General features: G+C 64.7%; 59 protein-coding genes (2 of these 59 cut by a window edge). 19 read left to right on the top strand and 40 right to left on the bottom strand.

What is annotated here, in order from left to right; translation table 11 throughout:
- Window positions 1-365: the 5' portion of an OsmC family protein gene (locus A9513_RS23500; protein ID WP_015475289.1), read on the bottom strand. It extends 58 nt beyond the left edge of the window; 365 of the gene's 423 nt are visible here — the first part of the coding sequence; its start codon is at window positions 363-365; its stop codon lies beyond the left edge, outside the window.
- Window positions 366-739: 374 nt separating this feature from the next.
- Between A9513_RS23500 and crp the strand changes: the two genes are divergently transcribed.
- Entirely contained in the window at window positions 740-1387 is a 648-nt protein-coding gene (gene crp / locus A9513_RS23495; RefSeq protein ID WP_024763566.1) for a cAMP-activated global transcriptional regulator CRP, read from the top strand.
- 68 nt (window positions 1388-1455) lie between these two features.
- Here the strand turns inward: crp and trpC are convergent, their stop codons facing one another.
- The 23 genes from trpC to A9513_RS23380 all read right to left on the bottom strand — a co-directional run bounded on the left by trpC (window position 1456) and on the right by A9513_RS23380 (window position 18331).
- Window positions 1456-2292, bottom strand: coding sequence for an indole-3-glycerol phosphate synthase TrpC (gene trpC, locus A9513_RS23490; RefSeq protein ID WP_024763567.1), 837 nt, complete (start codon window positions 2290-2292; stop codon window positions 1456-1458).
- Complete coding sequence (gene trpD, locus A9513_RS23485; RefSeq protein WP_024763568.1) at window positions 2289-3338, bottom strand: anthranilate phosphoribosyltransferase; 1050 nt, start codon at window positions 3336-3338, stop codon at window positions 2289-2291. The genes trpC and trpD overlap by 4 nt, the downstream gene beginning before the upstream one ends.
- Window positions 3335-3931: an aminodeoxychorismate/anthranilate synthase component II gene (locus A9513_RS23480; protein WP_065085713.1), complete on the bottom strand. Its 597-nt coding sequence runs from the start codon at window positions 3929-3931 to the stop codon at window positions 3335-3337. The genes trpD and A9513_RS23480 overlap by 4 nt, the downstream gene beginning before the upstream one ends.
- Window positions 3932-4248: 317 nt before the next feature.
- Entirely contained in the window at window positions 4249-4500 is a 252-nt protein-coding gene (locus A9513_RS23475) for a hypothetical protein (protein ID WP_024763570.1), read from the bottom strand.
- Window positions 4497-4853, bottom strand: coding sequence for a hypothetical protein (locus A9513_RS23470; protein WP_024763571.1), 357 nt, complete (start codon window positions 4851-4853; stop codon window positions 4497-4499). The genes A9513_RS23475 and A9513_RS23470 overlap by 4 nt, the downstream gene beginning before the upstream one ends.
- Window positions 4850-5479, bottom strand: a complete 630-nt coding sequence (locus A9513_RS23465) for a glycoside hydrolase family 19 protein (RefSeq protein WP_024763572.1) — start codon at window positions 5477-5479, stop codon at window positions 4850-4852. The genes A9513_RS23470 and A9513_RS23465 overlap by 4 nt, the downstream gene beginning before the upstream one ends.
- A gap of 1 nt (window position 5480) precedes the next feature.
- Window positions 5481-6485, bottom strand: a complete 1005-nt coding sequence (locus A9513_RS23460) for a phage late control D family protein (RefSeq protein WP_024763573.1) — start codon at window positions 6483-6485, stop codon at window positions 5481-5483.
- A gap of 64 nt (window positions 6486-6549) precedes the next feature.
- Entirely contained in the window at window positions 6550-6759 is a 210-nt protein-coding gene (locus tag A9513_RS23455) for a tail protein X (protein WP_024763574.1), read from the bottom strand.
- A complete protein-coding gene (locus tag A9513_RS23450; protein WP_024763575.1) occupies window positions 6731-7636 on the bottom strand; it encodes a phage tail protein in 906 nt (301 codons plus the stop codon). The genes A9513_RS23455 and A9513_RS23450 overlap by 29 nt, the downstream gene beginning before the upstream one ends.
- Before the next feature lie 9 nt (window positions 7637-7645).
- A complete protein-coding gene (locus tag A9513_RS23445) occupies window positions 7646-9601 on the bottom strand; it encodes a glycine zipper domain-containing protein (RefSeq protein ID WP_065085712.1) in 1956 nt (651 codons plus the stop codon).
- Window positions 9602-9756: 155 nt separating this feature from the next.
- On the bottom strand, window positions 9757-10098 hold the full coding sequence (locus A9513_RS23440) for a phage tail assembly protein (protein ID WP_024763577.1): 342 nt from the start codon (window positions 10096-10098) through the stop codon (window positions 9757-9759).
- Window positions 10099-10109: 11 nt separating this feature from the next.
- On the bottom strand, window positions 10110-10613 hold the full coding sequence (locus A9513_RS23435) for a phage major tail tube protein (RefSeq protein WP_024763578.1): 504 nt from the start codon (window positions 10611-10613) through the stop codon (window positions 10110-10112).
- Window positions 10614-10625: 12 nt separating this feature from the next.
- Entirely contained in the window at window positions 10626-11786 is a 1161-nt protein-coding gene (locus A9513_RS23430) for a phage tail sheath family protein (protein WP_065085711.1), read from the bottom strand.
- A gap of 162 nt (window positions 11787-11948) precedes the next feature.
- Window positions 11949-13499, bottom strand: a complete 1551-nt coding sequence (locus A9513_RS23425; RefSeq protein WP_065085710.1) for a phage tail protein — start codon at window positions 13497-13499, stop codon at window positions 11949-11951.
- Window positions 13490-14104 (bottom strand): phage tail protein I, encoded by a 615-nt coding sequence (locus A9513_RS23420; protein ID WP_024763581.1) that lies wholly within the window; start codon window positions 14102-14104, stop codon window positions 13490-13492. The genes A9513_RS23425 and A9513_RS23420 overlap by 10 nt, the downstream gene beginning before the upstream one ends.
- Window positions 14097-14987, bottom strand: coding sequence for a baseplate J/gp47 family protein (locus tag A9513_RS23415; RefSeq protein WP_065085709.1), 891 nt, complete (start codon window positions 14985-14987; stop codon window positions 14097-14099). Before A9513_RS23415 ends, A9513_RS23420 begins: the two co-directional genes overlap by 8 nt.
- Window positions 14984-15310 (bottom strand): GPW/gp25 family protein, encoded by a 327-nt coding sequence (locus A9513_RS23410; protein WP_024763583.1) that lies wholly within the window; start codon window positions 15308-15310, stop codon window positions 14984-14986. The genes A9513_RS23415 and A9513_RS23410 overlap by 4 nt, the downstream gene beginning before the upstream one ends.
- 109 nt (window positions 15311-15419) lie before the next feature.
- Entirely contained in the window at window positions 15420-15983 is a 564-nt protein-coding gene (locus tag A9513_RS23405; protein ID WP_024763584.1) for a phage baseplate assembly protein V, read from the bottom strand.
- Complete coding sequence (locus A9513_RS23400) at window positions 15980-16510, bottom strand: hypothetical protein (RefSeq protein WP_024763585.1); 531 nt, start codon at window positions 16508-16510, stop codon at window positions 15980-15982. The genes A9513_RS23405 and A9513_RS23400 overlap by 4 nt, the downstream gene beginning before the upstream one ends.
- 17 nt (window positions 16511-16527) lie before the next feature.
- On the bottom strand, window positions 16528-16872 hold the full coding sequence (locus tag A9513_RS23395) for a phage holin family protein (RefSeq protein ID WP_024763586.1): 345 nt from the start codon (window positions 16870-16872) through the stop codon (window positions 16528-16530).
- A gap of 315 nt (window positions 16873-17187) precedes the next feature.
- Complete coding sequence (locus A9513_RS23390; RefSeq protein WP_024763587.1) at window positions 17188-17661, bottom strand: GNAT family N-acetyltransferase; 474 nt, start codon at window positions 17659-17661, stop codon at window positions 17188-17190.
- A gap of 81 nt (window positions 17662-17742) precedes the next feature.
- The gene (locus tag A9513_RS23385; protein ID WP_024763588.1) at window positions 17743-18102 is read right to left on the bottom strand and encodes a hypothetical protein; all 360 of its coding nucleotides are present in this window, start codon (window positions 18100-18102) and stop codon (window positions 17743-17745) included.
- 19 nt (window positions 18103-18121) lie between these two features.
- The gene (locus A9513_RS23380; protein WP_024763589.1) at window positions 18122-18331 is read right to left on the bottom strand and encodes a TraR/DksA C4-type zinc finger protein; all 210 of its coding nucleotides are present in this window, start codon (window positions 18329-18331) and stop codon (window positions 18122-18124) included.
- 413 nt (window positions 18332-18744) lie between these two features.
- Here A9513_RS23380 and A9513_RS23375 point away from each other — a divergent pair, with 413 nt between their 5' ends.
- Together A9513_RS23375 and A9513_RS23370 are read left to right on the top strand one after the other, a co-directional pair.
- The gene (locus A9513_RS23375) at window positions 18745-19515 is read left to right on the top strand and encodes a helix-turn-helix transcriptional regulator (protein ID WP_054908045.1); all 771 of its coding nucleotides are present in this window, start codon (window positions 18745-18747) and stop codon (window positions 19513-19515) included.
- A 121-nt stretch (window positions 19516-19636) separates the two neighbouring features.
- Window positions 19637-19963: a pyocin activator PrtN family protein gene (locus A9513_RS23370; RefSeq protein WP_024763591.1), complete on the top strand. Its 327-nt coding sequence runs from the start codon at window positions 19637-19639 to the stop codon at window positions 19961-19963.
- A gap of 173 nt (window positions 19964-20136) precedes the next feature.
- On the opposite strand, the gene trpE is transcribed toward A9513_RS23370, so the two are convergent.
- From trpE to A9513_RS23320, 10 genes are all read right to left on the bottom strand, one after another.
- On the bottom strand, window positions 20137-21630 hold the full coding sequence (gene trpE / locus A9513_RS23365; RefSeq protein WP_038803514.1) for an anthranilate synthase component I: 1494 nt from the start codon (window positions 21628-21630) through the stop codon (window positions 20137-20139).
- Between the two features lie 213 nt (window positions 21631-21843).
- Window positions 21844-22662, bottom strand: coding sequence for a phosphoglycolate phosphatase (locus A9513_RS23360; protein ID WP_038803513.1), 819 nt, complete (start codon window positions 22660-22662; stop codon window positions 21844-21846).
- Window positions 22662-23336: a ribulose-phosphate 3-epimerase gene (gene rpe / locus A9513_RS23355; protein ID WP_065085708.1), complete on the bottom strand. Its 675-nt coding sequence runs from the start codon at window positions 23334-23336 to the stop codon at window positions 22662-22664. The genes A9513_RS23360 and rpe overlap by 1 nt, the downstream gene beginning before the upstream one ends.
- Before the next feature lie 191 nt (window positions 23337-23527).
- Window positions 23528-24355 (bottom strand): ABC transporter permease, encoded by an 828-nt coding sequence (locus A9513_RS23350; protein ID WP_024763592.1) that lies wholly within the window; start codon window positions 24353-24355, stop codon window positions 23528-23530.
- 13 nt (window positions 24356-24368) lie between these two features.
- Complete coding sequence (locus tag A9513_RS23345; protein WP_024763593.1) at window positions 24369-25616, bottom strand: ABC transporter permease; 1248 nt, start codon at window positions 25614-25616, stop codon at window positions 24369-24371.
- A 229-nt stretch (window positions 25617-25845) separates the two neighbouring features.
- The gene (locus tag A9513_RS23340; RefSeq protein ID WP_024763594.1) at window positions 25846-26895 is read right to left on the bottom strand and encodes an ABC transporter substrate-binding protein; all 1050 of its coding nucleotides are present in this window, start codon (window positions 26893-26895) and stop codon (window positions 25846-25848) included.
- A gap of 68 nt (window positions 26896-26963) precedes the next feature.
- Window positions 26964-28073, bottom strand: coding sequence for an ABC transporter ATP-binding protein (locus tag A9513_RS23335; RefSeq protein WP_024763595.1), 1110 nt, complete (start codon window positions 28071-28073; stop codon window positions 26964-26966).
- A 180-nt stretch (window positions 28074-28253) separates the two neighbouring features.
- Window positions 28254-29291, bottom strand: a complete 1038-nt coding sequence (locus A9513_RS23330) for an ABC transporter substrate-binding protein (protein ID WP_024763596.1) — start codon at window positions 29289-29291, stop codon at window positions 28254-28256.
- Between the two features lie 164 nt (window positions 29292-29455).
- The gene (locus A9513_RS23325) at window positions 29456-30085 is read right to left on the bottom strand and encodes a response regulator transcription factor (protein ID WP_024763597.1); all 630 of its coding nucleotides are present in this window, start codon (window positions 30083-30085) and stop codon (window positions 29456-29458) included.
- Window positions 30086-30154: 69 nt separating this feature from the next.
- The gene (locus A9513_RS23320; protein WP_065085707.1) at window positions 30155-32566 is read right to left on the bottom strand and encodes a transporter substrate-binding domain-containing protein; all 2412 of its coding nucleotides are present in this window, start codon (window positions 32564-32566) and stop codon (window positions 30155-30157) included.
- Between the two features lie 167 nt (window positions 32567-32733).
- Here A9513_RS23320 and A9513_RS23315 point away from each other — a divergent pair, with 167 nt between their 5' ends.
- Window positions 32734-33786: an alpha/beta hydrolase family protein gene (locus A9513_RS23315; RefSeq protein WP_065085706.1), complete on the top strand. Its 1053-nt coding sequence runs from the start codon at window positions 32734-32736 to the stop codon at window positions 33784-33786.
- A 1-nt stretch (window position 33787) separates the two neighbouring features.
- Here A9513_RS23315 and A9513_RS23310 read toward each other — a convergent pair whose 3' ends face one another.
- The 3 genes from A9513_RS23310 to A9513_RS23300 are packed head-to-tail and all read right to left on the bottom strand — an operon-like array spanning window position 33788 to window position 36247.
- On the bottom strand, window positions 33788-34552 hold the full coding sequence (locus tag A9513_RS23310; protein ID WP_065085705.1) for a DnaJ domain-containing protein: 765 nt from the start codon (window positions 34550-34552) through the stop codon (window positions 33788-33790).
- Between the two features lies 1 nt (window position 34553).
- Complete coding sequence (murU, locus tag A9513_RS23305) at window positions 34554-35228, bottom strand: N-acetylmuramate alpha-1-phosphate uridylyltransferase MurU (protein ID WP_024763601.1); 675 nt, start codon at window positions 35226-35228, stop codon at window positions 34554-34556.
- Window positions 35225-36247, bottom strand: coding sequence for an aminoglycoside phosphotransferase family protein (locus A9513_RS23300; RefSeq protein ID WP_024763602.1), 1023 nt, complete (start codon window positions 36245-36247; stop codon window positions 35225-35227). Before A9513_RS23300 ends, murU begins: the two co-directional genes overlap by 4 nt.
- 129 nt (window positions 36248-36376) lie before the next feature.
- On the opposite strand from A9513_RS23300, the gene A9513_RS23295 reads away from it, so the two are divergent.
- The 12 genes from A9513_RS23295 (at window position 36377) to A9513_RS23240 (ending at window position 51150) form a co-directional block, all read left to right on the top strand.
- Window positions 36377-39145 (top strand): LPS-assembly protein LptD, encoded by a 2769-nt coding sequence (locus A9513_RS23295; protein WP_024763603.1) that lies wholly within the window; start codon window positions 36377-36379, stop codon window positions 39143-39145.
- Complete coding sequence (locus A9513_RS23290; RefSeq protein WP_139092940.1) at window positions 39126-40418, top strand: peptidylprolyl isomerase; 1293 nt, start codon at window positions 39126-39128, stop codon at window positions 40416-40418. Before A9513_RS23295 ends, A9513_RS23290 begins: the two co-directional genes overlap by 20 nt.
- Window positions 40419-40531: 113 nt before the next feature.
- Window positions 40532-41533, top strand: a complete 1002-nt coding sequence (gene pdxA / locus A9513_RS23285) for a 4-hydroxythreonine-4-phosphate dehydrogenase PdxA (RefSeq protein ID WP_065085704.1) — start codon at window positions 40532-40534, stop codon at window positions 41531-41533.
- A 116-nt stretch (window positions 41534-41649) separates the two neighbouring features.
- Entirely contained in the window at window positions 41650-42477 is an 828-nt protein-coding gene (rsmA, locus tag A9513_RS23280; protein ID WP_065085703.1) for a 16S rRNA (adenine(1518)-N(6)/adenine(1519)-N(6))-dimethyltransferase RsmA, read from the top strand.
- On the top strand, window positions 42474-42854 hold the full coding sequence (gene apaG / locus A9513_RS23275) for a Co2+/Mg2+ efflux protein ApaG (RefSeq protein ID WP_065085702.1): 381 nt from the start codon (window positions 42474-42476) through the stop codon (window positions 42852-42854). Before rsmA ends, apaG begins: the two co-directional genes overlap by 4 nt.
- Window positions 42854-43678: a symmetrical bis(5'-nucleosyl)-tetraphosphatase gene (locus tag A9513_RS23270; RefSeq protein ID WP_065085701.1), complete on the top strand. Its 825-nt coding sequence runs from the start codon at window positions 42854-42856 to the stop codon at window positions 43676-43678. Before apaG ends, A9513_RS23270 begins: the two co-directional genes overlap by 1 nt.
- Before the next feature lie 43 nt (window positions 43679-43721).
- On the top strand, window positions 43722-44051 hold the full coding sequence (gene glpE / locus A9513_RS23265) for a thiosulfate sulfurtransferase GlpE (protein WP_024763607.1): 330 nt from the start codon (window positions 43722-43724) through the stop codon (window positions 44049-44051).
- A gap of 287 nt (window positions 44052-44338) precedes the next feature.
- Window positions 44339-46261 carry a PrkA family serine protein kinase gene (locus tag A9513_RS23260; protein WP_038803509.1) on the top strand — a complete coding sequence of 641 codons (1923 nt, stop codon included), beginning with the start codon at window positions 44339-44341 and terminating at the stop codon, window positions 46259-46261.
- A 102-nt stretch (window positions 46262-46363) separates the two neighbouring features.
- Complete coding sequence (locus A9513_RS23255) at window positions 46364-47635, top strand: YeaH/YhbH family protein (protein ID WP_024763608.1); 1272 nt, start codon at window positions 46364-46366, stop codon at window positions 47633-47635.
- Entirely contained in the window at window positions 47632-49185 is a 1554-nt protein-coding gene (locus A9513_RS23250; protein ID WP_024763609.1) for a SpoVR family protein, read from the top strand. Before A9513_RS23255 ends, A9513_RS23250 begins: the two co-directional genes overlap by 4 nt.
- Window positions 49186-49243: 58 nt before the next feature.
- On the top strand, window positions 49244-49753 hold the full coding sequence (locus A9513_RS23245) for a DUF4136 domain-containing protein (RefSeq protein ID WP_065085721.1): 510 nt from the start codon (window positions 49244-49246) through the stop codon (window positions 49751-49753).
- Window positions 49754-49920: 167 nt separating this feature from the next.
- Window positions 49921-51150, top strand: a complete 1230-nt coding sequence (locus tag A9513_RS23240) for a multifunctional CCA addition/repair protein (RefSeq protein WP_065085700.1) — start codon at window positions 49921-49923, stop codon at window positions 51148-51150.
- Between the two features lie 116 nt (window positions 51151-51266).
- Here A9513_RS23240 and folK read toward each other — a convergent pair whose 3' ends face one another.
- Window positions 51267-51803: a 2-amino-4-hydroxy-6-hydroxymethyldihydropteridine diphosphokinase gene (gene folK / locus A9513_RS23235; protein ID WP_065085699.1), complete on the bottom strand. Its 537-nt coding sequence runs from the start codon at window positions 51801-51803 to the stop codon at window positions 51267-51269.
- Window positions 51794-52147 carry a dihydroneopterin aldolase gene (gene folB / locus A9513_RS23230; protein WP_015475255.1) on the bottom strand — a complete coding sequence of 118 codons (354 nt, stop codon included), beginning with the start codon at window positions 52145-52147 and terminating at the stop codon, window positions 51794-51796. The genes folK and folB overlap by 10 nt, the downstream gene beginning before the upstream one ends.
- Before the next feature lie 80 nt (window positions 52148-52227).
- On the opposite strand from folB, the gene plsY reads away from it, so the two are divergent.
- Window positions 52228-52797 (top strand): glycerol-3-phosphate 1-O-acyltransferase PlsY, encoded by a 570-nt coding sequence (gene plsY, locus A9513_RS23225; protein WP_024763613.1) that lies wholly within the window; start codon window positions 52228-52230, stop codon window positions 52795-52797.
- A 94-nt stretch (window positions 52798-52891) separates the two neighbouring features.
- On the opposite strand, the gene tsaD is transcribed toward plsY, so the two are convergent.
- Window positions 52892-53917, bottom strand: a complete 1026-nt coding sequence (tsaD, locus tag A9513_RS23220) for a tRNA (adenosine(37)-N6)-threonylcarbamoyltransferase complex transferase subunit TsaD (protein ID WP_024763614.1) — start codon at window positions 53915-53917, stop codon at window positions 52892-52894.
- A 200-nt stretch (window positions 53918-54117) separates the two neighbouring features.
- Between tsaD and rpsU the strand changes: the two genes are divergently transcribed.
- Complete coding sequence (rpsU, locus tag A9513_RS23215) at window positions 54118-54333, top strand: 30S ribosomal protein S21 (RefSeq protein WP_003085057.1); 216 nt, start codon at window positions 54118-54120, stop codon at window positions 54331-54333.
- Between the two features lie 200 nt (window positions 54334-54533).
- Window positions 54534-55805, top strand: the 5' portion of a protein-coding gene (gene dnaG, locus A9513_RS23210; RefSeq protein WP_024763615.1) for a DNA primase. Its footprint extends 750 nt past the window's final position; the window shows 1272 of its 2022 coding nt (coding positions 1-1272); its start codon is at window positions 54534-54536; its stop codon lies off the right edge, out of view.

Raw genomic sequence — 55805 nt, 5'->3', positions numbered from 1 at the left:
ATGATCGAGGCGGAGCAGTATTTCTCGGCCGACAGTTCGACCGCACGCTTGACCTGCGCTTCCTTCAGACCACGGCCCTTGACCACGAAATGCACGTGGATCTTGGTGAACACCTTCGGGTCTTCGTCGGCGCGCTCGGCTTCGAGGAAGGCCTCACAGCTCTCCACCGGCTGACGGCCTTTCTTCAGGATGCTGACCACATCGAAGTTGGTGCAGCCACCGAGGCCAAGCAGCAGCATTTCCATCGGACGCACACCCAGGTTGCGGCCGCCGGCGTCCGGCGGGCCGTCCATTACCACCACGTGGCCGCTGCCGGATTCACCGAGGAACATGGCCTCGCCCGCCCACTGGATTCGCGCTTTCATTGCAAAGGACTCCGCCGGAAAAAAGGGGCGTTAGCTTAACACAGCCCTCTAGCACGCCCACCGGGGCCTGCGGCTGTTACCCAGGTCTCATTTCCACACGGCGAGTATGCATTTATCACTTAAGCTGGCGCCGGTTTACTGGCACACTCTAGGAAATTGCCCGCACGAATGTTCCAGCTTTCCGATTGTTGGTAACACGTCGTCTGTTAAGCTCTTGCGGATTTACGTACGCGCAAGAATGCTCAGCAAGGCAATCTGCCGCCCTGCGGATCGAGGGGGATCGAGCCAGGGACGCACGGCACTACAGCTGGTCATAAAAAATCATTAGCGCCTGTTGTGCAAAGGCCACTCTTTATTCTTTCCGGGACTCGGGCATGGTAGCTATTACCCTCACACCCAAAATCAAGAACCTCGACAAGTTGCTCGCGCATTGTCATCGCCGCCGCTTCACCGCCAAGAGCACCATCATCTACGCCGGGGACCGCTGCGAGAGCCTGTTCTTCATCATCAAAGGGTCGGTCACTGTCCTGATCGAGGACGACGATGGCCGCGAGATGATCATCGGGTACCTCAACACCGGCGATTTCTTCGGGGAGATGGGGCTCTTCGAGAAGGAAGGCAGCACCGGCCAGGAGCGCAGCGCCTGGATCCGCGCCAAGACCGAATGCGAAGTCGCCGAGATCAGCTACGCGAAATTCCGCGAACTGAGCCAGCAGGATCCGGAGATTCTCTTCACCCTGGGCAGCCAGATGGCCGATCGCCTGCGCAAGACCACGCGCAAGGTCGGCGACCTGGCCTTCCTCGATGTCACCGGCCGCGTCGCCCGCACCCTGCTGGACCTGTGCCAGCAGCCCGACGCCATGACCCACCCGGACGGCATGCAGATCAAGATCACCCGCCAGGAGATCGGCCGCATCGTCGGCTGCTCCCGCGAGATGGTCGGCCGCGTGCTCAAGAGCCTGGAGGAACAGGGCCTGGTGCATGTGAAAGGCAAGACCATGGTGGTCTTCGGCACCCGCTGAAGCATCCCCAGAACGCAAAAAAGCCGGCAATCGCCGGCTTTTTTGTTGTCCTGACTCTGTAGGAGCTGTCAGTCCGGATCGGCGCCCAGCTTGACCTTGCTGCGCTCGGGGAAGAACAGGCGCTTGAGCTCGGTGCCCGGCTCGTCGGCACGCATGAAGGCTTCGCCGACCAGGAAGCCGAACACGTCGCTGACTTCCATCAGCTCCACATCGGCGCGGTTGAGGATGCCGCTTTCGGTGATCACCATGCGCTCGCGCGGGATTTCCGGCAGCAGGTCCAGAGTGGTCTCCAGGCTGACTTCGAATGTGTGCAGGTTGCGGTTGTTGATGCCGACCAACGGAGTGTCCAGGGTCTTCAGCGCGCGCTCCAGTTCCGGGGCGTCGTGCACTTCCACCAGCACGTCGAGGCCGACGTCCTTGGCCACCGAAGCCAGCTCGGCCATGCGCACGTCATCCAGCGCCGAGACGATCAGCAGGATGCAGTCGGCGCCGATGGCGCGGGCTTCCACCACCTGATACGGGTCGATCAGGAAGTCCTTGCGGATCACCGGCAGCGTGCAGGCCGCGCGGGCTTCCTTGAGGTAGGCGTCGCTGCCGAGGAAGAAATCGATGTCGGTCAGCACGGAGAGGCAGGCGGCGCCGCCCTCCTCGTAACTGCGGGCAATGTCGGCGGGGTCGAAGTTCTCGCGCAGGATACCCTTGCTCGGGGAAGCCTTCTTCACCTCGGCGATCACCGCCGGCTCACGGCGCTTGGCACGCTCCAGCAGGGCATTGGCGAAACCACGCGGGGCATCCGCGGCACGCGCCAGTTGCTCCAGCTCGGCGATGCTCACACGACTGCGGCGGTCGGCGACTTCTTCGGCCTTGCGGGCCAGGATCTTCTGCAGAACCGTCGGCACACTCACTGTGCGTTCTCCTCTCGGTAAACGGCGGTGAAGGCCGCCAGCTCTTCCATCTTCTCCCGCGCCAGCCCCGTGTGCAGGGCGTCGTGGGCCAATTGCATGCCTTCGTGCAGGCTGGTGGCCAGGTCCGCCGCATAGAGCGCGGCGCCGGCGTTGAGCACAATCAGCTCGGCGGCCTTCTGCCCGGCCTCGGTCTTGCGCCGGCCAAGGGCATCACGGATCAGCTCCAGCGACTGCTGCGGGCTGTCCACGGTCAGGCCGATCAGGCTCTGGCTCTTGATGTCGAAGTCTTCCGGCTGCACTTCGTACTCGGTGACCACGCCGTCCTTCAGTTCGGCCACATGGGTCGGTGCGGCGAGGCTGAACTCGTCCAGGCCATCGCGCGAATGCACCACCAGGATGTGCTCGCTACCCAGGCGCTTGAGCACCTCGGCCAACGGACGGCACAGCGCCTGGCTGAACACGCCGACCACCTGGTGTTTCACACCGGCCGGGTTGGTCAGCGGGCCGAGCATGTTGAACAGGGTACGCAGGCCCAGCTCGCGGCGCGGGCCGGCGGCGTGCTTCATGGCCTTGTGGTGGACCTGGGCGAACATGAAGCCAACGCCGACGGTCTCGATGCAGCGCTTCACCTGGACGGGCTTGAGGTCCAGGTAGATGCCGGCCGCTTCCAGCAGGTCGGCGCTGCCGCTCTTGCCGGAGACCGCACGGTTACCGTGCTTGGCGACTTTGCCGCCCGCCGCGGCGACGACGAAGGCCGCCGCCGAGGACACGTTGAAGATGTTCGCGCCGTCACCGCCGGTGCCGACCACGTCGACCACGTGCTTGAGGCTGTCCAGTTCGACCTGGTCAGCCAGCTCGCGCATCACCGCGACGGCGCCGACGATCTCGTCGATGGTCTCGCTCTTCATGCGCATGCCCATGAGGAACGCGCCGATCTGCGCGTCGGTGCACTGCCCGGTCATGATCTCGCGCATGACGTCCTGCATTTCCTCGGTGGACAGGTCCAACTGGTTGACCACGCGGTTGAGGGCTTCCTTGATATTCATGCGCGCACCCCGCCGGTCTGCTTGAGGAAGTTGGCCAGCATCTCGTGGCCCTGTTCGGAGAGGATCGACTCGGGGTGGAACTGCACGCCCTCGACGTTCAGCGTCTTGTGGCGCAGGCCCATGATCTCGTCGACCGAGCCGTCATCCAGCGCCGTCCAGGCGGTGATCTCCAGGCAATCGGGCAGCGTCTCGCGCTTGACCACCAGGGAGTGATAGCGGGTCTGCGTCAGCGGGTTGTTCAGGCCGGCGAATACACCCTGGTCCTTGTGGAACACCGGGCTGACCTTGCCGTGCATGACCTGGCGCGCCCGCACCACGTCACCACCGAAGGCCTGGCCGATGGACTGGTGGCCCAGGCACACGCCCAGCAGTGGCAGCTTGCCGGCGAAGCGTTCGATCACTTCCAGGGAAACACCCGCTTCGTTCGGGGTGCACGGACCGGGGGACAGGACGATGCGCTCGGGATTGAGCGCGGCGATCTGGTCGACGCTCAACTCATCGTTGCGAATGACGTGGATGTCGGCCTTCAACTCGGCGAAGTACTGCACCAGGTTGTAGGTGAAGGAATCGTAGTTATCGATCATCAGCAGCATGTCTGCTCGAACCTCATGATTGCACTGCTTTCGGATCGCGCCATCGTCGACACCCGTTGCGGCCTCGTAGGCTGCGCGAATCTGGCAATTATGCCAGCGGATGGGAGAAATGGACGCGTAAGAAGAGACCGGCGCTATGCCGGGAAAGAAGGAATCAGGCGCGCCAGCGCCAACGGGCGAATGCCTTGAGGAGGGAGGTGATGATGCGGGTGCGGTGGATCACGGTTGCGGTCTCGCCTAGCGATGGCCGAACAGTAGCCCAAGGCCGGGCGCCAGCGCAATACGCGCGGCGCCCCTGCCGACGAAGGTAGGACGTTTCACTGGCACGCCTGGAGGGCAGCACGCAGGCGGGTTTCGTAGGCCAGGTGTTGCTGACGTTCGGCCAGCAGCGCACGAACCTTGGTTTGCAGGTCGTCCGCCGGGCGCAGGGCGGTGGTGGCGAATCGGGGAGCTGCAATGGCCGGTGCCTGGCACGACACCGGTATGGGAATACGGATTTCCACGGGCTTGGGTGAAGTTGCGGTGCAACCGGCGATCAACAGCGGGAAGATCTGCATGAGCACTTTCATGGCAGCAGTTCCCGGTCGATCAGTTGACGAACCACCGCGCACTCTTCACCCTCGCTGCGCTCCAGAAGCAATCGGTTGGCGGCATCTTCATGGCTTTGCGCCAGGTCACGGGCCTGGGCCAGGGCTCGCTCGGCGGCCTCCGCACGCTGGCGGGAGGTTTCTGCCAACGCGTCGAGTTGCTCGTTCTGCAGCACCAGCCGGGATTCCAGCGCCTTGCCGGCTTCGCTGCAGCGCGCCTGCTCGAGCTGCAGGCCCTGCAACTGCCCGCCATAGAAGCGCGACGCCAGCCAACCGCCGAACAGGCCACCCAGCAGGAAGCCGGCCATCCCCAGCGCCAGCCAGAAACGGCTCATCCCAGCACCTCCTGCGCACGCCGCCAGAGCAGCAAGCGCTCCTCCAGGCCATTGAGCCCGCCATTGATACGCCGGGTAATGTCCTCGAAGCGCCCGGCGTCCGCCAGCTCGCCAAGTCCGTTGCGCTGCCACCACCAGGCGGCGGATCGACACGCCCAGCGTGGCTCCGCCAGCAGTTGCGGGCGGGCGACAAAGGGCTGTGCGAACCCTTCGCCAACCGAGCGGTAGTTGCTCCGTCCCGTCACCTGCAGCAGGCCGCGTCCACGAAAACGCCAGCCGTCGCCAGAGGCTTCGTCACCGTTTCCGTTGCGCCCGGCGTAGACGAGGTTGGCAATGCGCTCCGGCTGGTACGCCACCTCTCGCGCCAGCGCCGTGGGCGAGCCGTCGGCGCTGCGGAAGCGCCGGGGCCAGACGGCGGCCAGACGCTGGGCGCTGTAAGTCAGGCTTTCCACGCAGCGGGTCAGATGGGCACTTTCATGGCCGACCTGGGCGATGAAGGCAGCAACACGCGGCGGCGTGTCGATTCCGAAATCCCCCATGGCGGCGTCGAGTGCCGGAAGAAAAACGCCCGCGACAGGGCGGGCGTTGGGCAGGATCAGCAGCAGCTGGCGTTCGTCGATTTGCATTTCAGCCGCCCTCCCCAGCCTTGCCCTTCCCCTGCGCCCCGCCGTTGCACTGCACCGTGGTGGTCCAGCCACCCGTGGAATAATGCTGGGTGACCGAGTCGATCAGGTAGCGGCCGTCGAGCCCAGCCTTGAAGCCCTGCAGATCAATGGTCAGTTCGGCGAACAGATCGGCGCGGCCGGGCAAGTCCAGCTGCACTTCAGCGCTGTTGCGATTGAACTCGGCCAACCGTGCCGCAGCGACGCGCCGGGCGGCTGCCTCGTCCGGCTGCGGGTGGCGGTCGCAATGCTCCGCGGCGATTTGTGAGGGTGCGTCCGGGTTGGTCACACGAACCTGCTTCTGCACGCCGTCGGCGCCGCGATAGGGCACCTTCACCGCTGCCACGACCTTGCGGTCATCCAGGGTAAAGCGGAACGAACCCACGTCCCCGCGTCCCAGCACCGGTATCTCCAGCGCCTGCCCACTGGCGCTGCGGCCAGACTGGCGCGGCTGCACCAGCAGGCAGTTGTTGGCCAGCTTAGCGGTGCAGTCGTACTGCCGGGCCAGCCGGGTGATGAAGTTGAAGTCCGACTCTCGAATCTGGTCGATGCGCGCGATCACTGTCTCGACATTGCACGCCGCGCGCCAGCCATTGCGCGCCGCGATATCCGCCACCACGTTCGCCAGGCTCATGCCTTCCCAACTGCCACTGCGGGCGGCCTTGCCCTGGCCGCGCATATCCCCGCTCTTGCCCTTGATCACCAGGTTGTCCGGCATGCCGCTGTAGGTCAGCGTATCCACCACATAGCGGCCCATGCGCGTAAGCGGGGCGCCGCCGTAGCCGAGGAAGACCTCCAGCGCCGCGCCGCGCCGGGGCAGCGTGACGGCGCCATCGCGGTCATCGATGGTGATCTGGAAGGTGTCGGACTCCAGGCCAGGCTTGTCGGTCAGTTGCAGTTCGATCAACCGGTCGCTGATCAGCGCAGTAATGTCCGCGCCGTCGGCGCTGATGCGGAAGGCAGGTTTCATAAGCCACCCTGAATGAAATGGCCCCGCCTGAGCGGGGCCTGGTTACTGAAGCGAATGCCGGTGGTCACTCCCACAAGCGCACGCTCTGGTCTGCCGGCACGAGCAGTTCCGGCAGGCGGATGATCACGCCGCCCCGTAACGGTTGAGCCTCATCGGCCAGTCCGGGATTGGCATCCAGCACGGCTTCCACGCAGCCATTGAGATGCCCGTAGCGCTGGTAGCAGAGGCGGTCCAGCAGATCGCCGTCAGCGCTTCTGACTATCGTCGTCGCCATAGCGGGTGAACTCCAGGTCGAGGGTTTGCTGACGCGGCACGCCATTGGCGAACAACGCCTCCTGCGTCTCGGTGATCTTGGTCAGGCACCAGTTGCCCAGGTCATCGCCGCGGCCGGTACCGAGATGGACCGGCTCGCTCAGCGCGGCGATGTCGCGCAGCATCCGCGGCTGGTTCCAGCCGACGCGCTGCGAGGCGTCGCCGGCACGGATGAACAGCGGCATGACCACGCCATTGAGCGTGAGCGTTTCCGGGCCCAGGCCGACGCTCTGCTGCGCGCTGCGCCGACCAAGCCGTGCCTGGTCCTTCCAGGCATAGCTGCTGGTGCGGGTCAGCCGCTGGAAGCCGGTGGTGTCGACGTTGAAGTAGTAAGTCTGCTCGGTCGACTTCAACGGGGTCATGATCAACAGGTGCTGCGGCACCTTGCACATCTGCTCGGAAGGGTCGAGCCTGGGTGCCAGCACCGAGCTTGGCAGGATGTCCTTCAGGCGCGGATCGATCTTGCCCAGCACCTTGTTCACCGCCTGGCCGGCATTGCTGATCTCTTCTCCCAGCTTCTCCACGTGCTCGTTGACCTCGGCCGCCACTTGCCTGGCCTTGTCGAGGTTCTTCTGCAGCTTTTCCTGCTCGGCCTGGGCTTTCTTCACCCCGTCCTGCAACTTGCCCTGGGCACGAACGATGCCATCGGTGACGCGCTTGAGCTTGGCGGCCGCCTCGGGCGTGACGCCGGGCAGGCCTTCGAGCGCTGCGACGCCGCTGCGAATGTGCAGCATTGCCTTGTCCACCGGTGCGGCGACCTGCTCCAGGTCGCGCCGGGCGGTCGTGGCAGCGCCCGCAATCATCCCGAGGCCGGTATTGAACTGTTCCAGATAGGTCATGGGGCCTCCCTACATGACGACGGTGTCGAACAGCGCATTGCGCTGCCTTTCCTGCTGGGCCTCAGCGATCAGCCGGCGCATTGCCGGGACCAGCTCATCCAGCAGTTGCTGCGGATTGACGATATTGCCCGCCACGTTGATGCTCACCTGCGGCGAAAAGGTCCAGCTGGCTGGAGCGTTGGCGGCCATAGCTGCGGCGACCGGAGCTGCCGGGGCCGGCGCGGCAGACTGCGATTTCGCTGCTTCGTCCGACGGACCGAACAGCGCGCCGACCCTGCCACCTATCCATTCGCCGACGGTCGCGCCGATGGCGCCGCCCACCAGCGTCCCCACGACGGGAATCGGAATCAGCGTGCCTAGCGCAGCACCTGCTGCCGCACCAATGGCCGAGCCTCCGGCCTTGCCGTAGCCGACGGCCTTCTGCGCAGGCGACTGGTCACTGGCATAGACCGAGGCAACATCGGCGATCGCCAACGCGGCATTGACCGGCCCGAAACGTCGCAAGCCCGCTCCAGCTTTCCGTACCAATCCGCCCGCCGCCCTTCCGATGCCGGAAGCACCCACGCGGCGTGCCAGGCCTGCGCCACGACGCAGGATGCCACCAGCGGCGCGGCCGACACGCGAAGAGCGCACGGTTTGTGCCGCCCGGCCGAGCCATCCGGAGGCGGCTCCCGCGGCGCGTCCCAGGGTGGACCGGGCGCGCTGGAAGATACCGCCACGCGCCGCACTGCCCGAGCCGCCGGTTTTCGATTTTCCGCCGCCCTTGCCTTTGCCCTTGCCTTTCGGCCTGCCCTCGAGGAGACCGTCGCACACGCAGGCCGGCCAGTTGGTGACGAAGACATCCTGGACCTCGCGCTTGCCCCAGTTCCAGGGCATTGCATCATTGGCGTCCTCGACGAATTTCTTTGCATCGATCAGGGACTTCAGCGCCAGCAGACCACCGCCGACAAACTCCAGGGCGCCCTGATGGCTGAGCATGGCATCACCCATTCCCAGCATGGCGCCGGAAATCTTCTGCTCGCTGGCCTCCAACTGCCCCAGCGGAGATTCCTGATGTTGCTTGACGCCCTGCTGCAACAGGTCGGCCGGGGCAGCAGCCAGGGACTGCCTGGTCTGCAACAAGGCCTCAGTCTTCTGCGAGTCTCCTGGCCGCAACGAGGCCAGTCTGCCAAGCAGATCGCGGCTGAACAGCTCGACCGACGGCGCGTCCTTCTGACCACGCCACGCCACTGCACTCAACGCCCGCTCCAGATCGGCGGCATTGTTGATGCCCCCCTTCTGCTGCAGGGCGCTGATCAGCTGTGCCGTCGTTTGCATCGACACGCCCTGCCCCTGGGCGAACCTGGCCGCCACCGGCAACATCGTGTCCATATCGCGGAGCGGCACCTTGCTCTCGGCCATCGCCTGCGCCAGGTCCAGCACCTTTTCGCGGGGCATCGCAGCAGCATCCGCCGCCATCACAACGCGCTTGCCCAATGCCGCCTCGGCGACCGGGTCGTAGGGTTGCCCTGCCGCTTCGCGAACCTGCATCAGACGCCCACGAAACGCGAGGCTCGCGCTCAAGGAAGATCGCGCGACATCACCGACAGAGTTCAGCTCGGACAACGACTTTGTCGCCGTTTCCATTCGCTGCCAATCGTTCGCCGGTGCGCTCGCCGCTGGCGCTACACCGACGGTGATTTTCGGCAAGCGAACCTCTGCCGACCGCAGCCCCAGCAGATCGATGATCCGTCGCAGCGCCAGCCTGGTTTCCCCCGCGTTGCGCTCACTGGCGCGATGGCGGATATCCTGATTGTCCAGAACGGCATCGATGCCATCCACCAGCGTGCGCATGGGCAGACTTGCATCCAGTTTTCCAACGAGGGTTCCCAGGCGCACGGCGGAGTCCGTTATCACCCGGCCGAGCGTGCTGCCCAGACCGACGACAGCCGCCACCAGCACGTCCGGCTTTTCACTCATTTCCATTTCACTCGCCCTCTGACGACATTCGCCACTTCAACGACAAGGGAGCGCCGGTCACCCGACGCTCCGCGAGGGCGAACTAGCCCGCCTCGTCCTCCAGCCACCAACGCAGGTCGCTGAGGGTCATGCACTCCAGTTCGCCGGCCGTGAAGCCCGACTCAGTCGCCAGTCGCCGCGCCAGCTGGCGCATCAGCGCGAAGCTCATCGTCGTCCTCTCGCACCAGGCGAAAGTAGGCGTGTTGCAGGCGCTGGTAATCGCTGAGCTTGAGCCCCTCCAGGTCCTGACGGCTGACCTGCACCAGCGAGGCGAACAGTTGCAGCTCGCGCTCCTCGTCATCACTGGCCACCTTGCTGGCCAGGCGGATGTCACGCACGGTCGGCGCACGCAGGGTGAGGACGTCCACATCGACGCCGTTGCAGGAGGTCGGACGGGACAGCTTCACCACCGCCGCGTCCTCGGAAAGGCTCAGCCACGCGGGCTGTTTGACAGAGTCTTGCATCACGGCTCTCCTCAGACGCCCAGGTCGTTACGCATGGCGGCGAGCTGGTCGACGCCGTCGATCTTGCGCACCGAGTTGGCCGGGTCGATCTCGAACATCTCGCGGCCCTCGACTTCCAGCTTGTAGTAGGTGACCGCCACGCTGTAGGTACAGGCGGCCAGGTCGCCGGCTTTCCAGTCGCCCGGGTTGATCTCCTTGAGCAGGCCTCGGACGGTGGCGACCACCGGAACGGTGCCGCCCTTCTGGGTCTTGAAGGAGCCGCGGAAGGTGCCGTTGAATGCTCCCTGGTCGCTCAGGCCGAAAAACTTCATGGCCTCGCGGCGCGCGCCGTTGGTGGTGAACTTCGCCTCCATGGCCTCCAGGCCGACGTCGAGCAGAACCGGAGCGTCCATGCCACCGGCACGGTACTCCTGGGTCTTCACCTTGAGGGTCGGCAGGGTCAGGGAGGGCACGTCACCGGCAAAGCTGACGCCGTCGACGAAGAGGTTGGTGTTGGTGAGGATCTGCGGAATCATCTGGGGTTCTCCTTAAGCTGCGTCCAGGACTTCGGTGAGCCACTGATCGGTCACCTCGACGCGGAAGTTGGGGTTCTCGGCAGGCGGTACATCGGTGAAGCGGATGTTCCAGTACACCTTGCCCTGGGCCAGTTGGCTGGCGGTGTTGAGTTCCGGGTCGGCATAGACCTCGAAGTCGATCACCGCGCCCTGGTTCTTCAGGTCGCGCATGAAGGCCTGCAGGCCCTCGGTGACGTCCTCCACGTAGGTCTTGGTGATGCCGCGGTCGACCGCCCACTTGTGCCCGGCGAGGATCGCGTCCATCACCATGTCCATGGTCCGCACGCGGGTCACGAAGGCCCACTTGGCGTCGCTGGAGAGGGTGCGGTTGCCCCACAGGCGGTAGCCGTCGTCGCGGATGATGGTGGTGATGTTGGCGTTGTTGAGCAGGTTGGCACGGCAGGTCTCGTCGCCGTCGAGGAACTCGATGGGGCGGCCGGTGCCGGTGATGCCGAGCAGTTCCTTGTTCGACGGCGAGGACCAGAAGCCGTACTGGCTGTCGGTCCAGGCGAACAGCGCGGCGGCGTTGGCGGATGCCGGTGCGTCAACAGTGGCGCTGCTGACGGTGTCCCAGTACTGCACGCCCGGATCGACCAGGTAGATGCGCTTGCTGCCGAACTCTTCGGCGTAGGCGATCGCCGCCTCGTCGGTGGTGTTGGGGCCATCGACGATGGCGATGGCGCGCAGCTTCTCGGCCAGCGCGCCCATGGCGGTGCCGACCGCCTGGGTGGCGGAATGCTTCGGCGCGATCAGCAGGCGCGGCTGAGCGTTGAAGCGCGACTTGCCATCGAGCAGCGCCTGCAGGCCGGTACGCTGGCCGGCTTCGGTGACGCTGCCGATGATCGAGGAAGTCTGCTGCGCAGCATCCTCGACCTTCGCCACGCCCACCGCCACGACCACCGCGGCGGACTGGGTGAAGATCGCGGTGCAGGACTTGTAGATCGCCGACGCGGTGCCGAACGCGGCGGCCGCTTCACGCAGGTTGGTGAGCAGCACGGGCATGTCCGCCTGGGCAGTCAGCTTGGCATCGGGGGTGAAGGTATCCACCAGGCCGATGATCGAGGACGACGGCAGCGCAATGGTGCGCGCACCGACGTCGACATTGGTCACGGTGACGCCGTGAAAGAAGCTCATAGGGTTTTCTCCAGACATAAAAAAACCGCCGGGAGGCGGTTGGGTGGTTTGCCCATTCAACGAAGGTGAGGGCGGTTTTTCGAACAAGTAATGGATGATTTTGTGAGTCCTCATCGCGCCAAGATTGGATCAATGAAGACAACGCTCCGGTGAGACCTGTAACTAGATGCCCACTGCGAACCAACGGAAAGTCACAATTCCTGGCACAACCAAGTCTCCCGAGTTCATATACACCTTGCCTGCTCTGTAGACGACGAACTGGGAGTTGGTTATGGGGGACGCTCCTACCGGAATACAGCTGTTTCCTGCATCACACGCGATAACCTGGAAACAGGTGGAGGGAAACGGGAGTGTGAATGGGAAGTTGCCAGACGATGCCCCTTGGGCAATTGCAGCATTGCCCCACTGAACGATCAGGCCGCTGGGGAGCTTCTGATAGCCGTTGGCTTGAAGAAGCGATCCGAAGGCTGCAGAGCTACCAAGCTGTATACCGCCCCACGCATACCAGGAGGTCCCGCCGACATAAGCAACTGTAATAGTGTCACCGCCGCCCAGGACGAACGTGCGGGCCGTACCGTTACCTACGCCGTACAAACTCTGTCCGGCAGATGCCTGCACAGTCACGACCCCATTACCCGCATTATTGATCTGGAACGTAGCCCCTACCGCCTCGGAGGTGCCAATTGGCAGAGTTACACTGATAGTGTTTCCGCAGTTGATAATTTGGCCAGCCAAATCAAGCGTCAGGACGCGGGTCGTGTTGACACTAACCTGATTGGAATAGTTGCCAATCGCACGCTGCACGAACTCAGTTGTCGAGAGGCTGGTGTCTTTATCGAACTGGGGTGGTGTCGGTGCCGATGGATTGCCCGTAAATACAGGTGAAGCCAGCCGAGCCAACCCGTTGGTAATGTTCTGAAACGTCAGCGCAGTAGTGCCAAGTACAATGACGCCATCGCTCACCAACTGCCAAACGCTGTCAGCCTGTGCGACACCGCTCTCCACCGTCACTGTAAGGCCGGGCGTCACTTCACTGATGTCGTCAGCATCCGTCGCTCGTTTCCAGGTTCCGACGACAACGACATAGATACCATTGTCGGCTGCATTGCTCTGGTTCTTCACCAACACTCGGTCACCGACTGCCAGCGCGATGCCATCCACCGTCTGCAATCCGCTCAGCGTAATACTCGCGGTAGTGGCCGCCCGCACGGACTGCTTGTAGTCCAACCGATTCAGCGCCGTGACAATGGAATTATCCACATACTCCCGCGTCGCCAACACCACACTCGGATCGATCTTCAGCTCCACCGACGCGGCGTTGCTGACGATCAGTACGATGCGCACGGTCTGGGTGCGGCCGCTGCCTTCGGCCAGTTGCGGTTTATAGGAGGGCGCGCAGTTGGCGTAGGCGATCAGCGCGCCGGCTTCGTCGTACAGGCCCATCTCGCGGATCCACCAGCCACCCACGTCCTCGGGAATGACCTGTTCGGCGATGATCTGCGAGCTGTTCGCCGGGTCGACACTCAGCCGGTTCAGCGGCGCACGACGGACTTCGTTGACCAGATTCGTGCGGCTGGCATCGGGCGTCGGTACGTTGCCGCCGCCGTCGCCGACGGCGAGCTGGGTGATTTTCAGGGAGGTGCCCAGCGCAGTGGCATTCGCCAGCTTGCCGGCACCGATCGTGGTGAGTAGTGCGTAGTAGGTTACTGCCATGGGTAGACACTCAAGCTATCGATGGTGTGCTCCCGGCCCGGCAAGCCGTGGCTGCCGATCGCTTCGATCACATCCGGGAGGTAGGGGTAGACGGTGACGATGTCGCCGTCGTATTGCCCGGAGCCGACGGTGATCCGCCCCTGGGATTCCAGGCTGATATCCAGCCCGATGAGGTGCCGCGTGAGCGGCTTGGCGTCCTCGATCAGACGCTCCACCTCCTGGTACATCTCTTCGCTGATACCGCTGTCGAGTACGCCGATGCGCAGGCGGAAGGTGCCCGGCTCGCCCATGGGCGAGCCCTGCCACCACTCGATGATCTCGATCAGGTAACCCAGCGGCTCGATCACCCGCCGGAGCGCGGCGATGGTTCCCTTGTGCTGATGGATGCGAAACGCAGCGGCCACCGCCTTGCGCTTCACCGCCTCGTTCCAGGCCGGATCCCAGCGATCCACCGACCAGGCCCAGGCGAGATACGGCAGCAGCGCGACCGGGCAGCGTTGCGGGTCCATCAGCTCGCGCAGGGGCACCGGCAGGTCACCGACCTGCACATCGGCCAGCGCACGCTCCAGCGGCGTCGAGTTGATCGGCAGCAGGCGGCTACTCATCGGAGCCACCGACGCGGATCTGGTAGCCGCTGCAATAGGCCGCCTGGGTGGAGTCGAGCACCACGTCGGCTACCGGCTTCGCCAGCTCGACACGCTGCACGCCTTCCACATGCAGGGCGGCAAACAGCGCGCTACGACGGATATCCCGGCCGATGCGGCGCTGGGTAGCGATGTAGCTCTGCAACGAAGCCTCGGCAGCCTGCTGGATCAACTCGGCCTCCGGCCCCGGGTAGATGTAGAGCACGGCATCGACCTGGTAAGGCACGATGGCGGCGGACTGCACCGTGAGGCGGTCGCCTACCGGGCGCACATCCTCATCGTTCAGAGCCGTGCGCACCGCCTGGAGCAGCTCTTCCGAGGCAGCGCCGTTGCCCTCGGAGGACAGCACGCTGACCAGTGCTTCGCACGGCTGCGGGCTGACCGCCGAGACGTCGGCGATGCGCCCGTCGGCGCCGAGCGCGAAGGCCACATAGGCGTTGCGCGGGCCGGCCACCGAAAGCTGATCGAAGGCCAACTGGGTGCGGTTGCGCAGCGAGTCGTCGCCCTCCAGCACGGCCGGTGTCGGCGGCGAGGTGGTGGCGTCCGCCTGCTGGATCACCAGGCGCTTGACGTTGTAACCGGCGGCCAGTTGATCGAGGTCGCCCTGGGTCGCGTAGCCGAGCATCACGGCACGGGCAGCGTCGTTGATCCGGGCGCGCAGCAGCAGCTCCCGGTAGGCCGCCAACTCCAGCAGCTTGACCACCGGATCGGACTCCAGCGCGGCGCTCCAGGCCTCACCCATGGCACTGCGGAAATCTGCCAGCAGCTCGTCGTAGAGGCTCTCGTAGTCGAGGTTTTCCACCACTTCCGGGGCGGGCAACTGGGACAGGTCGATGAGGCTCATGCCGCCACCTCCAGACCGACTTCGTCACCCAGATAGATGCCGCGCAAGCGCAGCGAAACGCGTCCGCCCATCACCGCCGTCACCTGCACGGAACTCAGGCGCAGGCGCGGCTCCCAGCGGCCGATGGCGCGGGCCACTTCCGCCTGCACCGCGCCCTTCCAGCCCTCGGTCACCGGCAGGTCGACCATGCGCCGCAGGCGACTGCCGTACTCGGGGCGCATGCGTCGACTGCCCAGCGGCGTACCGAGGATGTCCTCGATGGATTGTTTCAGGTGTGCCAGCCCACTGAGCGGCTGACCGTTGCGCCGATCCATGCCGATCATGGCCGCGCCCTCCGCCACTCAGGGTGCGCACAGGAATCTTTGCCCATGGCAGGTCTCCAGAAATGCAAAGGCCCGCACATGGCGGGCCCGGGTTGATAATCGACTATCGTCAGTGGGTGTGGTGATTGCTGTTGCCGGCGGTGTCCATGATCGAGCCGGTGCTGCTGATATTGCCGTTCACCGTCAGCGCGCCCTTGATGTTCACCGGCCCGGTCAGCTGGATGCTCGCGGCAGAGACGGTCACCGCACCCGGATCGATCACCACCTGGGTGCCACCGACCTTCACCGTTGCACTGCCGGCAGGCAGTTGCAGGTCGTAGCGATGCGCCTGCCAGTCGTAGCTCAGCACCGCGCCATCGGGGAAATGCCAGCTCTCCACCTCACCGCGATTGTTCGGTGCAGCCGCTGCCGCCCCGAACAAACCGGGCACGAAGGTGCCCATCGCGGCCATGCCTGACGGGCTCAGCAATACGCCCTGCTCGCCCAGGCTCGGTGCGCGCCAGTGCCGAGCGGCACCAGCGGCCTGTGCGTGCCAGCGCACCCAGGCGCTGGTCCACTCGCCGGACCGCACGCGTACCCGCGCCGCCGCCAGGTCCACCGCTACCACCTCGCATGGCATGACCAGCGCAGCCAGCATGCGGTCGTGCTCGGCACTCACGTAGTCCTGGTTCATTGCAGCGCTCCAGGGTCGAAGTAGTCGTCCTCATGGCCGGGCCCGGTCTCGGGATCGAACCCCAGCACCAGGCTGCCCGGCGGCTGGTCTTCCCACGGCCATTCCGTTTCACCGAGCAATACCGGTTGCTGCCACTCGACCAGCCACGCCCGGCACGTCGCCAGCGCAGGACTTTCGCTGTCCGGCTGGGCCTGGATGAAGCTGACCGGCTCGAGTTCCAGCCCCCAGTTCTGGGCGCGCAATAGCATGGCCAGCGCGGCGACGTTGCGCAGTGCAAAGGCCTCGGCTTGTGCGTCATCCCTTGCTACCAGAATGCGCGCCTGGAGTCGGCAGACCAGTGCGGTCTGCCCATTGCCGGGATCACGGCCGGGTAGCAGGCCGGCGTACTCCAGCGCCAGCGCAGGAAGTGTCGCCGGCGCTTGCTTGAGTGGGCCACGCAGAAAGGCGCCGATCTCGGTCAGTCGCGTGGATAGCGCCTGCTCCACCGTGTCGAGCAGCAGGGCGAGGGTCAAAGGTTGTTCGGACATGTCGTCTCCTTGAAGCATCACTCTTGTCCGCGCTCGCTCGGCGGCAGTTCGCAGACGCCCAGGCGCTTCGCCGCCCAGCGTTCATAAAGGCCGACGGCGATCTCCGCACCGGCCGCCGCGGTCAGGCTGCCGATGGCCGCAGCGAGGGTCAGCGAGGCGCCGCAGGCCATGGCCAGGAACATCACCGCCATGCCGCAGACGATGGAAGCGCCGGAACGCAGCGCCAGGCGTCGCAGCAATCGCCAGCCGCCCAGGCCCGCCTTGTCGGCGCGCCACATTTCACCGCTGATGCCGCCCGCAACCGCAAGCAGGATCAGCCCCCACAAAGGCACGTCGGCCAGGGTCTGAGGTTCGTTGCCCATTGGCTCACCTTGGATAAAGACGCCCGCGAACGGGCGAAACCGGCGGCTATCAGCCGGCCGGGGATCACTGCCGACAAGCTCGCCGGCCGCCCGCCGAATCGGCGGTTCAAAAAACGCGGGCATGAAAAAGCCCGGCGCTGAGACCGGGCTTTTCGGGGTTTCGCGTTGTGCTCCCTGGGGACGCACCTTTACAAGAATGACTACTTTTTACCCCCCGATTCCCGCCGGAACAAGGCTTCTTAGGGAATGCGCTGCAATACGCAGATGACACACCTTAATGTGCTGTCGAAACGCCGAAATCCAGCGTCTGAAATTTCAGAGCACCTTGCTCATCAGCACGGTGGTAAAGCCGCTGTGCCACTCCTCATCCGGGTAGAAATCGACCTCCGCATAGCCCTGCTTGCCATAGAAAGCGCGCGCCTGCTGGTTGAAGGTGTCGGTCTCCAGCCGGGCCCGGGCGAAACCTGCTGCGCGGATATTCCGCTCCGCGTGATCCAGCAACACAGCGCCAATGCCGCGGCGCTGCTGGCCGGGTGAGACGTGCAGGGCATCGATGAAGTCGTCGCGCCAATCGAGCAGGCCGACGATCTCGCCATCGATGCAGGCGACCTGGAAATGCGGCAGGCGCTCGCGCACATAGGCGACGGTATGTGCGGAAGACTCGAAGCGCGCGATGGCTTGGGCACTGAGCGCGGGCTTCCAGGTGGCTTCATAGGTTTCGCCGAGGATGCGCAGGATGGCATCGGTGTCGGACGGTTCAGCGCGGCGGAGAAGAATAGGCGTTTTCATGGGGCGCGAGCATAGCTCAAGGCACCCCAGGAAAAGCACGAAGCCCGGCGCAGGGCCGGGCTTCGGAAGGGCAGGAAGGATTCAGGCAGCGCGGCGCATCAGCCGCGACTGGATGCTCTGGTGCGCCACATGCAGGCGCAGGTAGAAGGTGTTGCGGCTGCAGCGGCAGTGCCGGTACTTCTGTGCGGCTTCGCTGTCGCGGTTGAGGTAGTGCTCGGTGACGACGTCCTTCTGCTCGTCCGGCAACTGGTTGATGATCAGGTCCAGTTCGGCGACGCGGTCGAGGATCACCTTGCTGCCCCGGGTACCGCGGATCATTTCGCCCCTGTTGGCAATCATCATCGCCAGCAGGTTGCCCCCCGCGTAACCACCGCCGGCGCTACCCGGATTGTGCATTTCCTCGGCCCAGAGCTTGAGCATTTCATCGATTGGCTTGATCACGGCATTGCTCCCTGGCGGCTCAGTGCCGCCGCTCCAGTTCGTCCATTGCCTGGCAGTCGATGCAGCGCGTACAGCCCGGCGCGGCCAGTCGACGTGCGGGTGGAATATCGTCGCCGCAGTCTTCGCAATACTCGGCGGAGCTGACCGCCAGGCGGGAACGGCGGCTGTGCAGCAGGTCTTCGATCCGGTCGAGCACCAGATCGTTGGCGTAGTCAGCGATATCAGCCACGACGCACCTCCGTATCGACGGCGGGTACGCAATGCCTGGCGTGTTGCAGGTGTTGATTCATGAAGGTCCTCCTGGCGACCTGCCCTCCGTGGTCGCCGAGCCTTCGGTCGGCCTGTGGTGGTCAGTCGCGATCTGTTCGTCGCGGACGCCTGACCATCGTGGCGGCGTCCCTTGCCGGTGCGCGGGCAGCACCTCCCTGGCCTGCCCGCGCCCTCCAGCCTGCCCGGCGCATCGCGCTTCGCAGGCAACCCGCGGCGTCCTTGCCGCGGAGAGGGGGAAGCCGTTCGCCTCCCTTCAGCCGAACCGGTATTCATCGCTTCGGTCGGCTGCTGGCTTTATGATTACAACTATGGCTATATTTAGTCAACACCAAAGCTATTTACAGCCTACAACCCAGGAGGTAGAGTGCCCCCATGGAAAACTCACCCTCATCGACGCTGGCAGACCGCCTCAAACAGGCGATGGCCTCGCGTAACCTGAAACAGGAAACCCTGGCCGAAGCCGCCGGGGTTTCGCAGAACACCATCCACAAGCTGACCTCGGGCAAGGCGCAGAGCACGCGCAAGCTGATCGAGATCGCCAGCGCCCTGGGCGTCTCGCCGACCTGGCTGGCGACCGGAGAAGGCTCGCCGGCGGCCACCACCAGCGCGCCGGTAGTGCGTCCGGCCGATGGCAGCCCGCTGCGGCTGGAACCGCTGCACCCATGGGATAGCGACACACCGCTGGACGAGGACGAAGTGGAACTACGCCTGTACAAGGAAGTGGAACTGGCGGCTGGCGCCGGCCGCACCGCGGTGCGCGAGATAGAGGGGCGCAAGCTGCGTTTCTCGTACGCCACCTTGCGCGCTGCGGGGGTCGACCCGGCGGCGGCGATCTGCGCCCAGCTCACCGGCAACAGCATGGAGCCGCTGATCATGGATGGCTCCACCATCGGCATCGACACGGCCACCACGCATATCACCGACGGTGAGATCTACGCCCTGGAACACGAGGGTATGCTGCGGGTGAAGTTCGTCTATCGCCTGCCTGGCGGCGGCATCCGCCTGCGCAGCTTCAACCGCGATGAATACCCTGACGAGGAGTACCCGGCGGAGCAGTTCGACAGCGGGCAGATCCGCATGATCGGCTGGGTGTTCTGGTGGTCGACGGTACGCCATCGCCGCGCACCGACCCTGGTTCGCTGAGCGTCGCCTGCTGGTAATGAACCCCGCTTCGGCGGGGTTTTCTCTGCGCGGCGATTGAAAAGAAATACAACCTTTGCTATATTTTCTCCTGTCGCCACCACCATCGGAACAGGAGAGTCCCATGCAGTCGACCACCGATATTCGCCCCGCCCCGCGCCCGGAGACGGTGAGCCTGGTCTATCAGATCTTCGGGGACGTCCTGGTGCCGCTGGAGCAGGTGCGCGAGCGCTGGTTCCGCAACCTGAACCGGGAGAATTTCAGCAAGGCGTTGTCCTGCGGGCGCATCGCCCTGCCGGTGACCACGCTGGATGACAGCCACAAGGCGATGCAGTACGTCGCGGTGGATCATCTGGCGGCTTATGTGGAAGAGCGCTCGCAGAAGGCCGATGCCGCGTTGGCCCAGCGCAAGGCGGGCTTGCAGGTGGTGGAGGCGCGGCAGGCAGGTTAAGTCCCAGCGTGCGATACATCATGTGCTGTGCCATTAGGGCGCTTCGGCGCGGGGATCAGCCCTCTCCTCAAGGAAGAGTGGCAATCTGGAGTCGACAGTAAGTCACTTAGGCAAGCGGCAATCACAAAAGTAAAAGCCCCGCCGAAGCGGGGCTTTTTCAGTCAATCAGCAACTCAATCGCGACCATGCGCCTTGGCAGTGTGCTCGGCCAGCGCGACGGCGCGGAACATGGCGCGGCGCTTGTTGATGGTTTCTTCCCACTCTGCCGCCGGCACCGAGTCGGCGACGATACCGCCGCCGGCCTGCACGTGGAGTTCGCCGTTCTTGATCACCGCGGTGCGAATGGCGATGGCGGTATCCATGTTGCCGTTCCACGCGAGATAGCCCACGGCGCCGCCGTAGACGCCACGCTTGACCGGCTCCAGCTCGTCGATGATTTCCATGGCGCGGATCTTCGGTGCGCCGGACAGGGTGCCGGCCGGCAGGATGGCGCGCAGCGCGTCCATTGCCGAGAGCTCCGGCTTGAGCTGGCCGTTGACGTTGGACACGATGTGCATGACGTTGGAGTAGCGCTCGATCACCATCTGCTCGGTGACCTTCACGCTGCCGGTCTGCGACACGCGACCGACGTCGTTGCGGCCCAGGTCGATGAGCATCAGGTGCTCGGCGATTTCCTTGGCGTCGGACAGCAGGTCTTCTTCCAGCGCGCGGTCGGCCTCTTCGGTCGCGCCACGCGGGCGGGTGCCGGCGATCGGGCGAACGGTGACTTCGCCATCTTCGACGCGCACCAAGACTTCCGGCGAGCTGCCGACGACATGGAAGTCGCCGAAGTTGAAGAAGTACATGTACGGCGTCGGGTTGAAGCAGCGCAGCGCGCGGTAAAGGTCGATGGGCGCAGCGCTGAAGTCGATGGACATGCGCTGCGACGGTACGACCTGCATGCAGTCACCGGCGAGGATGTATTCCTTCACGGTATCCACCGCCCGCTCGTAGTCCTCGCGGGTGAAGCTGGCGCGGAATTGCGGCTCCGGGGCGTTGACGGCGCTGAAGTCCAGGCCGCGGCGCGGAGTGATCGGCTGGCGCAGGCGCTCCAGCAGCTCGTCCAGTTGCGCCAGGCCCTTGTCGTAGGCATCGGCCTGGGCCGGGTCGGCAAGGACGATCGCGTGCATCTTGCCGGCGAGGTTGTCGAACACCACCACGGCATCAGAAACCATCAGCAGGATGTCGGGGTTGTTCAGCGGATCGGGGTTCGGGCACTGCGCCAGGCGCTGCTCGACATAGCGCACGCAGTCATAGCCGAAGTAGCCAACCAGGCCGCCGTTGAAGCGCGGCAGGCCGGCGATGGTCGGCACGCGGTAGCGATCCTTGAACGCTTCGACGAAGGCCAGCGGGTCGGCACATTCGAAGCTCTCGGTCTCGACGCCGTCGACCTTGATGCTCGCCTGGTGGCCGTAGACGCGCAGCACGGTGCGGCTGGGCAGGCCGATGATCGAGTAGCGACCCCACTTCTCGCCGCCCTGCACGGATTCGAGCAGGTAGGTGTTCGGACCGTCGGCAAGCTTGAGGTAGATCGACAGCGGTGTGTCGAAGTCGGCAAGGGTTTCGCAGGTCAGAGGAATGCGGTTGTAGCCTTCGGCGGCCAGGCGCTGGAATTCTTCGCGGGTCATGATCAGCCTCGTGGAATAAGAGCCTGTTTAGGATCTCGCGAGCTAGAGCGGAACAAGGCGAAATCGCTTGAGAGAGCGGAGTTTACACGCAGTAAATGAGCATCTCGAAAGCGATTTCAACGCAGTGCCGCCGACGCGCAGCAGATAGTAAACGGGCTCTGAGGGGGAAACGGACTTGGGTGCACACACGCCGGTCGTACCGGCCAAAGGATGTCAGGCGCGCCAGCGCCAGCGGGCCAGGGCCTTGATGACTTTCATCCAGAGTGTGTGGGGAGCCGTTTCCACGGTGCTGTCTCGCTGAGCGGGTTTTGAAGCGGAGTCGGGCAACACTATCGCTTTGCCCGAGTCGAAGCAAGGCAGCAGATGGCGCAGGTCGTCGAGCACCAGCGTCGGGGTTTCTTCGGCAATGGGGCGGCCGTGGTTGTAGCCGTAGCTCAGGCCAACGCTGCGCACGCCGGCGGCCTTGGCCGCAAGGATGTCGTTGCGCGAGTCGCCGACGAACAGCGCCTGCTCTGCCGATACACCGGCCATCTTCATTACGAACAGCAGCGCGGCCGGGTCGGGCTTCTGCTGCGGCAGGGTGTCGCCGCCGATGATCCAGCGGAAGAACTTGCCCAGCTTCATCTCGTCCAGCAGCGGACCGACGAAGCGCTCGGGCTTGTTGGTGATCAGCGCCAGCTCGACGCCGCGCTTCTTCAGCCACTTCAGCGTCTCGATGACGCCGGGGTAGACCACGGTCAACGCGTGGCTGTCGGCGTAGGCGTCCATGAAGAGTTCCAGCGCGCGCTCGGTGTCTTCCTCGCTGACACTTTCATGCTCGATGTCGCCCGCCAGGGCGCGGCGCACCAGCACGCGCGCGCCGTTGCCGACCCAGTGACGCACGGCGTCCAGGCCGGCCGGCTGGCGCCCGAGCGCCAGCAGCATCTTGTCCACCGCCGCGGCGAGGTCGGGGACCGAGTCCACCAGGGTGCCGTCCAGGTCGAACATCACCAGACGCGGCAGCCCGGCGAACGGCAGTTGTGCAGCGCTCATCACTGGCGCGCCTGCGCCAGCTCGGCATGCATGGCGCGAATGACCTCGGCGTAGTCCGGTGCGTTGAAGATGGCGGAACCGGCGACGAAGGTGTCGGCGCCAGCAGCGGCGATCTCGCGGATGTTCTTCACGTTCACCCCGCCGTCGATTTCCAGGCGGATATCGCGGCCGGAAGCGTCGATCAGCGCGCGGGCTTCATGCAGCTTGTCGAGAGTGCCGGGGATGAACTTCTGCCCGCCGAAGCCGGGGTTCACGCTCATCAGCAGGACCATGTCGACCTTGTCCATCACGTACTTCAGCGTGTCCAGCGGGGTGGCCGGGTTGAATACCAGCCCGGCCTTGCAGCCACCGTCCTTGATCAGTTGCAGGGAGCGGTCGATGTGCTGGGTGGCTTCGGGGTGGAAGGTGATGTAGGTGGCGCCGGCTTCGATGAAGTCGCCGATGATGCGATCCACCGGGGAAACCATCAGGTGCACGTCGATGGGCGCGGTGACGCCGTACTTGCGCAGGGCCGTACAGACCATCGGGCCGATGGTCAGGTTCGGCACGTAGTGGTTGTCCATCACATCGAAGTGGACGATGTCGGCGCCGGCGGCGAGCACCTTGTCGACGTCCTCGCCCAGACGGGCGAAATCGGCGGACAGGATCGACGGAGCGATGGCGTAGGGTTGCATGGCGCACCTCTGTGGGCGGAAATCACGGATGGCGCGCATTGTAGCCGCTCGGACGGCTGGAAGGGGACTGGGCCGATAGTCGATGCCGAGCGGGGCAAGCCCAGGCGGAAATTCAGGCAAAAAAAATCGCGGACCGGTCCCGCCGCCGTGGGTGAGCACGGCGACGGGAACGTCCGCGAAACACTGTGAACTCAGGAAGTCGGGGCGGTACGCAGTTTCTCGCTGCGGCCGCGCAGCCACTCGAGGGTCAGCAGGAGCAGGACGGAGAAACCGATCAGCAGGGTCGCCGCGGCGGCGATGGTCGGGCTGAGGTTCTCGCGGATGCCGCTGAACATCTGGCGCGGCAGGGTGGCCTGCTCGGGGCCGGCAAGGAACAGGGTCACCACGACTTCATCGAAGGACGTGGCGAAGGCGAACAGCGCACCGGAAATCACGCCGGGAGCGATCAGCGGCAGGGTGACCTTGAAGAAGGTCAGCACCGGCGGCGCGCCCAGGCTGGCGGCGGCGCGCACCAGGTTGTAGTTGAAGCCCTGCAGGGTCGCCGACACGGTGATGATGACGAAGGGCACACCGAGCACCGCGTGGACGATGATCAGCGAGATATAGCTGTTGCCCAGGCCCAGCGGCGCGAAGAACAGGTAGCTGGCCACGCCGATGATCACCACCGGCACGACCATCGGCGAGATCACCAGGCTCATGATCAGCGCCTTGCCGCGGAAGTCGCCGCGGGTCAGGCCGATCGACGCCAGGGTGCCGAAGACCATCGCCAGCACGGTGGCCGCCGGGGCGACGATGATGCTGTTGGTCAGCGCGCGCATCCACTCGGCAGAGTTGAAGAAGTCGGCGTACCAGCGCAGGGAGAAGCCCTGCAGCGGATAGACCAGGAAGGTGCCGGAGTTGAACGACAGCGGCACGATGACCAGTACCGGCAGCACCAGGAACAGCAGGATCAGGCCGCAGAGGATGCGCAGGGTGTAGAACCACACGCGCTCGATCGGGGACATGTAGGGGCTCAGCATCTTCTTCTCCTCATCAGCCCAGGCGCAGGCGGCTCGCGCCCACCAGCCAGCCATAGATCACATAGAGCACCAGGGTGGCGAACAGCAGCAGGCCGCCCAGGGCCGTGGCCATGCCCCAGTTGATGGTGGTGTTGGTGTAGAAGGCGACGAAGTAGCTGACCATCTGGTCGTTCGGGCTGCCCAGCAGCGCCGGGGTGATGTAGTAGCCGATCGACAGGATGAACACCAGCAGGCAACCGGCGCCGACACCGGCCACGGTCTGCGGGAAGTAGACCTTCCAGAAGCTGGCGAACGGGTGGCAGCCCAGGGAAATCGCGGCGCGCATGTAGCTGGGGGAAATGCCCTTCATCACGCTGTAGATCGGCAGGATCATGAACGGCAGCATGATGTGCACCATGGAGATGTACACGCCGGTGCGGTTGAACACCAGCTGCAGCGGCTGGTCGATCAGGCCCATCTTCAGCAGCGCGCCGTTGATCAGGCCGCCCGACTGCAGCAGCACGATCCACGCGGCGACGCGCACCAGGATCGAGGTCCAGAACGGCAGCAGCACCATGATCATCAGCAGGTTGGACTTGCGCGTCGGCAGGATCGCCAGCAGGTAGGCCAGCGGGTAGGCCAGCGCCAGGCAGATCAGGGTGATCACCGCGCCCATCCAGAAGGTGCGGGCGAAGATGTCCAGGTAGATCGACTGGTCAGGCGTGGCGCGGGCGATCTCGCCCAGGTCGTCGATGCGGTGATCGAGCGCCGCCAGCAGGTAATAGGGCGTGACGGAGCTGGCGTTGCGGCGGATCGCCTGCCAGTAGGCCGGGTCGCCCCAGCGCTCGTCGAGGGCTTCCATGGCGTCCTTGTACGACGCCGGCTGCTCCTTGAACGGCAGCGCGCGGGCAGTCTTGGACAGCAGGCTGCGGTAGCCGGCCAGTTCCATGTTCAGGCGCTTGGACAGGTCACCGATGGTCTGGTTCTTGCGCGCAGCGACCAGGTCTTCACTCAGCGCCTTGTACACCGCGTCCGAGGGCAGCGATTTGCCGTCCCATTCAGCGATGGCATTGACCGTCAGCGGCATCGCGCCGACGACCTCGGGGTTGTTCACGCTCTTGTAGAGCAGCGCCGCGATGGGCACCAGGAAGGTCAGCAGCAGGAAGACCAGCAGGGGCAGCACCAGCGCCTGGGACTTCAGACGGTTCATCCGCTCCGCGCGCGCCAGGCGCTGCTTGAGGGTGGGGCCGGCGACCTCGTTCAGAGACACAGCGGTGGCCATAGCGAACTCCGGTAAAACAGGCCGCCTTAGGAGCGGCCAAGGTGTGGTGTCAGGAGGAGCCGCCGCGAGGGGGAACGGCGGCTCCGGTCCGTCGCGGCTCGGGCAGCCGCGACGGTTAGGACGTTACGCGAGTCGTCGACAAAACTGAGCGAAGCGGTTCTGGCTAGGCGCCTGGCTGCAGACAGTACCCGGCCAGGCAACAACGCCAGAACAGTTTTGCCGGCGACTCTTACTTGGCAGCCCAGGCGTTGAAGCGCTGCTCCAGCTGCTCGCCGTAGTCAGCCCAGAAGGTCACGTCCATGCCCACCTGGCCCTGCATGTTTTCCGGGGTGGTCGGCATGTCTTTCAGCAGGTCCTTGCTCAGCAGCGGTACGGCGTTCTTGTTGACCGGGCCGTAGGCGATGTTCTCGGAGTAGGTCTTCTGCTGCTCGGGCTGGACCGAGAAGGCGATGAACTTCAGGCTCTCGTCCTTCTTCTTGGCGCCTTTGGGGATGGCCCAGGCGTCGAAGTCGTAGATGCCGCCGTTCCAGACGATCTTCAGGTTGCTCTCTTTCTGCACGGCGGCGATGCGGCCGTTGTAGGCAGAGCTCATGACCACGTCACCGGAGGCGAGGTACTGCGGCGGCTGGGCGCCGGCTTCCCACCACTGGATGTTCGGCTTGATCTGGTCGAGTTTCTTGAAGGCGCGGTCCTGGCCTTCTTTGGTGGCCAGCACCTTGTAGACGTCCTTGGGCGCGACACCGTCGGCCATCAGGGCGAATTCCAGGGTGTACTTGGCGCCCTTGCGCAGGCCGCGCTTGCCCGGGAATTTCTGGGTGTCCCAGAAATCGGCCCAACTGGTCGGCGCGCTCTTCAGTTTGTCGGCGTTGTAGGCCAGTACGGTAGACCACACGAAGAAGCCGACGCCGCAGTTGCTGACGGCGCCCGGCACATAGTCTTCGGCCTTGCCGAGGATGGCCGGGTCGATTTCTTCGAACAGGCCTTCGTCACAGCCGCGGGCCAGTTCCGGCGATTCGACTTCCACCAGGTCCCAGGAGACGCTGTTGGTGTCGACCATGGCCTTCACCTTGGCCATCTCGCCGTTGTATTCGCCGGCGACGATCTTGTTGCCGGTGGATTTTTCGTAGGGCTCGTAGAACGCCTTCACCTGGGCGTTCTTGTTGGCACCGCCGAAGGACACCACGGTCAGGTCGGTGGCGGCCATGGACTGGGCCGCAAAGGCCACGCCCAGAGTCAGCGCTGCGAGTTTGAGCCCCGATGCTTTCAAGGACTTCGACATTATTGTTGTCTCCACAGTGTGCAGTTTGTTTTTCTTGGATGCGTCCGGGAGTGGCCGGTCCGCTTTCGTTACGCCGCGGACAGAGGGTCGAGCGCGCGGACGTGCTCGACTTCCCAGCCCAGCGGAACCACGTCGCCAACACTGAGCGCGGGATCGAGCTCGGCGATCGGCTGTTTGACGAAGAAATCGGTACGGCCGCAGACCTCCAGGCGAATGCGCACGTGGTCGCCCAGGTAGATGAATTCGGCGACACGGCCGGAGAAGCGGTTCACGCAGTTTTCACTGTGGCCGTTGAGGCGCACGCGCTCTGGGCGGATCGACAGGCTGACGGTGTCGCCGACATTGCCGACGTTGACCGCCAGCGCCTCGACCTTCTCGCCACGGGCCAGGCCAACGGTGCAGCGGTCGCCATCGCGGGCCTGGAGCTGGCCGGCGATGCGGTTGTTCTCGCCAATGAAGTTGGCGACGAAGGAGTTGCGCGGGTGCTCGTAGAGCTCGGCCGGCGGGGCGATCTGCTGGATCTCGCCCTGGTGGAACACGGCCACGCGGTCGGACATGGTCAGGGCTTCGCCCTGGTCGTGGGTCACGTAGACCACGGTCACGCCCAGGCGCTGGTGGATGTGCTTGATCTCCATCTGCATGTGTTCACGCAGCTGTTTATCCAGCGCACCCAGGGGTTCGTCCATCAGCACCAGTTGCGGCTCGAAGACCAGCGCGCGGGCCAGGGCCACACGTTGCTGCTGGCCACCGGAAAGCTGGGCGGGATAACGGCCGGCGAAGGTGTCGAGCTGGACCATCGACAGCGCACGCTTCACGCGCTCGCTGACATCGGTCTTGCTCATGCCGCGCACGGAGAGCGGGAAGGCCAGGTTCTCGGCCACCGTCATGTGCGGGAACAGCGCATAGTTCTGGAACACCATGCCGATGTCGCGCTTGTGCGGGGGGACGTTGTTGATGGCGCGGCCGGCGAGCTGGATTTCACCGGCGGTAGGAGTTTCGAAACCGGCCAGCATCATCAGGCTGGTGGTCTTGCCGGAACCGGACGGCCCCAGCAGTGTCAGGAATTCGCCTTTGCGAATGTCCAGATTGAGGTCCTTCACGATGAGGGATTCGCCGTCGTAGCTCTTCTGCACGCCACGGAAACTCACCAGCACATCGTTTGCCTGATTCTCGGCCATCACCGCACCTTTGTTTTTTTGTAAATGCCGTTGATCTCAAGCCTAGAGAAGCTGGACCCGCGCGCAAATCGGGCGGTATGAGAGATTGCTATAAGGCTTAGAGAGGATGCTTTGTAGGGATCGCCCTACAAAAATCAGGGAAACCGACTGCCGACCAGCTATTGGTCGGCAGTCCGCGGCTCAGCGCTTGGCCCAGGCCTGGAAGCGCTTCTCCAGGGCATCGCCGTGCTCGGCCCAGAACGCCACGTCCATGCCGACGGCATTGGCGATGTTCTGCGGCGCGGTCGGCAGGTTGGCAGCCACGTCCGGCGCCAGCAGCTCCACCGCCTTGCGGTTGGTCGGGCCGTAGGAAATGTTTTCGGCGAAGGCCTTCTGCTGTTGCGGCTGGCCGGCGAAGTTGACGAATTGCTCGGCCAGTTCCTTCTTGAATACGCCCGAGGGCAGCGCCCAGAAATCGAAGTCGTAGATACCGCCGGCCCAGACCATGCGGAAGCCCTTCTGCTCGCCCTGCGCGGCGGCGATCCGGCCGTTGTAGGCGGAGCTCATCACCACGGTGCCGTCGGCGAGATCACGGACCGGGTCCTGCCCGGATTTCCACCAGTTGATGTTCGGCTTCAGTTCGTCGAGCTTGCGGAAGGCGCGGTCGACGCCGTCATTGTTGGCGAGCACCTTGTAAACGTCCCTGGGCGCGACACCATCGGCCATCAGGGCGAATTCCAGGCTGTACTTCGCGCCCCAGCGCAGGCCGCGCTTGCCGGGGAATTTCTTCGTGTCCCAGAAATCCGCCCAACTGCTGGGCGTGCCCTGCAGCTTGTTCTGGTTGTAGGCCAGCAGCGTGGTCCAGACGAAGATGCCGACGCCGCATGGCTGCACTGCGCCGGGAACGAAATCGGCGGTGTTGCCCAGGGTCTTGGGGTCAAGCTTCATGAACAGCCCTTCCTCGCAGCCGCGCGCGAGTTCGGGGGCCTCGACTTCCACCACGTCCCAGGACACGTGGCTGATTTCCACCATGCGCTTGAGCTTGGCCAGGTCGCCGTTGTAGGAGCCGTGGACGACGGCGTTGCCGGTCACTTCCTTGAACGGTTTGTAGAAGGCCGCCTCCTGGGCTTCCTTGTTCGCGCCACCGAAGGAAATCACCGTAACGTAGTCCGCCAGCGCCGGCATCGCAGCGCTCCCCAGCAGGCCGAACAGCAGCCCTCCCCTTACCGCTCGCAACATCTTCTTCTCCTTGTTATCACGACGTACCGCATGAAGCGGGCAATGATTCCCTGCCTCACGCCCGCTAGATAGACGGTTTGTTACAGAAATCGGACACGTCGCACAGAGTGAAGGGAAAATTCAGCGAGCCATCTGCCGCAGATCAAACCGGCGGCACGGGTCGGTCAGACGAGCTTGTGCTCCATGGCGTAGCGCACCAGATCGGCCACCGAGTTGGCATTGAGTTTCTGCATCAGCCGCGCCTTGTGGGTACTGATGGTCTTGCTGCTGACCGCCAGTTGCTGGGCGATCTCGTTGACGCCCTCGCCGTGCACCAGGCGCTCGAACACCGAGAACTCGCGCTCGGAAAGCAGCGCATGGGGCGGCCGCGAATCGGTGAGGCCGACTTCGAAGACCATGCGGTCGGCGAGGTCCGGGTCGATGTAGCGGCCACCGCTGGCGACCTTGCGGATCGCCGTGAGCAGCAGCGCCGGGTCGCTGTCCTTGGTGGCGTAGCCAGCGGCGCCGACCTTCAGCGCGCGGGCGACCATCTGCACCTCGTCGTGCATCGACAACATCAGGATCGCCGGCGGATTGTTCAGCGCGCGGATACGCGGGATGGCCTCAAGGCCGTTGACGCCGGGCATCGAGATATCCAGCAGGACCACTTCGCAGGGGGTCTGGCGCAGGTTCTCGAGCAGTTGCTCGCCATTGGTGGCCTCGCCGACCACCTGCAGGTCCTTGGCCATGCCGATCAGTTGCTTGATGCCCTCGCGCACGATCGTATGGTCTTCCGCCACCAGCACTCGAATCACTGCCCTTCCTCCCGCTTCGCACTTGTCATTGTCATTGTCGTTATCGATGCCGATGCCGTTGTCGCCCGGTTAGGCGCTTCGGGAGCGCAGCGGCACCCGGATCCACAGCGTGGTGCCCTCCCCAGGCTGGCTGTCGATCTGCAGGGTGCCGCCGAACATCAGCACCCGCTCGCGCATACCCACCAGGCCGAAGGAAACACCCTGGCGCGTGGCCTGCGGATCGAAGCCCACGCCGTCATCGGCGATACGCAGGCACAGCTCGCTGCCCTCGACGCTCAGCTGCAGTTCCACAGTATGCGCCTGGGCATGGCGCATCACATTGGTCAGCGCCTCCTGGAGGATGCGGAACAGGCCGATGGCCTTGGCGTCCGACAGCTCCGGCGGGTTCTCCGGCACCTCCACCAGGCAGGGAATCTGCGTGCGCGATTCGAAGCGGCGCGCCTGCCACTCCACCGCCGAACCGATGCCTGCATCGAGGATCGGCGGGCGCAGCGCAGTGGCCACATCGCGCACCAGCTGGAACAACTGGGCGATAAGACGCTTCATGTTATCCAGGCGCTCGCGCAGGCCCGCGTCCAGTTCGCCATAGGCCAGTTCGCACATCGAGGTTTCCAGCTTCAGCACGGTAAGCACCTGGCCCAGTTCATCGTGCACCTCGCGGGCGATGCGTGCTTTCTCCTCCTCCCGCACGCTCTCCAGATGCGCCGAGAGCTCGCGCAGTTGCGCGCGGGAATCCTGCAGTTCGAGTTCGATCTGCTTATGCTCGGTGATGTCCCAGACCACGCCGTCCCAGGCCGAACGACCGTCGTCCAGGGTCCGCACCGTCGCCTTGATGTCGACCCAACGTGGCTCGTTGCTGCGGGTGAGGATGCGGCCCTGCCACAGCCAGTTGCGCCGGCCCTCTACTGCCTCGAGCTGGCTGGCGAGATAGCCCTCGCGCTCGGACGGGTGCACCAGGCCCATGATGCCCAGGCCGCTTTCGCGCAGGTAACCGGGCGAGTAACCCAGCGAGGTTTCGCTGCCGCCAGTGATGAAGCTGATGTAGGCGAAATCGGAGTCATCGTCCGGCGCATTGGGCTCCAGGCGGAACACCAGCCCCGGCACGTTGGCGGCGATGCCCTGCAGGCGGGCCTCGCTCTCTTCCAGCGCGGCGCGGGCGCGGCGGCGTTCGGTGACGTCGCTGAGGAAGACCAGCAGGTACTCCGAATCACCGAAGCGCAGGAAGCTCAGCGAGACGTCGGCCGGCAGCCATTGGCCGTCGGCGCGCAGGCAGCGGGTTTCGAAGCTCAGCGGAGCTTCGTCGGCGTTGCGCGCACGGCGCCAGAGGTTGAGCCAGCGGTCCATGTTCAGCGTCGGCTCGAAGTCTGCCAGCGGCCGATCCACCACGGCGCCCGCGGCATAACCGAGCAGCTCCTCGGCGGCGCGGTTGGCGTAGCGCACATGGCTGTCCCAGTTGACCCAGAGGATGCCGACGGTGCTGCTGTCGATGGCGAACTGGGTCAGGCGCAATGCCTGCTCGGCGGCCTGGCGCAGTTCGATGTCGCGGCGTGCCGCCAGCAGGCGCGACTCCAATGCACGGTGCTGCCGACGCAGCCAGAGCAGCGCAGCAACGGCGAACAAAAGCAGCAGGCCGAGCAGGATGCAGAGGTTCTGCCAGAAGCCGGGCGAGGAGCCCAGACGCGGGTAGGTCGGTTGCAGCCAGCGTTCGTGGAGCTGGTCGAGGTCCTTGGCCGGCACCGCGCGCAGGGCCGCGTCGATGATCCCGGCCAATTCCGGCAAGCCGCGCCGCGTCGCCACGCGCAGCAATTGCGGATAGCCGATGTCGGCCACCACCCAGAGGCCGGTGAATTCGGTTTCGCGGGTCAGCCGCGCCAGCTGCGCCTCATCGATCACCGCGTAATTGGCCTCGCGGCCCAGCACCTTGCGCAGCACTTCGCGGTCGCTGTCGACGATCTGCAGGGTCAAGCCCGAATAGGTACTGCGCAAGTAATCCACCACCGGGCCGGGCCCCCGCACAGAGACCGATTCGCCCTCGCGCAGGTTGTCCAGCTCCACGGACGTACCGCTGCGGCGGTCGCCCACCACCAGCCGCGGTACGCGCAGATAGGGATCGGAGAACAGCCAGTCGCGAAGGGTCGAGGGCGTCTGGCTGACGCCGGGCGCCAGGTCGATTTCGCCGCTGTGCACGGCTCGCTCCAACGCGGCCTGGTCCGGGTAGGTGTGCCACTCGAGGCTGACCCCCATGGCCTTGGCCAACCATTCCAGCAATTCCACGTTGGCCCCGGAGAGCTGCTGCAGCCGGCGATCCTGTTGCACATAGGGCGCCTCCAGTACGGCGCCCACGCGCAGTTGCGGATGCTCGGCAACCCAGGCGCGCTGCGCTTCGTCCAGCGCCAGTGGCGGCACGGCGGTTTCCGCCACGGCCAGCAGCGGCAGGCATAGGAACCACGCCAGGCAGGCTTTCCAGAACACACGACTCATGCCGACAACACCATGGATTTCACTCGGGTCAAAGCAAAGGGCCGGCATACCTTACCGCAACCCCGGTTGAACCCGGCACGCCTGCGCCTGACAAAGCTAATACAAGCCGCTAGGCTGGCCGCACTCGCGCCCCGCCGCGTGCTGCCCGCCAGACAGGGATATCACCGATGCCGCATTTGTCTCGACCGACGCTTCTCGCCCTTTGCCTGACCCTCGGCCTGTCGCCGCTGGGCATCAGTCGGGCCGAAGATGCCAAGCAAGCCACCGACGAAAAACCGGCCACGGCACCGGTGGTGCGCCAGGCAGTGAACGAGCGCACCCAGGATGAAGCCAACGGTCTGGTGCGCCAACTCCCAGAAAGTGAGCGGCAGGAACTCAAGGCCGGTGAAGAAACCTTCCTTGCCCTCTGGCTTCCCGCCAATACCGCCGACGCGCAAGGCGCTGTGATCCTCATCCCCGGCGATGGCGAAAGTGCGGACTGGCCGGTAGCGATCAGTCCGTTACGGCGCAAGCTGCCCGATGCCGGCTGGCAGACTCTGGCCATCACGCTGCCCGACCCGCAGAGCACCGCGCCAATTCCACGCCCGAAGGAATCGCCCGACAAGGCCAGCGCCGATATCGACGCCTCCGCCGCCGACAGCGCCAGCAAGCCGGAAGTGAAAGGTAGCCAAGGCAGCGCGACGCCTACTCCGGAAAGCACCGCCGAGACCGGCAGTGCAGAACCCGCCCAGGCCAGCCCGGAAACCCCGCCACCGCCCACCGACCCGGTGGAACTGCGCAAGGCCCACGCCGAACGGGTGCTGTCCCGCGTCCAGGCAGCGGTCGAGCTGGCGCAGCAGCACAAACCCAGGACCATCGTCCTGCTTGGTCACGGTACGGGCGCCTATTGGGCCACTCGCTACCTGGGCGAGCGCGCACCGGCGGACATCAAGAACCTGCTGCTGGTGGCGCCGGAGATGCCGCGCGACTTCAAACCGTCGCTGGACGAGACCGTCCCCTTGCTGAACCTCGCCACCGGCGATTTCTACTACAAGGACAAGGCAACCGATGTAGCGGCAGCCAAACTGCGCCTGCAAGCGAGCAAGCGGCAGAAAGCCCCCAACTATGTGCAGATCGGCATGAACGCCCTGCCAGCCGACCTGGGCACCGAGCAGGAGCAACTTTACCGGCGCATCCGCGGCTGGCTGTCGATGCACCTGGAGCCCATCGAGCAGCCCTGAGTCAGCGGAAGCCGCGACGCTGGCGCACCAGCAGGTAGGCCGCCTGGATCTCGCGGGTCTTGTTGGTCGCCGCAGCAATCCGCTCGGGGCTGGCACCCATGCCTTCGAGCTTGTCCGGGTGGTTCTGGCTGATCAGCTTGCGGTAGGCGCGCTTGATCTCCTCCGGCTCGCTCTCTGCCGTCACGCCCAGCAGTCGCAGCGCTCCGGTATAGGATTCGCGCGGAGTAGCCGGCGGCTTGGGCGGCTCGGCACCGGACGACATCGCCAACACCCTGGAGCGAGAAAGCCCCAGTGAATCGCCCCACTGCAGCAGCAGGTTCTTCTGCGCAGCGTTCGGCGCGCCGCCCGCCCAGACCATGCGCCAACACGCCTGTATCAGCCCTTCGGCAGTGGCCTCCTGGCCCTGCCGCTGGCGCAAGCCGACGTCGAGCAACTCTCCCCCCAGCTTGCCGCGACCGAAGGCATCGATGGCCTGGCGACGGGCCTTGTCATCCAGTTGCAGACGCTGCATTTCAGAACGCGCCTGCTGGATGTGCGCATCGACCACGCGACCGCGGCTCTTGGCCAGACGGCCGAGCAGCAGGAAGAGCAACTCCTGGTCACCGACCCGAGGACCACCGCGCAACTGCTCCAGCAGCCCCCGCCAGGTGCGCTGCTTCAGGCGCCGGTCGAGCACCTGGCCCAGCAACGCACCGAGCATGGCGCCCGGAATGCTCGCCAATGCCCATCCGGCGATGACGCCCACCAGGGTCCCCGGCCAGAACACCTCAGCCCTCCGCCAACTGGCGTTCGACATCTGCCAGGCGCTCGTGGGTGCCGACATCGATCCAGCGGCCACGATGGTGCACGCCACTCACGCGCCCTGCTTCCATCGCCTGGCGCAGCAGCGGCGCCAGCTTGAACGCGCCGGGCTGGCAGCCGTCGAACAGCTGCGGACGTAGAATGGCGATGCCGCTGTAGGTCAGGCTCGGCTGGCCTTCGCGGTAGTCACTGACGCGACCGTCATGCAGGCAGAAATCACCCCGAGCGTGGTGGCCGGGATTGTCCACCAGCACCAGGTGCGCCAGGTCGCCCTCGGCCAGCGCACCGTGCAGGCTTGCGTAATCGAAGTCGGTCCAGATGTCACCGTTGGCGATGACGAAGGCGTCGTCGCCCAGCAGAGGCAGCGCCTTGACGATGCCGCCGCCAGTTTCCAGCGGCTCGCCTTCGGACGAGTAGCGGATGCTCACGCCAAAGGGCGCGCCATCACCCAGGTGGTCTTCGATCTGCTGGCCGAGCCAGGCGTGGTTGATCACCAGCTGATCGAAGCCGGCCTGGCGCAACGCCCGCAACTGGTACTCGATCAGCGGCACGCCGCCAGCGCGCACCAGCGGCTTGGGTGTGTGCAGGGTCAGCGGGCGCAGGCGCTCGCCCTTGCCCGCGGCGAGGATCATGGCCTTCATGCGGGGTGGGTCTCGTCTTTGGGCAGGCTGGCCAGCAGCGCGGCGAGGTCGCCCAACTCCGGCCGGCGCGCGATGACGCTTTCCAGGTAGCGGAAGAAGCGTGGCACATCGCCCAGGTAGCGAGGCTTGCCATCGCGATGGCAGATGCGCGCGAAGATGCCGATCACCTTCAGATGACGCTGGGCACCCATCAGGTCGCTGGCGCGGAAGAAGGTCTCGAAGTTCTCCGGCAGCGGAATACCGGCTGCCTGGGCCTTGCGCCAGTAGCGCGAGAGGCCGTCGTGGACGCGCGGTTCCGGCCAACTGAGGAAGGCGTCCTTATAAAGGCAGGTCACGTCGTAGGTCACCGGACCGTAGACCGCATCCTGGAAATCGAGGATGCCGGGGTTCGGCTCGCTGAGCATCAGGTTGCGCGGCATGTAGTCGCGGTGTACCAGTACGCGCGGCTGCGCCAGGGCGCTGCGGACCAGCAGGTCGCAGGTGCGCTCCCAGCGAGCGAGTTGCTCGCCCTCCAGGGTCACGCCCAGATGGCGCTGCAGGTACCAGTCGGGGAACAACTGCAGCTCGCGGCGCAACAGGGCTTCGTCGTAGGCAGGCAGGCGCTGGGCGACATCGACCTGCTGGAAGGCCACCAGGGCATCCAGGGCGTTCTCGAACAGTTCCTCGGCATTCTGCGCAGTGAGCACATCCAGGTAAGTCTGACGCCCGAGATCATCGAGCAGCAGGAATCCCTGCTCGACATCCTCGGCCAGAATCTTCGGAACGTGCACGCCGGCCTCGGCCAGCAGGCCGGCGACCTTGATGAAGGGCCGGCAGTCTTCCTGGGGCGGCGGCGCGTCCATCACGATCAGGCTGCGGCCGGCGCCCTGCCAGCGAAAATAACGGCGGAAACTGGCGTCGCTGCTGGCCGCAGTGAGGCTGGCCTCGGGCACCTGCCCCCAGCCTTGCACGTTGAACACTGCGGGCAAACTCAAGTCCAACCAGCGGATCATCTGCTGGTAACGAGCATCCTCGGTCATTTTTCGGGGTTCTCCACGGCGCTAGCCGTTGCGCGGGTCATGCTTTATTATCCAGCATCTTTTTGAGCCCATCGATAGGCGTGCGGCCCGTTTTGGGCTGAAGGCTCGCAGGAAGCCCGGATTAACAAGATGGCAGTGAATTTCCCCGTGTTCCGTAGAAAATTCCCCTTACTGGTGACCGGTGGCCTGCTGGCTATCCAACCGCTCGCCACTGTGACCGCGGCGCCCGGCGAGCAGTTCGCCTGCCAGCCCTCCGCATCCGGCGCCTGGGACTGCTCCTCGCAGAACAGCGCCAGCACAGTACCGCGCCCACAGCATGGGGCCACCTCCGTCAGCGCTGGCGGCACAGCCGCGAGCAGCTCGAAGTCCTCGGGCAGCCCGAGCAGCGCCGCTGGCGAAGAGCCGAAACAACTGGTCACCGAGTCCGGCGGCCGCGGCCTTAAGTCGCGCAGCAGCGACTACAGCCACCTCGACTGGATCCCCCGCGACAAGCTCACCGCTGCCCAACAGGCCGAAATGGGCCCGTACTGCAGCGGCGCCTACGTCGAGCCGGTACGTCCAGGCATGAACGACAAGACGCCGAACGACGAGGCCCCGACCTACGTTTCGGCAAAGGTTTCCCGCTACGAGCAGGAAAAGCAAGTCGCCACCCTCGCGGGTAACGTGGTCCTGCGCCAGGGCAGCATGCAGGTGGAGGCCGACGAGGCCAACCTGCACCAGGCCGAGAACCGCGGCGAGCTGGTCGGCAACGTCAAGCTGCGCGACAACGGCGCACTGATCGTCGGTGACCATGCCGAACTGCAACTGGACAACGGCGCGGCGAAGATCGACAACGCCGAGTACGTCATGCACCAGGCGCAGATCCGCGGCAGCGCGCTATACGCCAAGCGCCAGGAAGACGCGATCATCCAGCTCAAGGACGGTACCTACACCCGCTGCGAACCGGGCAGCAACGCCTGGGTCGTCAAGGGCAATAACATCAAGCTGAACCCGGCCACCGGTTTCGGCACCGCGACCAACGCGACCCTGCGGGTGAAGGACATTCCGGTCTTCTACACCCCGTACATCTATTTCCCCATCGACAACCGTCGTCAGTCCGGCTTCCTGGCGCCTTCCTTCGCCAGCTCGACCGACACCGGTTTCACCCTGACCACGCCGTACTACTTCAACCTGGCGCCCAACTACGACGCCACGTTGTACCCGCACTACATGGTCAAGCGCGGCCTGCTGATGGAAGGCGAGTTCCGCTACCTGACCCACAGCAGCGAAGGCCAGGTCAATGCCGCTTACCTGAACGATAAGAACGACGACCGCAAGGACTTCCCGCAGTATACCGACACCCGTTGGCTGTACGGCTGGAAGAACGTCAGCGGCCTGGATTCGCGCCTGATGGCGCAGGTCGACTACACCCGCATCAGCGACCCCTACTACTTCCAGGATCTGGATACCTCGCTGGGTATCGGTTCGCCGACCTACGTCAACCAGCAGGGCACCCTGACCTACCGCGGCGACAGCTACACCGCCAAACTGAACGCGCAGTCCTACCAGTTGGCGACCGTGACCGACGTCACCCCGTACGATCGCCTGCCGCAGCTCACCCTGGACGGCCGACTGCCGTTCAACCCGGGTGGCCTGAACTTCACCTACAGCACCGAGGCCGTACGCTTCGATCGTGACCTGGATGAAGGCTATTACCGGATTGATGTCGACAACCCGACGCTATACCCGCGACCGGACACCAACATCCTGGGCCTGGCACGGGCTACCGGCGATCGTTTCCACGCTGAACCGGGCGTCAGCCTGCCGATGAACCGCAGCTGGGGCTTCATGACCCCGACCGTCAAGGCGCTGTACACCAAGTACGACCTGGACCTGGACGGGAAAGGCAAAGCCACGCTGCCGTCGTACATCGACTACGACAGCAGTCCGGACCGTTCCCTGGGCCTGGCCAAGCTGGACAGCGGCCTGTACTTCGACCGCGACACGACCTTCGCTGGCACCAAGTTCCGTCAGACCCTGGAGCCACGGGCGATGTACCTGTACGTCCCGTACAAGAACCAGGACAACCTGCCGACCTTCGACACCGGCGAGTTCACCTTCAGCTACGACTCGCTGTGGCGTGAGAACCGCTTCACCGGCCGCGACCGTATTGGCGACGCCAACCAGCTATCCCTCGGCCTGGGTTCGCGCTTCATCGAGGACGATGGCTTCGAGCGCGCCTACATCGCCGCCGGCCAGATCTACTACTTCAGCGACCGCCGCGTACAGCTGCCGGGCCTGACCGAAGACGACCTGGCCGCCAGCGGTGCGAAGAACCCGGATGCCGATACCTGGCGTTCGCCCTACGCGCTCACCGGCATCTATCGCTTCAACCATGACTGGTTCGCCAGCTCGGACTTCAACTGGAACCCGAACACGCACCACACCGACAACGGCAACCTGATGTTCCACTATCAGCCCGAAGCCGATCCTCGCAAGGTGCTGAACGCCGGCTACCGCTACCGTGCGGACAGCAAGCGCTTCAACCCGAACACCGGTCAGTTCGAGTACGGCAGCGACGAGTACAAGATCGAACAGCATGATCTCTCGTTCATCTGGCCGGTCCTGCCGCAGTGGGCCGCCATCGGCCGCTGGCAGTTCGACTACAACCAGAGCCGCACACTGGAAGCCTTCGGCGGCTTCGAGTACGACAGCTGCTGCTGGAAGCTGCGCCTGATCAATCGCTACTGGGTCGACTATGACGACGAGGAATTCGTGACCTCCACGTCCAAGGCCGACCGCGGTGTATTCCTTCAAATCATCTTGAAAGGCCTTGGCGGCGTGGTTGGCAACCAGGTGGAAGGCTTCCTCGACCAAGGTATCCAGGGTTATCGTCAACGTGAAGACAATGCTATGTAAGGCCCTGCGCCCGCTGATGCTGGGCGCGCTGTTGGCAAGTTCCGTCGTGCACGCCGAAGTAGTCCCGCTGGACCGTGTGGTCGCCATCGTCGACAACGACGTGGTGATGCAGAGCCAGCTGGACCAGCGCCTGCGCGAAGTCCGTGCAACCATCCAGAAACGCGGCGCGCCGCTGCCGCCCGAGCACGTGCTGACCCAGCAGGTGCTCGAGCGTCTGATCATCGAAAACATCCAGCTGCAGATCGGTGACCGCTCCGGTGTGCGCATTACCGATGAAGAACTGAACCAGGCCATGGGCACCATTGCCCAGCGCAACAACATGAGCCTGGACCAGTTCCGTGCCGCCCTCGCCCACGACGGCCTGTCCTACGACGAGGCCCGCGAGCAGGTGCGTCGCGAGATGATCATCAGCCGTGTGCGCCAGCGCCGTGTGGCCGAGCGCATCCAGGTCAGCGAGCAGGAAGTACAGAACTTCCTGGCCTCCGACCTGGGCAAGATCCAGCTCTCGGAAGAATACCGCCTGGCCAATATCCTGATCCCGGTACCCGACAGCGCTTCGCCGGAAACCGTGCAGGCTGCAGCTCGCCAGGCCCAGGAGATGTACCAGCAGCTCAAGCAGGGCGCGGACTTCGGCCAGCTGGCGGTCTCCCGCTCGGCCGGCGACAACGCCCTGGAAGGCGGCGAGATCGGCTGGCGCAAGGCCGCCCAGCTGCCCTCGCCATTCGACAGCATGATTGGCACCCTGGCCGTGGGCGACGTGACCGAGCCGGTCCGCACCCCGGGCGGTTTCATCATCATCAAGCTGGAAGAGAAGCGCGGTGGCAGCAAGATGCTGCGTGACGAAGTCCACGTCCGCCATATCCTGCTCAAGCCCAGCGAGATTCGCAGCGAAGAAGAAACCCAGCGTCTGGCCGAGAAGCTCTACGAGCGCATCCAGGCCGGCGAGAGCTTCAGCGACCTGGCGAAGAAATTCTCCGAAGACCCGGGCTCCAAGCTCAACGGCGGCGACCTCAATTGGGTCGACCCGGAATCCCTGGTACCGGAATTCCGCGACGTGATGAACAATGCGCCGCAAGGCCAGGTCACCAAGCCGTTCCGCTCGCCGTTCGGCTGGCACGTGCTGGAAGTCCTCGGCCGCCGCGCCACCGACAGCAGCGACAAGTTCCGCGAGCAACAAGCCGCCCAGACCCTCCGCGCACGCAAGTACGACGAGGAGCTGCAGGCCTGGCTGCGCCAGATCCGCGACGAAGCCTACGTCGAGATCAAGCAGTAAGCAGCGCGAGTCGCTACGAAGAAACCCGGCCATGGCCGGGTTTCTTTTTGCCTGCAGGAAGCTTCGTCGTAGAGTAGGAACATCCGCGGTAAATCCTGATTCGAGAGTCATCCATGAGCACTTCCCACCTTTTCGCCCTCACTCCCGGCGAGCCCGCCGGCATTGGTCCCGACCTCTGCCTGCTGCTGGCCCGCGAAACTCAACCGCATCCGCTGGTTGCCGTCGCCAGTCGTGAACTGCTGACAGAGCGTGCCGCGCTGCTGGGGCTGAACATCGACCTGCAGGAAGTCGGCCCCGGCAACTGGCCCGATGTCGCTGCTCCGGCCGGCAGCCTTTATGTCTGGGACACCCCGCTGGCAGCGCCGGTCGAACCGGGCAAGCTGAACCAGGCCAACGCCGCCTATGTGCTGGAAACCCTCACCCGCGCCGGCCAGGGCTGCCTGGACGGGCATTTCGCCGGGATGATCACCGCCCCCGTGCACAAGGGCGTCATCAACGAAGCCGGCATCGCCTTCTCCGGCCATACCGAGTTCCTCGCCGATCTCACCCACACCGCCCAGGTAGTGATGATGCTCGCCACCCGCGGCCTGCGCGTTGCCCTGGTGACCACCCACCTGCCGCTGCGACAGATCGCCGATGCCATCACCCCGGATCGTCTGGAGCGCGTCACCCGCATTCTGCATGCCGACCTGCGCGACAAGTTCGGCCTGGCCAACCCGCGCATCCTGGTCTGCGGCCTGAACCCCCATGCCGGCGAGAGTGGCCACCTCGGCCATGAGGAAATCGACGTGATCGAGCCGACGCTGGAGCGCCTGCGCACCGAGGGCATGCAGTTGATCGGACCGCTGCCGGCCGACACCCTGTTCACCCCCAAGCACCTGGAACACTGCGACGCCGTGCTGGCGATGTACCACGACCAGGGCCTGCCGGTGCTCAAGTACAAGGGGTTCGGCGCGGCAGTGAACGTCACGCTGGGCCTGCCCATCATCCGCACCTCAGTGGACCACGGCACCGCGCTGGACCTTGCCGGCACCGGTCGGATCGACAGCGGCAGCCTGCAGGTTGCCCTGGAAACCGCCTACCAGATGGCAGAAGCCGGCGCCGCGAGAGGCTGATCACCAGCATTCCGTTCGGCCAGCGTTTCGTGCTGGCCGTCGCGGACTGGTAAACTGATGGTTTTTCCGCCTCCAGCTGGCCGCCTCAGGCGTCCGGCTGCTCTCCGGAGCCTTCGATGTCCGAACTCTTCCAGCACCGCGCCCGTAAACGCTTTGGGCAGAACTTCCTGCACGACGCCGGGGTGATCCACAAGATCCTCCGCGCCATCGCCGCCAAGGAAGGCCAGCACCTGCTGGAAATCGGCCCAGGCCAGGGCGCCCTGACCGAAGGCCTGGTGGACAGCGGCGCGAAGCTCGATGTGATCGAGCTGGACCTGGACCTGATCCCGCACCTGAAATGGCGCTTCGGTCTGAAGCCCAACTTCAGCCTGCACCAGGGCGATGCGATGAAGTTCGACTTCTCCAGCCTGATCGCCTCCCCCGAGGACAAGTTGCGCGTGGTCGGCAACCTGCCCTACAACATCTCCACCCCATTGATCTTCCATCTCCTGGACCATGCCTCGCTGATCCAGGACATGCACTTCATGCTGCAGAAGGAAGTGGTGGAGCGCCTGGCCACCGAGCCGGGCAACGGCGACTGGGGCCGCCTGTCGATCATGGTGCAGTACTTCTGCCGGGTGGATTACCTGTTCACCGTCGGCCCCGGCGCGTTCAACCCGCCGCCCAAGGTCGAGTCGGCCATCGTCCGGCTGGTGCCCTACGCTGAACCGCCCCATCCGGCCAAGGATCACCGCGTGCTGGAACGCATCGTCCGCGAAGCCTTCAACCAGCGCCGCAAGACTCTGCGCAACACCCTGCGTACGCTCATGAGCGTCGAGGACATCGAAGCCGCCGGCGTCGACCCGACCCTGCGTCCGGAGCAACTGAGCGTCGCCGACTTCGTCAGCCTGGCTAACCGTTACAGCGAAACCAACCCGGAAGCCGAGCAAGGACCGAGCGCATGAGCGATCCCCGCTACCAGGTCAGCGTCAGCGTCACCACCCGCCACCTGCCCGAGCAATCGCAGCCGGAGCAGCAGCGCTACGTGTTCGCCTATACCGTGACCATCCACAACCACGGCGAGCTGGCCGCCAAGCTGCTGACCCGCCACTGGATCATCACCGACGGCGATGGCCACGTGCAGGAAGTCCGCGGCGCCGGCGTCGTTGGCGAAAAGCCGCTGATCGAGCCGGGGSCCAGCCACACCTACACCAGCGGCACCGTGATGGCGACCAAGGTCGGCAGCATGCACGGCAGCTACCAGATGGTCGCCACCGACGGCCACCACTTCGATGCCGAGATCCCGGCGTTCCGCCTCGCCGTCCCTGGGGCGCTGCACTGATGGCCACCTACGCCGTAGGCGACCTGCAAGGCTGCCTGGAGCCGCTCAAGTGCCTGCTGGAGCAGGTGAAGTTCGACCCGGCCCAGGACAAGCTCTGGCTGGTGGGCGATCTGGTCAACCGCGGTCCGGCGTCGCTGGAAACCCTGCGCTTCCTCCATGGCATGCGCGAATCGCTGGTCTGCGTGCTGGGCAACCATGACCTGCACCTGATCGCCGTGGCCTACAACGCCGAGCGCCTGAAGAAGAACGACACCCTGCGCGAGATCGTCGAGGCGCCGGATTGCGCACAACTGATCGAATGGCTGCGGCAGATGCCGTTGGTCCATCACGACGCCGTTCGCGACATCACCCTCGTACACGCCGGCATCCCGCCGCAGTGGGACATCGACAAGGCCCTGCAGCGCGCCGCCGAAGTCGAAGCCGCGCTGCGCGACGACACTCAGCTGCCGATGTTCCTCGATGGCATGTACGGCAACGAGCCGGCCAAGTGGGACAAGAAGCTCAATGGCATAGCGCGACTGCGGGTGATCACCAACTATTTCACGCGCATGCGCTTCTGCACCCCGGACGGCAAGCTCGACCTGAAGTCCAAGGAAGGCCTGGACACCGCGCCGCCCGGCTACGCGCCCTGGTTCAGCTATGCCGAGCGCAAGGCCGCCGGGCGCAAGATCATCTTCGGCCACTGGGCCGCGCTGGAAGGCCAGTGCGACGTCCCCGGCCTGTTTGCCCTGGACACCGGCTGTGTGTGGGGCGGCAGCATGACGCTGATGAACGTCGATACCTTCGAGCGCATCCAGTGCAGCTGCGCCGATAAACCAGAATGATTGCAGCGGGGCCACAGGCTCCGCGCCTTGCGAGGTACTACCCATGAGCGACTTCAAGCGCATCGCCCCCGACCTGGCCCAGCAGCTGCGCGAAAACGGCGCCCAGGTCGTCGACATTCGCGACCCGCAGAGCTATGCGATGGGCCATATCAGCGGTTCGCGGCACATCGACAACTACTCGGTAGCCGACTTCATCCGCGAGGCCGACATGGACGCACCGCTGGTCGTGGTCTGCTATCACGGCAATTCCAGCCAGAGCGCGGCGGCCTATTTCGTCCAGCAGGGCTTCTCCGAGGTCTACAGCCTCGACGGTGGCTTCGAGCTGTGGCGCAGCGTCTATCCCGCGGATACCAGCGCAGGCGGCTCCGACTGAAAGCCCCTACGAAAGAGGCGGATTAGCCCCTTCAAAAAATCTGTAACTTCTCGCGCTTTCGTCCTTTACACATCTAAGAACGAACTATCCTTTCCCTCAGGCCATCCAAAAAAGGGAGAGCCGGCACACCGGCTTCCGGTTAATCGGCAGTGACCATTGGGGCGGATCAGGGCAGTCGCCAGGTTCCGTTGGAGTTCTGGGGGATTCTCGCCGGTACCACTGGCAGCCCGACCGCACCCGCACAGACCGATCCGGCGCCGGCTCCATGCATCGAGCGAGGAGACGTCATGAGCATTTTCAGTCACTTCCAGGAACGCTTCGAAGCGACCCGTCAAGAGGAGTACTCCCTCCAGGAGTACCTGGACATCTGCAAGCAGGACAAGATCGCCTATGCCACCGCCGCCGAGCGGATGCTGATGGCCATCGGCGAGCCTGAACTACTCGACACATCCGTCGATTCCCGCCTGTCGCGAATCTTCTCCAACAAGGTGATCCGCCGTTATCCGGCCTTTGCCGACTTCCATGGCATGGAAGAGTGCATCGACCAGATCGTCTCCTTCTTCCGCCACGCCGCCCAAGGCCTGGAAGAGAAGAAACAGATCCTCTATCTCCTGGGCCCGGTCGGCGGCGGCAAATCCTCCCTCGCCGAAAAGCTCAAGCAACTGATGGAGCACGTGCCCTTCTATGCGATCAAGGGCTCGCCGGTGTTCGAGTCGCCCCTGGGGCTGTTCAATCCCGACGAAGATGGCGCCATCCTCGAGGAAGACTACGGCATCCCGCGTCGCTACCTGCGCTCGGTGATGTCGCCGTGGGCGACCAAGCGCCTCAACGAATTCGGCGGCGACATCAGCCAGTTCCGCGTGGTCAAGCTGCACCCTTCGATCCTCAACCAGATCGCCATCGCCAAGACCGAACCTGGGGATGAGAACAACCAGGACATCTCCGCGCTGGTCGGCAAGGTGGATATCCGCAAGCTGGAAGAATTCCCGCAGAACGACGCCGACGCCTACAGCTACTCGGGCGCGCTGTGCCGGGCCAACCAGGGCCTGATGGAATTCGTCGAGATGTTCAAGGCGCCGATCAAGGTCCTGCACCCCTTGCTCACTGCGACCCAGGAAGGCAACTACAACAGCACCGAAGGCCTCGGTTCCCTGCCCTACAGCGGCATCATCCTCGCCCACTCCAACGAATCGGAGTGGCACAGCTTCCGCAACAACAAGAACAACGAAGCCTTCATCGACCGCATCTACATCGTCAAGGTGCCGTACTGCCTGCGCGTCTCCGACGAGATCAAGATCTACGACAAGCTGCTGATCAACAGCTCCCTGGCGCACGCCCACTGCGCGCCGGACACCCTGAAGATGCTTTCGCAGTTCTCCGTGCTGTCGCGCCTGAAGGAGCCGGAAAACTCCAACATCTACTCGAAGATGCGCGTCTACGACGGCGAGAACCTCAAGGACACCGACCCCAAGGCCAAGTCCATCCAGGAATACCGCGACACGGCGGGCGTCGACGAAGGCATGGCCGGGCTTTCGACCCGTTTCGCCTTCAAGATCCTGTCCAAGGTGTTCAACTTCGACCCGCATGAAGTGGCCGCCAACCCGGTGCACCTGCTCTACGTGCTGGAACAGCAGATCGAGCAGGAGCAGTTCCCGCCGGAAACCCGCGAACGCTACCTGCGCTTCCTCAAGGAATACCTGGCGCCGCGCTACGTCGAGTTCATCGGCAAGGAAATCCAGACCGCGTACCTGGAGTCCTACAGCGAGTATGGTCAGAACATCTTCGACCGCTACGTGCTGTACGCCGACTTCTGGATCCAGGACCAGGAATACCGCGACCCGGAAACCGGCGAGATCCTCAACCGCGCCGCCCTCAACGAGGAACTGGAGAAGATCGAGAAGCCGGCCGGCATCAGCAATCCGAAGGACTTCCGCAACGAGATCGTCAACTTCGTCCTGCGCGCCCGCGCCGGCAACAACGGCAAGAACCCCAGCTGGCTGTCGTACGAGAAGCTGCGCGTGGTGATCGAGAAGAAAATGTTCTCCAACACCGAGGACCTGCTGCCGGTCATCAGCTTCAACGCCAAGGCGAGCAAGGAGGATCAGCAGAAGCACAACGACTTCGTCAAACGCATGGTCGAGCGCGGCTACACCGAGAAGCAGGTGCGCCTGCTGTCGGAATGGTATCTGCGGGTTCGCAAGTCGCAGTAGTCTGCCATCGGCGCGGCGGTTTCCGCCGCGCCGGTCGCCGTCGCATTCGGACCTGTCCGGAGCGGCTCTACGCCGCCTCGCAGCAGGCCCTGAGGAGCATTCATGAGCTACGTCATCGACCGGCGTCTGAACGGCAAGAACAAGAGCACGGTGAACCGCCAGCGCTTTTTGCGGCGTTACCGTGAGCACATCAAGAAGGCGGTAGAAGAAGCCGTCAGCCGCCGCTCCATCACCGATATGGAACATGGCGAGCAGATCAGTATTCCCGGCCGCGATATCGACGAACCTGTCCTGCACCACGGGCGCGGCGGCAAGCAGACCGTCGTCCATCCCGGCAACAAGGAATTCACCACCGGTGAGCACATCCCGCGTCCCCAGGGGGGCGGCGGTGGCCGTGGTGCCGGCAAGGCAAGCAACCAGGGCGATGGGATGGACGACTTCGTCTTCCAGATCACCCAGGAGGAATTTCTCGACTTCATGTTCGAGGACCTGGAGCTGCCCAACCTGGTCAAGCGCCACCTCACTGGCAGCGACACCTTCAAGACCGTGCGCGCCGGCATCAGCAACGAGGGCAATCCCTCGCGGATCAACATCGTGCGTACCCTGCGCTCGGCGCACGCCCGGCGTATCGCCCTCTCCGGCTCCACCCGCGGCAAGCTCCGCGCGGCGCTGGCCGAACTGGACCGGCTCAAGCGCGAGGAACCGGACAACCTCGGCGACATCCAGGAACTGGAGCAGAAGATCGCCGGCATGCGCGCACGCATCGACAAGGTGCCGTTCCTGGATACCTTCGACCTCAAGTACAACCTGCTGGTGAAGCAGCCCAACCCGACCTCCAAGGCCGTGATGTTCTGTCTGATGGACGTCTCGGGCTCCATGACCCAGGCCACCAAGGACATTGCCAAGCGTTTCTTTATCCTTCTCTACCTGTTCCTCAAGCGGAACTACGAGAAGATCGAAGTGGTGTTCATCCGCCACCACACCAGCGCCCGCGAAGTAGACGAGGAAGAGTTCTTCTATTCCCGCGAGACTGGCGGCACCATCGTTTCCAGCGCGCTCAAGCTGATGCAGGAAGTGATGGCTGAGCGCTATCCCACCAACGAATGGAACATCTACGCCGCCCAGGCCTCGGACGGCGATAACTGGAACGACGACTCGCCGGTCTGCCGCGACATTCTGATGAAGCAGATCATGCCGTTCGTCCAGTACTACACCTACGTCGAGATCACCCCGCGCGAGCACCAGGCGCTGTGGTTCGAGTACGAGAAGATCCGCGACACCTTCGAAGACAGCTTCGCCCAGCAGCAGATCGTCTCCGCCTCGGACATCTACCCGGTGTTCCGCGAGTTGTTCCAGAGGAGGCTCGTCGCATGAGCAAGCGCCAGCCGATCGCCACCGGCTCGGAGTGGACCTTCGAGCTGATCCAGCAGTACGACCGCGAGATCAGTCGTCTCGCCGAGCGTTATGCGCTGGACACCTACCCCAACCAGATCGAGGTCATCACCGCCGAGCAGATGATGGATGCCTACGCCTCCGTCGGCATGCCCATCGGTTACAACCATTGGTCCTACGGCAAGCACTTCCTCAGCACGGAAAAGAACTACAAGCGCGGTCAGATGGGCCTGGCCTACGAGATCGTGATCAACTCCGACCCGTGCATCGCCTACCTGATGGAGGAAAATACCCAGTGCATGCAGGCGCTGGTGATCGCCCACGCCTGCTACGGGCACAACAGCTTCTTCAAGGGCAACTACCTGTTCCGCACCTGGACCGACGCCACTTCGATCATCGACTACCTGGTGTTCGCCAAGTCCTACATCAACAAGTGCGAGGAGCGTTACGGCATCGACGCCGTGGAAGACCTGCTGGACTCCTGCCACGCCCTGATGAACTACGGCGTAGACCGCTACAAGCGACCCTACCCGATCTCCGCCGAGGAAGAGAAGCAGCGCCAGAAGGAGCGCGAGGAGCAGATCCAGCGCCAGGTCAACGACCTCTGGCGGACCATCCCCAAGGCCACCGGCAAGGACAAGGAACAGGGGCTGGCCCGCTACCCCAGCGAGCCGCAGGAAAACATCCTCTACTTCATCGAGAAGAACGCCCCGCTGCTGGAGCCCTGGCAGCGCGAAATCGTGCGCATCGTGCGCAAGGTGGCGCAGTACTTCTACCCGCAGCGCCAGACCCAGGTGATGAACGAAGGCTGGGCGACCTTCTGGCACTACACCCTGATCAACGACCTCTACGACGAAGGGCTGGTCAGCGACGGCTTCATGATGGAGTTCCTCCAGTACCACACCAGCGTGGTCTACCAGCCGGGCTTCGACAGCCCCTACTACAGCGGCATCAACCCCTACGCGCTGGGCTTCGCCATGTACCGCGACATCCGTCGCATCTGCGAACACCCCACCGAGGAAGACAAGCGCTGGTTCCCGGACATCGCCGGCAGCGACTGGCTGGCCACCATCAAGTTCGCCATGAAGAGCTTCAAGGACGAGAGCTTCGTCCTGCAGTTCCTCTCACCCAAGGTCATCCGCGAGTTCAAGCTGTTCAGCATCCTCGACGACGACCAGAAGGACGACATGCTGGTCGACGCCATCCACGACGACGACGGCTATCGCAAGATCCGCGAAACCCTGGCTGCGCAGTACAACCTCGGCAATCGTGAACCGAACATCCAGATCTGGGATGTCGACCGCCGCGGTGACCGCTCGCTGACCCTGCGCCACCAGCAGCACGACCGCAAACCGCTGGGCGAATCCACCGACGACGTGCTCAAGCACCTGCACCGCCTTTGGGGCTTCGATATCCATCTGGAAACCCTGCAGGGCGAGAACATCGTCAACACCTTCCACATGCCCCCAAAGGGTGAACGCGACAGCGAGGAGGGTTACCCCCGGCTCGACCTGATCATCCCACCCATTTGATCGGTTGACCGGAGCAGCAGGCGTGACAAGCATGGCGGCAACCCCGCTGGAGACCGCCATGCGCCTGTTCGCCATTCTCCTGCTCTGCCTCGCTGTCGCGACCTGCAGCAACCCCGTCCCCCACGCCCAGGTCGCGCATCCCGCCGATGCGCGCCTGGCCGGGCTGCGCGACTTCCAGCTGATGCCACCGGAAAACGCCGTCGACGCCCTGCCCTACCGCAGTCGCTACCCCCTGATCAATGCGCAAGTGCGCCAGGGCCTGATCGAGCGCGGCTACCGCGAGAGCGCGGGCCCGCAGATCCGCGTCTACTACTGGCTGGCGCTGCAGGATGCGCCGCTGGAATTCAAGGTCGATACCCCACCGCCCAATCCGTTGGGCCCCTATCTCGCCATCCATCGCCTGCGCGACGAGACCGGTACCCTGCGCCTGCGTCTGACCGATGCGCAGGAGCAGACCCTGTGGGAAGGCACCGTCAGAACCGGCCTCAGTCCCGCCCACGCCAGCGCAACACTCCTGCAGGACGCCATCGGCGCCCTCGTTCAACAGATTCCCGCCGCCACGCCCTAGGTGCGCGTCGCCCCCTTTCGCGAGCAAGCTCGCTCCTACAAGAGCCGGGGCGTGCGCAACCTGTCGGAGCGAGCTTGCTGGCGAACCGCCTCAATCCCCAGAAGCCACCGAGCTTGCCCCACCCGCCGCAAACCCCGAAGCTATCCCCCAGAACAGGAGACAGCTTCATGCAGATCTACAAGGTGGGCGGCGCCGTGCGCGATCGCCTGCTCGGCATCCCCTTCAGCGACACCGACTGGGTAGTGGTCGGCGCCAGCGCCGACGAGATGCTCGCCCAGGGCTATCGGCCGGTGGGCGCCGACTTCCCGGTGTTCCTCCACCCGAAAACCGGCGAGGAATATGCCCTCGCCCGCACCGAACGCAAAAGCGGGCGCGGCTACGGTGGCTTCACCTTCTACGCCAGCCCCGACGTCACCCTCGAAGACGACCTGATCCGCCGCGACCTGACCATCAACGCTATGGCCGAGGACAATGACGGCAAGGTCATCGACCCGTACCACGGCCAGGAGGACCTCGAAGCCCGCCTGCTTCGCCACGTTTCCCCGGCCTTCGCCGAAGACCCGCTGCGCGTGCTGCGCGTCGCCCGCTTTGCCGCGCGCTACGCCCCCCTGGGTTTCAGCGTGGCGCCGGAAACCCTGGCACTGATGCGTGAACTGTCGGAATCCGGCGAACTGGAAGCACTGACTGCAGAACGCAGCTGGAAGGAAATCTCCCGTGCCCTGATGGAATCGCGCCCGGACGTGTTCATCCAGGTCCTGCGCGACTGCGGCGCCCTCGCCGTGCTGATGCCGGAAGTGGACGCCCTGTTCGGCGTGCCGCAACCGCCGCAGCACCACCCGGAAGTGGATACCGGCGAACACGTGCTGGCCGTATTGCGCGAGTGCGCCCAATACGACCAGCCGCTGAGTGTGCGCTGGGCCTGCCTGGTCCACGACGTCGGCAAGGGCGAAACCCGCAAGGAAGACTGGCCCAAACACCACGCCCACGAACACCTGGGCCTGCCGTTGATCGACGCGCTCAATGCGCGCTTCAAGGTGCCCCGGGATTGTCAGGAGCTGGCGCGACTGGTCGGCGAGTACCACACCCACTGCCACCGTGCGCTGGAGCTGCGGCCGACCACCGTTCTGGAATTGCTGCAGTCCTTCGATGTGTATCGCCGCCCGCAACGCTTCGAGGAGTTTCTCGCCGCCAGCGAGATGGACGCCCGCGGTCGCCATGGGCTGGAAGATCGCGACTACCCGCAGGCGGAATACTTGCGCGGCGCAGCGCAAGCCGCACGCGCGGTCGCTGTGCAGCCGCTGCTGGAGAAGGGATACAAGGGGGCGGAGCTGGGCGAAGCGCTCAAGCGTGAGCGTCTGAATGCCCTGAAGGCCTACAAGGAAAGTTACACCGAGTGATACCAGGGGGGTGCCTTGTAGGAACGAGTGGGACGGCTAGTTCTTGCTCGCGCCCCCCAGCGCTGGTGCCGCCGGATACATCGCTCGCGAGCAAACGCGTTCCTACAGAAAAGCCATCAGGGCGCCGAGTGCGCCCCGATCAGCGCCGCCGGCGTCAGCTCAGCGCCCCGCCACTGGAAGGGCACCGGCCAGAGCTTTTGGGCGATCTGCGCGTCCGACCAGAGCTCGGCGAACGAACGTTGAGCCCCCGGATGCTTCACCTCGGGAGCCAGCAACGCCAGCGGCCAGAGCACGAAGGCGTTCTTCAGCACTTCTGCGCGCGGCAGCGTCAGGCCATCGAACTCGCCATGCAGGTCGCCGTACAGCAACACGTCGATATCCAGCGGCAGGCCCTTGCGCTCCGGCGCATAGCGGCCGTTGTCCGCCTCGATGTGCTTGAGCCGCAGGCTCAACTCCGCCAGCGGCAGGTCGGTGCGCGCCACGATCACGAAGTTGTAGAAGGGGCCGCTGCGAATACCCACCGGCTCGCTCTCGAACACCGGCGAACAGCGGATATCCTCGAGGAACTCGTCCAACGCCTCCAGCCCCGCGAGCAGGTGTTGCTCCCGGTCGAAGTTGCTGCCCAGCCCGAGGTACACCGTCGTCAGCGGCATCCGCGTTCGATCTCCACACCTACGCCGATGGCGGCCGCAACGGCACCGGGCTTGGTGACCTTCAGGCGCAGCCACTGGATACCGAACTCGGCCATCAGCAACTCGGCGAGGCGTTCGGCGAAGGTCTCCACCAGTTGAAAATGCGCGTCACGGGCGAAGGCCATGACCCGCTCGGAGAGCACGGCGTAGTCCAGGGCCTTGGCGATATCGTCGTCGGCCGCCGCCGGGCGGTTGTCCCAGCCCAGCGTCAGGTCCAGGCGCAGGCACTGCCGGATACCCCGTTCCCAGTCGTAGACGCCGATCACGGTGTCCACTTCCAGCCCCTCGATGAAAACTCTGTCCACTGACTGCATGCTCCAAGGCGACACGACAAGCGGCCGACGCCCCGTTAGAATCGGAAACGACCTCGTCTCCGGTGGAAACCATGTTCTGGTTCTTGGCGATCCTCGCCTACCTGCTCGGATCACTGTCCTTCGCGGTACTCCTCAGTCGCCTGTTCGGCACTGCCGACCCGCGCGCCAGCGGCTCGGGCAATCCCGGCGCCACCAACATGCTGCGCCTGGCCGGCAAGAAGATCGCCATCCTCACCCTGCTCGGCGATCTCGCCAAGGGGCTGCTGCCCGTACTCATCGCCCGCCTGCTCGGCCTGTCCGACATGCAGCAGGCCTGGGTCGGGCTGGCAGCGGTAATCGGCCACCTCTACCCGCTGTACTTCAACTTCCGTGGCGGCAAGGGCGTTGCCACCGCCGCCGGCATGCTGCTGGCGCTTTACCCTCCAGCCGCGCTGCTCGCGGCAGTCGCCTGGCTGGTGACTTTCAAACTGTCGCGCACCAGCTCGCTCGCATCCCTGGTCGCCACGCCGCTGACCCTGCCGCTGCTGGCCTGGCAGGAGCCGTCGGCGCTGCTGCCGATGACCGTGCTCACCGGTCTGATCGTCTGGCGTCACCGCAGCAATCTGCGCGATCTCATCGCCGGACGCGAGCGTCACTTCTAGAGCCGCGAGCTTCCCGACCCGCGTACCACGCTGCAAGCGAAAAAACGGCCCATGCCGCTCAGAGCATGCGCCGCGTCGTTTGCAGCTTCATTATTCAGATCGCTGGCAGCGACTCCATTGGCCAACGCGCATGGACGCCGATCGACGGGCCGTCCTGCTGCCCCGCCACCAAACGCTGGCAGCCAGCATAGGCGATCATCGCGCCGTTATCGGTGCAGAAGCGCGGGCGGGCGTAGAACACCTGGCCCTTCATTTCGCCGAGCATCTTTTCCAGATGCTGACGCAAGGCCTGGTTGGCACTGACGCCACCGGCGATCACCAGGCTCTTGAGGTGAGTCTGCTTGAGCGCGCGCTTGCACTTGATGGTCAGGGTCTCGACCACGGCAGTCTGGAACGCCAGGGCGATATCGCTGCGGGTCTGCTCGCTGTCGTCACCCTCGGCCACGCAGCGCTGCCAGGTGTTCAGCGCGAAAGTCTTGAGGCCGCTGAAGCTGAAATCCAGCCCCGGACGATCGGTCATCGGCCGCGGAAAGACGAAGCGACCCGCGGTGCCGCGCTCAGCCAGGCGAGCGATCTCCGGGCCACCGGGATAGGCCAGACCGAGCAGCTTGGCGGTCTTGTCGAAAGCCTCGCCGGCAGCGTCGTCCACCGACTCGCCCAGTACCTGGTAACGACCAATGCCATCCACTCGAACCAGTTGCGTATGGCCGCCGGACACCAGCAAGGCGACGAACGGAAACTTCGGCGGCTGCTCTTCCAGCATGGGAGCCAGCAGATGGCCCTCCATATGGTGCACGCCGACGGCCGGTATGCCCCAGGCGAACGCCATGGCCTGGGCGCAGGATGCGCCGACCAGCAGCGCGCCCACCAGGCCGGGGCCGGCGGTGTAGGCGATGGCGTCGATGTCTTCGGCGGTGCGGCCGGACTCGTCCAGCACCTGGCGAATCAGCGGCAGCATGCGCTTGACGTGATCACGGGAGGCCAGCTCGGGAACCACGCCGCCGTATACGCGGTGCAGATCGATCTGGCTGAACAGCGCGTCGGCCAGCAGGCCTTTTTCACTGTCGTACAGGGCGACGCCGGTCTCGTCGCAGGAGGTTTCCAACCCCAGCACTAGCATGGGCTTGAGCCTTTACTCTGGGCAAAATTGAAGCCGCGCATCATAATCGCCGGCTGGGCTTCGGACCAGTGCTTTTCGATCGGAGGCTTTGCATTCCTCCTTCCGAACGTTTAATATCCGCAACCCTTGAAAACCGCCGACTCCGAACAACCGTCAGGAGCGCGATAAATCCTCCGGTAATCATTGAAGGTACGACCTGGATGCCCGCCGTCAAAGTTAAAGAGAACGAACCCTTCGACGTAGCTCTGCGTCGTTTCAAGCGCTCCTGCGAAAAAGCAGGCGTACTGGCTGAAGTCCGTAGCCGCGAGTTCTACGAAAAGCCGACCGCCGAGCGTAAGCGCAAGGCCGCTGCCGCTGTTAAGCGTCACGCCAAGAAAGTGCAGCGCGAACAGCGCCGCCGCGAGCGCCTGTACTGAGTTACAGCGCTTCGTCGCACGCTTTCCGCATCGCCCGGCCCACTCGCCGGGCGAGTGCCTGAAACAAGGCACCCGACTCCGATTCGCATTCGCGGACTTCGGAGTTTTTGCTTTTCAAGCCCCATGCTTAGTCTCAAGCCCCGCTCGCGGCGTCATCGCCCCGCGCTATGCTTGGGTCCACCCTGCGTCCCGATGAGTCTATGGCCGGCCTGATTCCACAATCCTTCATCGATGACCTGCTCAACCGCACCGATATTCTCGATGTGGTGAGTTCGCGCATCCAGCTGAAGAAGACCGGCAAGAACTACAGCGCCTGCTGCCCGTTCCACAAGGAGAAGACACCCTCCTTCACCGTCAGCCCGGACAAGCAGTTCTACTACTGCTTCGGCTGCGGCGCCGGCGGCAACGCGCTCGGCTTCATCATGGACCACGACCAGCTGGACTTCGTCCAGGCGGTCGAGGACCTGGCCAAGCGCGCCGGGATGGACATCCCCCGCGAGGAAGGTCGGCGCGGCAACAAGCCCCGCCAACCGGTCGACTCGCCGCTGTACCCGCTGCTGGCCGGCGCCGCCGAGTTCTACCGCCAGGCACTCAAGAGCCACCCGGCCCGCAAGGCCGCCGTGGAATACCTCAAGGGCCGCGGCCTGACCGGCGAAATCGCCCGCGACTTCGGCCTGGGCTTCGCCCCGCCGGGCTGGGACAACCTGCTGAAGAACCTGGGCGGCGACAACCTGCAGCTCAAGGCCATGCTCGACGCCGGCCTGCTGGTGGAAAACCCCGACAGCGGCAAGCGCTACGACCGCTTCCGCGACCGGGTGATCTTCCCCATCCGCGACAGCCGCGGCCGGGTGATCGCCTTCGGCGGCCGCGTATTGGGCGACGACAAGCCGAAATACCTGAACTCGCCGGAAACCCCGGTCTTCCATAAAGGACAGGAGCTCTACGGCCTGTTCGAGGCGCGGAAGAACAACCGGGATCTCGACGAGATCATGGTGGTCGAAGGCTACATGGACGTCATCGCACTGGCGCAGCAGGGCATCCGCAACGCGGTCGCCACCCTGGGCACGGCCACCAGCGAAGAACACATCAAGCGGCTGTTCCGCATCGTGCCGAACATCCTCTTCTGCTTCGACGGCGACCAGGCCGGCCGTAATGCCGCCTGGCGCGCACTGGAGTCGGCGCTGAGCAACCTGCAGGATGGGCGCAAGGTGCGCTTTCTGTTCCTGCCCGAAGGTGAAGACCCGGACAGCCTGGTGCGCGCCGAAGGCCCGGATGCCTTCCGCGCCCGCCTCGCCCACCAGGCCCAGCCGCTGGCGGACTACTTCTTCCAGCAACTGACCGAGGAAGCCGACCCCAGCACGCTGGAAGGCAAGGCGCACCTGGCGACCCTGGCCGGACCGCTGTTGGAGAAGATCCCCGGCAACACGCTGCGCTTGCTGATGCGCCAGCGCCTGGGCGAGATCACCGGCCTG

Origin of the sequence: Pseudomonas sp. AU12215 (assembly GCF_001675465.2) — a bacterium.
Taxonomy (GTDB): domain Bacteria; phylum Pseudomonadota; class Gammaproteobacteria; order Pseudomonadales; family Pseudomonadaceae; genus Pseudomonas; species Pseudomonas nitroreducens.
Note: the sequence above shows the minus strand (reverse complement) of the source record. Positions and strands in the feature narration are given on the sequence as shown.

Excerpts from the sequence above, each read along its gene's own strand:
- crp (WP_024763566.1), top strand. The coding sequence starts at position 740 with ATGGTAGCTATTACCCTCACACCCAAAATCAAGAACCTCGACAAGTTG.
- trpD (WP_024763568.1), bottom strand. The coding sequence starts at position 3,338 with ATGAATATCAAGGAAGCCCTCAACCGCGTGGTCAACCAGTTGGACCTG.
- A9513_RS23480 (WP_065085713.1), bottom strand. The coding sequence starts at position 3,931 with ATGCTGCTGATGATCGATAACTACGATTCCTTCACCTACAACCTGGTG.
- A9513_RS23475 (WP_024763570.1), bottom strand. The coding sequence starts at position 4,500 with ATGAAAGTGCTCATGCAGATCTTCCCGCTGTTGATCGCCGGTTGCACC.
- A9513_RS23470 (WP_024763571.1), bottom strand. The coding sequence starts at position 4,853 with ATGAGCCGTTTCTGGCTGGCGCTGGGGATGGCCGGCTTCCTGCTGGGT.
- A9513_RS23465 (WP_024763572.1), bottom strand. The coding sequence starts at position 5,479 with ATGCAAATCGACGAACGCCAGCTGCTGCTGATCCTGCCCAACGCCCGC.
- A9513_RS23460 (WP_024763573.1), bottom strand. The coding sequence starts at position 6,485 with ATGAAACCTGCCTTCCGCATCAGCGCCGACGGCGCGGACATTACTGCG.
- A9513_RS23455 (WP_024763574.1), bottom strand. The coding sequence starts at position 6,759 with ATGGCGACGACGATAGTCAGAAGCGCTGACGGCGATCTGCTGGACCGC.
- A9513_RS23450 (WP_024763575.1), bottom strand. The coding sequence starts at position 7,636 with ATGACCTATCTGGAACAGTTCAATACCGGCCTCGGGATGATTGCGGGC.
- A9513_RS23445 (WP_065085712.1), bottom strand. The coding sequence starts at position 9,601 with ATGGAAATGAGTGAAAAGCCGGACGTGCTGGTGGCGGCTGTCGTCGGT.
- A9513_RS23440 (WP_024763577.1), bottom strand. The coding sequence starts at position 10,098 with ATGCAAGACTCTGTCAAACAGCCCGCGTGGCTGAGCCTTTCCGAGGAC.
- A9513_RS23435 (WP_024763578.1), bottom strand. The coding sequence starts at position 10,613 with ATGATTCCGCAGATCCTCACCAACACCAACCTCTTCGTCGACGGCGTC.
- A9513_RS23430 (WP_065085711.1), bottom strand. The coding sequence starts at position 11,786 with ATGAGCTTCTTTCACGGCGTCACCGTGACCAATGTCGACGTCGGTGCG.
- A9513_RS23425 (WP_065085710.1), bottom strand. The coding sequence starts at position 13,499 with ATGGCAGTAACCTACTACGCACTACTCACCACGATCGGTGCCGGCAAG.
- A9513_RS23420 (WP_024763581.1), bottom strand. The coding sequence starts at position 14,104 with ATGAGTAGCCGCCTGCTGCCGATCAACTCGACGCCGCTGGAGCGTGCG.
- A9513_RS23415 (WP_065085709.1), bottom strand. The coding sequence starts at position 14,987 with ATGAGCCTCATCGACCTGTCCCAGTTGCCCGCCCCGGAAGTGGTGGAA.
- A9513_RS23410 (WP_024763583.1), bottom strand. The coding sequence starts at position 15,310 with ATGATCGGCATGGATCGGCGCAACGGTCAGCCGCTCAGTGGGCTGGCA.
- A9513_RS23405 (WP_024763584.1), bottom strand. The coding sequence starts at position 15,983 with ATGAACCAGGACTACGTGAGTGCCGAGCACGACCGCATGCTGGCTGCG.
- A9513_RS23400 (WP_024763585.1), bottom strand. The coding sequence starts at position 16,510 with ATGTCCGAACAACCTTTGACCCTCGCCCTGCTGCTCGACACGGTGGAG.
- A9513_RS23395 (WP_024763586.1), bottom strand. The coding sequence starts at position 16,872 with ATGGGCAACGAACCTCAGACCCTGGCCGACGTGCCTTTGTGGGGGCTG.
- A9513_RS23390 (WP_024763587.1), bottom strand. The coding sequence starts at position 17,661 with ATGAAAACGCCTATTCTTCTCCGCCGCGCTGAACCGTCCGACACCGAT.
- A9513_RS23375 (WP_054908045.1), top strand. The coding sequence starts at position 18,745 with ATGGAAAACTCACCCTCATCGACGCTGGCAGACCGCCTCAAACAGGCG.
- A9513_RS23370 (WP_024763591.1), top strand. The coding sequence starts at position 19,637 with ATGCAGTCGACCACCGATATTCGCCCCGCCCCGCGCCCGGAGACGGTG.
- trpE (WP_038803514.1), bottom strand. The coding sequence starts at position 21,630 with ATGACCCGCGAAGAATTCCAGCGCCTGGCCGCCGAAGGCTACAACCGC.
- A9513_RS23360 (WP_038803513.1), bottom strand. The coding sequence starts at position 22,662 with ATGAGCGCTGCACAACTGCCGTTCGCCGGGCTGCCGCGTCTGGTGATG.
- rpe (WP_065085708.1), bottom strand. The coding sequence starts at position 23,336 with ATGCAACCCTACGCCATCGCTCCGTCGATCCTGTCCGCCGATTTCGCC.
- A9513_RS23350 (WP_024763592.1), bottom strand. The coding sequence starts at position 24,355 with ATGCTGAGCCCCTACATGTCCCCGATCGAGCGCGTGTGGTTCTACACC.
- A9513_RS23345 (WP_024763593.1), bottom strand. The coding sequence starts at position 25,616 with ATGGCCACCGCTGTGTCTCTGAACGAGGTCGCCGGCCCCACCCTCAAG.
- A9513_RS23340 (WP_024763594.1), bottom strand. The coding sequence starts at position 26,895 with ATGTCGAAGTCCTTGAAAGCATCGGGGCTCAAACTCGCAGCGCTGACT.
- A9513_RS23335 (WP_024763595.1), bottom strand. The coding sequence starts at position 28,073 with ATGGCCGAGAATCAGGCAAACGATGTGCTGGTGAGTTTCCGTGGCGTG.
- A9513_RS23330 (WP_024763596.1), bottom strand. The coding sequence starts at position 29,291 with ATGTTGCGAGCGGTAAGGGGAGGGCTGCTGTTCGGCCTGCTGGGGAGC.
- A9513_RS23320 (WP_065085707.1), bottom strand. The coding sequence starts at position 32,566 with ATGAGTCGTGTGTTCTGGAAAGCCTGCCTGGCGTGGTTCCTATGCCTG.
- A9513_RS23315 (WP_065085706.1), top strand. The coding sequence starts at position 32,734 with ATGCCGCATTTGTCTCGACCGACGCTTCTCGCCCTTTGCCTGACCCTC.
- murU (WP_024763601.1), bottom strand. The coding sequence starts at position 35,228 with ATGAAGGCCATGATCCTCGCCGCGGGCAAGGGCGAGCGCCTGCGCCCG.
- A9513_RS23300 (WP_024763602.1), bottom strand. The coding sequence starts at position 36,247 with ATGACCGAGGATGCTCGTTACCAGCAGATGATCCGCTGGTTGGACTTG.
- A9513_RS23295 (WP_024763603.1), top strand. The coding sequence starts at position 36,377 with ATGGCAGTGAATTTCCCCGTGTTCCGTAGAAAATTCCCCTTACTGGTG.
- pdxA (WP_065085704.1), top strand. The coding sequence starts at position 40,532 with ATGAGCACTTCCCACCTTTTCGCCCTCACTCCCGGCGAGCCCGCCGGC.
- rsmA (WP_065085703.1), top strand. The coding sequence starts at position 41,650 with ATGTCCGAACTCTTCCAGCACCGCGCCCGTAAACGCTTTGGGCAGAAC.
- A9513_RS23270 (WP_065085701.1), top strand. The coding sequence starts at position 42,854 with ATGGCCACCTACGCCGTAGGCGACCTGCAAGGCTGCCTGGAGCCGCTC.
- glpE (WP_024763607.1), top strand. The coding sequence starts at position 43,722 with ATGAGCGACTTCAAGCGCATCGCCCCCGACCTGGCCCAGCAGCTGCGC.
- A9513_RS23260 (WP_038803509.1), top strand. The coding sequence starts at position 44,339 with ATGAGCATTTTCAGTCACTTCCAGGAACGCTTCGAAGCGACCCGTCAA.
- A9513_RS23255 (WP_024763608.1), top strand. The coding sequence starts at position 46,364 with ATGAGCTACGTCATCGACCGGCGTCTGAACGGCAAGAACAAGAGCACG.
- A9513_RS23250 (WP_024763609.1), top strand. The coding sequence starts at position 47,632 with ATGAGCAAGCGCCAGCCGATCGCCACCGGCTCGGAGTGGACCTTCGAG.
- A9513_RS23245 (WP_065085721.1), top strand. The coding sequence starts at position 49,244 with ATGCGCCTGTTCGCCATTCTCCTGCTCTGCCTCGCTGTCGCGACCTGC.
- A9513_RS23240 (WP_065085700.1), top strand. The coding sequence starts at position 49,921 with ATGCAGATCTACAAGGTGGGCGGCGCCGTGCGCGATCGCCTGCTCGGC.
- folK (WP_065085699.1), bottom strand. The coding sequence starts at position 51,803 with ATGCCGCTGACGACGGTGTACCTCGGGCTGGGCAGCAACTTCGACCGG.
- plsY (WP_024763613.1), top strand. The coding sequence starts at position 52,228 with ATGTTCTGGTTCTTGGCGATCCTCGCCTACCTGCTCGGATCACTGTCC.
- tsaD (WP_024763614.1), bottom strand. The coding sequence starts at position 53,917 with ATGCTAGTGCTGGGGTTGGAAACCTCCTGCGACGAGACCGGCGTCGCC.
- rpsU (WP_003085057.1), top strand. The coding sequence starts at position 54,118 with ATGCCCGCCGTCAAAGTTAAAGAGAACGAACCCTTCGACGTAGCTCTG.